58 protein-coding genes (1 of these 58 running past the window's edge) are annotated in these 57,671 nt (G+C 44.6%); 41 read left to right on the top strand and 17 right to left on the bottom strand.

The features are described from left to right. Window positions 1-223: the 5' portion of a cell division protein ZapA gene (zapA, locus tag AB4503_RS06695; RefSeq protein ID WP_004735366.1), read on the bottom strand. The gene continues 86 nt to the left of window position 1, outside the view; 223 of the gene's 309 nt are visible here — the first part of the coding sequence; it begins with the start codon at window positions 221-223; its stop codon lies off the left edge, out of view. 308 nt (window positions 224-531) lie between these two features. Here zapA and AB4503_RS06690 point away from each other — a divergent pair, with 308 nt between their 5' ends. Genes AB4503_RS06690 through AB4503_RS06680 form a run of 3 tightly spaced genes read left to right on the top strand, consistent with a single transcriptional unit; the run spans window position 532 to window position 3,545 of the window. Continuing rightward, window positions 532-1,107 carry a YecA family protein gene (locus tag AB4503_RS06690; RefSeq protein ID WP_017070457.1) on the top strand — a complete coding sequence of 192 codons (576 nt, stop codon included), beginning with the start codon at window positions 532-534 and terminating at the stop codon, window positions 1,105-1,107. Window positions 1,108-1,131: 24 nt separating this feature from the next. After that, a complete protein-coding gene (gene ubiH, locus AB4503_RS06685; RefSeq protein ID WP_372114058.1) occupies window positions 1,132-2,310 on the top strand; it encodes a 2-octaprenyl-6-methoxyphenyl hydroxylase in 1,179 nt (392 codons plus the stop codon). Window positions 2,311-2,321: 11 nt separating this feature from the next. Then, entirely contained in the window at window positions 2,322-3,545 is a 1,224-nt protein-coding gene (locus AB4503_RS06680; protein WP_102321427.1) for an FAD-dependent 2-octaprenylphenol hydroxylase, read from the top strand. A 111-nt stretch (window positions 3,546-3,656) separates the two neighbouring features. On the opposite strand, the gene AB4503_RS06675 is transcribed toward AB4503_RS06680, so the two are convergent. The 3 genes from AB4503_RS06675 to ygfZ all read right to left on the bottom strand — a co-directional run bounded on the left by AB4503_RS06675 (window position 3,657) and on the right by ygfZ (window position 5,858). Continuing rightward, the gene (locus tag AB4503_RS06675) at window positions 3,657-3,863 is read right to left on the bottom strand and encodes a DUF1107 domain-containing protein (RefSeq protein ID WP_009847660.1); all 207 of its coding nucleotides are present in this window, start codon (window positions 3,861-3,863) and stop codon (window positions 3,657-3,659) included. 557 nt (window positions 3,864-4,420) lie between these two features. After that, entirely contained in the window at window positions 4,421-4,882 is a 462-nt protein-coding gene (locus AB4503_RS06670; protein WP_029235114.1) for an aminoacyl-tRNA deacylase, read from the bottom strand. Between the two features lie 4 nt (window positions 4,883-4,886). Then, complete coding sequence (ygfZ, locus tag AB4503_RS06665; protein WP_017059051.1) at window positions 4,887-5,858, bottom strand: tRNA-modifying protein YgfZ; 972 nt, start codon at window positions 5,856-5,858, stop codon at window positions 4,887-4,889. Between the two features lie 167 nt (window positions 5,859-6,025). Between ygfZ and AB4503_RS06660 the strand changes: the two genes are divergently transcribed. Further along, the gene (locus AB4503_RS06660) at window positions 6,026-6,286 is read left to right on the top strand and encodes a succinate dehydrogenase assembly factor 2 (protein WP_004735374.1); all 261 of its coding nucleotides are present in this window, start codon (window positions 6,026-6,028) and stop codon (window positions 6,284-6,286) included. Then, window positions 6,234-6,653 carry a protein YgfX gene (locus AB4503_RS06655; protein WP_324295273.1) on the top strand — a complete coding sequence of 140 codons (420 nt, stop codon included), beginning with the start codon at window positions 6,234-6,236 and terminating at the stop codon, window positions 6,651-6,653. The genes AB4503_RS06660 and AB4503_RS06655 overlap by 53 nt, the downstream gene beginning before the upstream one ends. 135 nt (window positions 6,654-6,788) lie before the next feature. On the opposite strand, the gene nadB is transcribed toward AB4503_RS06655, so the two are convergent. Continuing rightward, entirely contained in the window at window positions 6,789-8,405 is a 1,617-nt protein-coding gene (gene nadB, locus AB4503_RS06650; RefSeq protein WP_017059049.1) for an L-aspartate oxidase, read from the bottom strand. Window positions 8,406-8,794: 389 nt separating this feature from the next. Here nadB and rpoE point away from each other — a divergent pair, with 389 nt between their 5' ends. The 11 genes from rpoE (at window position 8,795) to acpS (ending at window position 18,057) form a co-directional block, all read left to right on the top strand. Beyond that, window positions 8,795-9,373 carry an RNA polymerase sigma factor RpoE gene (rpoE, locus tag AB4503_RS06645; protein ID WP_008223963.1) on the top strand — a complete coding sequence of 193 codons (579 nt, stop codon included), beginning with the start codon at window positions 8,795-8,797 and terminating at the stop codon, window positions 9,371-9,373. 26 nt (window positions 9,374-9,399) lie between these two features. Next, on the top strand, window positions 9,400-10,023 hold the full coding sequence (locus tag AB4503_RS06640) for an RseA family anti-sigma factor (protein ID WP_372114046.1): 624 nt from the start codon (window positions 9,400-9,402) through the stop codon (window positions 10,021-10,023). Continuing rightward, window positions 10,020-10,982, top strand: a complete 963-nt coding sequence (gene rseB, locus AB4503_RS06635) for a sigma-E factor regulatory protein RseB (protein WP_372114044.1) — start codon at window positions 10,020-10,022, stop codon at window positions 10,980-10,982. Before AB4503_RS06640 ends, rseB begins: the two co-directional genes overlap by 4 nt. Continuing rightward, entirely contained in the window at window positions 10,979-11,449 is a 471-nt protein-coding gene (locus AB4503_RS06630) for a SoxR reducing system RseC family protein (protein ID WP_017059046.1), read from the top strand. Before rseB ends, AB4503_RS06630 begins: the two co-directional genes overlap by 4 nt. Window positions 11,450-11,586: 137 nt before the next feature. Next, window positions 11,587-13,380, top strand: a complete 1,794-nt coding sequence (lepA, locus tag AB4503_RS06625; RefSeq protein ID WP_017059045.1) for a translation elongation factor 4 — start codon at window positions 11,587-11,589, stop codon at window positions 13,378-13,380. A 97-nt stretch (window positions 13,381-13,477) separates the two neighbouring features. Then, window positions 13,478-14,374 carry a signal peptidase I gene (gene lepB / locus AB4503_RS06620; RefSeq protein WP_372056183.1) on the top strand — a complete coding sequence of 299 codons (897 nt, stop codon included), beginning with the start codon at window positions 13,478-13,480 and terminating at the stop codon, window positions 14,372-14,374. Window positions 14,375-14,400: 26 nt separating this feature from the next. Further along, on the top strand, window positions 14,401-15,078 hold the full coding sequence (gene rnc / locus AB4503_RS06615) for a ribonuclease III (protein ID WP_017066012.1): 678 nt from the start codon (window positions 14,401-14,403) through the stop codon (window positions 15,076-15,078). Continuing rightward, complete coding sequence (era, locus tag AB4503_RS06610) at window positions 15,071-16,042, top strand: GTPase Era (RefSeq protein WP_017059042.1); 972 nt, start codon at window positions 15,071-15,073, stop codon at window positions 16,040-16,042. Before rnc ends, era begins: the two co-directional genes overlap by 8 nt. A 102-nt stretch (window positions 16,043-16,144) precedes the next feature. Next, on the top strand, window positions 16,145-16,873 hold the full coding sequence (gene recO, locus AB4503_RS06605) for a DNA repair protein RecO (protein ID WP_019826299.1): 729 nt from the start codon (window positions 16,145-16,147) through the stop codon (window positions 16,871-16,873). Next, entirely contained in the window at window positions 16,870-17,607 is a 738-nt protein-coding gene (gene pdxJ, locus AB4503_RS06600; RefSeq protein ID WP_017059040.1) for a pyridoxine 5'-phosphate synthase, read from the top strand. The genes recO and pdxJ overlap by 4 nt, the downstream gene beginning before the upstream one ends. A gap of 69 nt (window positions 17,608-17,676) precedes the next feature. Beyond that, window positions 17,677-18,057, top strand: coding sequence for a holo-ACP synthase (gene acpS, locus AB4503_RS06595; RefSeq protein WP_017059039.1), 381 nt, complete (start codon window positions 17,677-17,679; stop codon window positions 18,055-18,057). 125 nt (window positions 18,058-18,182) lie between these two features. Here the strand turns inward: acpS and barA are convergent, their stop codons facing one another. Next, the gene (gene barA, locus AB4503_RS06590; RefSeq protein ID WP_229648158.1) at window positions 18,183-20,996 is read right to left on the bottom strand and encodes a two-component sensor histidine kinase BarA; all 2,814 of its coding nucleotides are present in this window, start codon (window positions 20,994-20,996) and stop codon (window positions 18,183-18,185) included. Window positions 20,997-21,161: 165 nt separating this feature from the next. On the opposite strand from barA, the gene rlmD reads away from it, so the two are divergent. The 13 genes from rlmD (at window position 21,162) to rpoS (ending at window position 35,433) form a co-directional block, all read left to right on the top strand. Further along, window positions 21,162-22,481 carry a 23S rRNA (uracil(1939)-C(5))-methyltransferase RlmD gene (rlmD, locus tag AB4503_RS06585; protein ID WP_017059037.1) on the top strand — a complete coding sequence of 440 codons (1,320 nt, stop codon included), beginning with the start codon at window positions 21,162-21,164 and terminating at the stop codon, window positions 22,479-22,481. A 135-nt stretch (window positions 22,482-22,616) separates the two neighbouring features. Then, a complete protein-coding gene (relA, locus tag AB4503_RS06580; protein ID WP_372114041.1) occupies window positions 22,617-24,839 on the top strand; it encodes a GTP diphosphokinase in 2,223 nt (740 codons plus the stop codon). Between the two features lie 210 nt (window positions 24,840-25,049). Further along, the gene (gene mazG / locus AB4503_RS06575; protein WP_372114039.1) at window positions 25,050-25,847 is read left to right on the top strand and encodes a nucleoside triphosphate pyrophosphohydrolase; all 798 of its coding nucleotides are present in this window, start codon (window positions 25,050-25,052) and stop codon (window positions 25,845-25,847) included. Window positions 25,848-25,997: 150 nt separating this feature from the next. After that, entirely contained in the window at window positions 25,998-27,638 is a 1,641-nt protein-coding gene (locus tag AB4503_RS06570; RefSeq protein WP_017063214.1) for a CTP synthase, read from the top strand. 81 nt (window positions 27,639-27,719) lie between these two features. Next, entirely contained in the window at window positions 27,720-29,018 is a 1,299-nt protein-coding gene (gene eno, locus AB4503_RS06565) for a phosphopyruvate hydratase (RefSeq protein WP_017063215.1), read from the top strand. 401 nt (window positions 29,019-29,419) lie between these two features. Beyond that, window positions 29,420-29,701 (top strand): cell division protein FtsB, encoded by a 282-nt coding sequence (gene ftsB / locus AB4503_RS06560; RefSeq protein ID WP_010435786.1) that lies wholly within the window; start codon window positions 29,420-29,422, stop codon window positions 29,699-29,701. After that, entirely contained in the window at window positions 29,701-30,402 is a 702-nt protein-coding gene (gene ispD / locus AB4503_RS06555) for a 2-C-methyl-D-erythritol 4-phosphate cytidylyltransferase (protein WP_017067355.1), read from the top strand. Before ftsB ends, ispD begins: the two co-directional genes overlap by 1 nt. 2 nt (window positions 30,403-30,404) lie before the next feature. After that, complete coding sequence (gene ispF, locus AB4503_RS06550) at window positions 30,405-30,884, top strand: 2-C-methyl-D-erythritol 2,4-cyclodiphosphate synthase (RefSeq protein WP_017067356.1); 480 nt, start codon at window positions 30,405-30,407, stop codon at window positions 30,882-30,884. Between the two features lie 22 nt (window positions 30,885-30,906). Next, window positions 30,907-31,953: a tRNA pseudouridine(13) synthase TruD gene (gene truD / locus AB4503_RS06545; RefSeq protein WP_372114037.1), complete on the top strand. Its 1,047-nt coding sequence runs from the start codon at window positions 30,907-30,909 to the stop codon at window positions 31,951-31,953. Between the two features lie 81 nt (window positions 31,954-32,034). Continuing rightward, complete coding sequence (gene surE / locus AB4503_RS06540) at window positions 32,035-32,778, top strand: 5'/3'-nucleotidase SurE (protein WP_017059030.1); 744 nt, start codon at window positions 32,035-32,037, stop codon at window positions 32,776-32,778. Next, window positions 32,779-33,405, top strand: a complete 627-nt coding sequence (locus tag AB4503_RS06535; RefSeq protein WP_017059029.1) for a protein-L-isoaspartate(D-aspartate) O-methyltransferase — start codon at window positions 32,779-32,781, stop codon at window positions 33,403-33,405. A 34-nt stretch (window positions 33,406-33,439) separates the two neighbouring features. Beyond that, entirely contained in the window at window positions 33,440-34,354 is a 915-nt protein-coding gene (gene nlpD / locus AB4503_RS06530; RefSeq protein WP_372114035.1) for a murein hydrolase activator NlpD, read from the top strand. 98 nt (window positions 34,355-34,452) lie between these two features. Continuing rightward, window positions 34,453-35,433 (top strand): RNA polymerase sigma factor RpoS, encoded by a 981-nt coding sequence (rpoS, locus tag AB4503_RS06525; RefSeq protein ID WP_017059027.1) that lies wholly within the window; start codon window positions 34,453-34,455, stop codon window positions 35,431-35,433. 140 nt (window positions 35,434-35,573) lie between these two features. Here the strand turns inward: rpoS and mutS are convergent, their stop codons facing one another. Beyond that, window positions 35,574-38,159 carry a DNA mismatch repair protein MutS gene (gene mutS / locus AB4503_RS06520; RefSeq protein WP_372114033.1) on the bottom strand — a complete coding sequence of 862 codons (2,586 nt, stop codon included), beginning with the start codon at window positions 38,157-38,159 and terminating at the stop codon, window positions 35,574-35,576. 174 nt (window positions 38,160-38,333) lie between these two features. On the opposite strand from mutS, the gene AB4503_RS06515 reads away from it, so the two are divergent. Beyond that, window positions 38,334-39,668, top strand: coding sequence for a site-specific integrase (locus tag AB4503_RS06515; RefSeq protein ID WP_076655932.1), 1,335 nt, complete (start codon window positions 38,334-38,336; stop codon window positions 39,666-39,668). Window positions 39,669-39,775: 107 nt separating this feature from the next. On the opposite strand, the gene AB4503_RS06510 is transcribed toward AB4503_RS06515, so the two are convergent. Next, the gene (locus AB4503_RS06510) at window positions 39,776-40,954 is read right to left on the bottom strand and encodes a hypothetical protein (RefSeq protein WP_372040756.1); all 1,179 of its coding nucleotides are present in this window, start codon (window positions 40,952-40,954) and stop codon (window positions 39,776-39,778) included. A gap of 760 nt (window positions 40,955-41,714) precedes the next feature. Here AB4503_RS06510 and AB4503_RS06505 point away from each other — a divergent pair. The 11 genes from AB4503_RS06505 to AB4503_RS06455 all read left to right on the top strand — a co-directional run bounded on the left by AB4503_RS06505 (window position 41,715) and on the right by AB4503_RS06455 (window position 50,977). After that, window positions 41,715-42,392, top strand: coding sequence for an inovirus Gp2 family protein (locus tag AB4503_RS06505; protein ID WP_372114031.1), 678 nt, complete (start codon window positions 41,715-41,717; stop codon window positions 42,390-42,392). A gap of 59 nt (window positions 42,393-42,451) precedes the next feature. Beyond that, the gene (locus AB4503_RS06500; RefSeq protein ID WP_372114029.1) at window positions 42,452-43,114 is read left to right on the top strand and encodes an inovirus Gp2 family protein; all 663 of its coding nucleotides are present in this window, start codon (window positions 42,452-42,454) and stop codon (window positions 43,112-43,114) included. A 60-nt stretch (window positions 43,115-43,174) separates the two neighbouring features. Beyond that, window positions 43,175-43,774 (top strand): inovirus Gp2 family protein, encoded by a 600-nt coding sequence (locus tag AB4503_RS06495; protein WP_372114027.1) that lies wholly within the window; start codon window positions 43,175-43,177, stop codon window positions 43,772-43,774. Between the two features lie 69 nt (window positions 43,775-43,843). Beyond that, entirely contained in the window at window positions 43,844-44,029 is a 186-nt protein-coding gene (locus AB4503_RS06490) for an AlpA family transcriptional regulator (protein ID WP_017090816.1), read from the top strand. 82 nt (window positions 44,030-44,111) lie between these two features. Continuing rightward, complete coding sequence (locus tag AB4503_RS06485; protein ID WP_372114025.1) at window positions 44,112-44,552, top strand: ribonuclease HI; 441 nt, start codon at window positions 44,112-44,114, stop codon at window positions 44,550-44,552. Window positions 44,553-45,148: 596 nt separating this feature from the next. Then, a complete protein-coding gene (locus AB4503_RS06480) occupies window positions 45,149-46,804 on the top strand; it encodes an SgrR family transcriptional regulator (protein ID WP_372114023.1) in 1,656 nt (551 codons plus the stop codon). 68 nt (window positions 46,805-46,872) lie between these two features. Further along, on the top strand, window positions 46,873-47,499 hold the full coding sequence (locus AB4503_RS06475) for a LysE family translocator (RefSeq protein WP_072610183.1): 627 nt from the start codon (window positions 46,873-46,875) through the stop codon (window positions 47,497-47,499). A gap of 88 nt (window positions 47,500-47,587) precedes the next feature. Further along, window positions 47,588-48,253 (top strand): glutathione S-transferase N-terminal domain-containing protein, encoded by a 666-nt coding sequence (locus AB4503_RS06470; RefSeq protein ID WP_072610182.1) that lies wholly within the window; start codon window positions 47,588-47,590, stop codon window positions 48,251-48,253. 166 nt (window positions 48,254-48,419) lie between these two features. Beyond that, window positions 48,420-49,031, top strand: a complete 612-nt coding sequence (locus AB4503_RS06465; protein ID WP_072610181.1) for a hypothetical protein — start codon at window positions 48,420-48,422, stop codon at window positions 49,029-49,031. Window positions 49,032-49,547: 516 nt separating this feature from the next. Next, window positions 49,548-50,030, top strand: a complete 483-nt coding sequence (locus AB4503_RS06460; protein WP_072610179.1) for a M48 family metallopeptidase — start codon at window positions 49,548-49,550, stop codon at window positions 50,028-50,030. Between the two features lie 167 nt (window positions 50,031-50,197). Then, a complete protein-coding gene (locus AB4503_RS06455) occupies window positions 50,198-50,977 on the top strand; it encodes a DUF3658 domain-containing protein (protein WP_088721477.1) in 780 nt (259 codons plus the stop codon). A gap of 244 nt (window positions 50,978-51,221) precedes the next feature. Here the strand turns inward: AB4503_RS06455 and AB4503_RS06450 are convergent, their stop codons facing one another. The 9 genes from AB4503_RS06450 to ltrA all read right to left on the bottom strand — a co-directional run bounded on the left by AB4503_RS06450 (window position 51,222) and on the right by ltrA (window position 57,286). After that, window positions 51,222-52,055: a tetratricopeptide repeat protein gene (locus AB4503_RS06450; RefSeq protein WP_088720851.1), complete on the bottom strand. Its 834-nt coding sequence runs from the start codon at window positions 52,053-52,055 to the stop codon at window positions 51,222-51,224. 230 nt (window positions 52,056-52,285) lie between these two features. Continuing rightward, window positions 52,286-52,522, bottom strand: coding sequence for a hypothetical protein (locus AB4503_RS06445; protein WP_372114019.1), 237 nt, complete (start codon window positions 52,520-52,522; stop codon window positions 52,286-52,288). A 50-nt stretch (window positions 52,523-52,572) separates the two neighbouring features. Next, window positions 52,573-52,953 (bottom strand): hypothetical protein, encoded by a 381-nt coding sequence (locus tag AB4503_RS06440; RefSeq protein ID WP_372114017.1) that lies wholly within the window; start codon window positions 52,951-52,953, stop codon window positions 52,573-52,575. Continuing rightward, complete coding sequence (locus AB4503_RS06435) at window positions 52,950-53,717, bottom strand: transcriptional regulator (protein WP_372114015.1); 768 nt, start codon at window positions 53,715-53,717, stop codon at window positions 52,950-52,952. Before AB4503_RS06435 ends, AB4503_RS06440 begins: the two co-directional genes overlap by 4 nt. A gap of 137 nt (window positions 53,718-53,854) precedes the next feature. Further along, entirely contained in the window at window positions 53,855-54,031 is a 177-nt protein-coding gene (locus AB4503_RS06430; protein ID WP_004735711.1) for a hypothetical protein, read from the bottom strand. A gap of 3 nt (window positions 54,032-54,034) precedes the next feature. Further along, window positions 54,035-54,478, bottom strand: coding sequence for a DUF2787 domain-containing protein (locus AB4503_RS06425; protein WP_372114014.1), 444 nt, complete (start codon window positions 54,476-54,478; stop codon window positions 54,035-54,037). Window positions 54,479-54,524: 46 nt separating this feature from the next. Continuing rightward, a complete protein-coding gene (locus AB4503_RS06420) occupies window positions 54,525-54,962 on the bottom strand; it encodes a DUF2787 domain-containing protein (RefSeq protein ID WP_372114012.1) in 438 nt (145 codons plus the stop codon). Next, window positions 54,959-55,435 carry a DNA repair protein RadC gene (radC, locus tag AB4503_RS06415; RefSeq protein WP_372114010.1) on the bottom strand — a complete coding sequence of 159 codons (477 nt, stop codon included), beginning with the start codon at window positions 55,433-55,435 and terminating at the stop codon, window positions 54,959-54,961. The genes AB4503_RS06420 and radC overlap by 4 nt, the downstream gene beginning before the upstream one ends. Before the next feature lie 378 nt (window positions 55,436-55,813). Continuing rightward, window positions 55,814-57,286 (bottom strand): group II intron reverse transcriptase/maturase, encoded by a 1,473-nt coding sequence (ltrA, locus tag AB4503_RS06410; RefSeq protein ID WP_372114056.1) that lies wholly within the window; start codon window positions 57,284-57,286, stop codon window positions 55,814-55,816. Window positions 57,287-57,671 lie beyond the last annotated feature (385 nt).

The following is a 57,671-nucleotide window of genomic DNA, read 5'->3' as shown; positions in this document are numbered from 1 at the left end:
CATCATTTGCTTCAAACTTCTTGGTTTGTAATTCGTAGCAAATATTCAGAGCTGCGATAGTCAGCAGCTTCACTTCATTGGTTACCTTAGTACGTTCAGCCATCTCTTTCAATCGATTATCAAGATCGGCCGCCGCTGCAATCAATGACTCTTCTTGCCCTGGTGGACAATTCACTCGAGTCAGTTTTCCTAATATTTCAACGTCTACCGCTTGATTACTCATGATGGATGAACTCTTTAACGCGCTATTTTAAGGCTGTTGCCCTTCGCCATTTTTTGAGAAAGAAAAAGTGCAAGTACCGATGAGGAAGCAATCTCCTCTGAGGGAGAAACTATAGGTAAACCGCTATTAAGATTCAAGCTTTTCAGAGTGACTGTTTGTAAATGAGAGCTTGAGCACACAGTAATTCAGCAAATTGAACAATTGGTAGTCAGTCATCCTTCAATTGCTGGGGATCGATGCTTACCAGAATTGGGGTGAAGTGGTACGATTATACTATCGATATAAAGAATAACTGAGCGAGCTATCTGATGAGCGAAACTACTTTACCTGACTACCTAACGGTTGCGACTGAACTTCAATCGGCAAGTCTAGCCGTAACCCCTGCTGAGATGCACGGTTTATTAACGGGTATGTTAAGCGGAGGCTTAAGCCTTGCAGATAAAAGCTGGCAACCACTGATCTTCGATTACACCAATGAAGGCATGGGTTGGCCAGATCGCGCATTAACGCTAGCGGAAGCGACACTGAAAGTAACGACCAGTGAAATCACAGGTTCGGGTATGGAATTGTCTATGTTGCTGCCTGACGAAGACGCAAGCGCAAGCCTATTTGACTTGGCTGATGGTGTGTCTGATTGGATTAACCATTTCATTTCTGGTCTAGGCTTGGTTGGCGCTCAATTGAACAAAGCGTCTGACAGTACAAAAGAAGCATTAGCTGATCTAGAAGAGATGGCCAAGCTAGGCATTGACGAAGAAGATGATCTGGAAGAGCAAGCGCAGCTTCTAGAGCACGTTATTGAGCACGTAAAAGCGTGTGCACTAACGATTCATGCTGAATTTGGTGCTCGCCCATCTGAAGATGCGGCGCCTACCATTCATTAATTCGTTGGCCGGTTTGAGGTTATGATGGCTCAGTATGATGTTGTAATTGCTGGTGGCGCAATGGCAGGGGCAACCTTAGCCCTTGCTTTGAATCACCTAAGCCAAGGTTCACTGTCGATTGCGGTAGTGGAGCCTTATCAGGTTGATCATCAAGCTCACCCTGGGTTTGATTCTCGTTCGATTGCTTTGTCCTATGGCACGGTGCAGATCCTGGATTCTTTGCGCTTATGGCAATCTATCGCTCCGGTCGCGACCCCGATTAAAGATATCCATGTTTCGGATCGCGGGCATGCCGGAATGACAGACATCTACAGTGAAGAGCTTGCTGTAGATGCGCTTGGCTACGTGGTCGAGTTAGCAGATGTGGGTCGAATCTATCAGCAGAAACTTGAATCAGAAGCGGCAATTACCATGCTTTGTCCTGAGTCTGTTAGTAAAGTTGAACGTGAAGAAGCGTTGACGACGATTGAACTGACAAGTGGGCAAACAGTAACCACTAAGTTACTGGTTGCTGCTGACGGTGCAATCTCAACCTGTTGCCAACAGCTCAATATCTCATTGAGTGAGCACGACTTTGAGCAAGTCGCTGTGATTGCCAATATTGTGGCGAGTGAACCTCACCAAGGTCGCGCATTTGAGCGTTTTACCCATCATGGGCCAGTTGCTCTATTACCGATGAGTGACAACCGTTTATCGCTGGTTTGGTGTTTAACACCAGAGCAAGCACAAAGAGTGATGACGCTAAACGACAATGAATTTCTTGAGCAATTGCAGAATGACTTTGGCTGGCGACTTGGCCGATTAGAGAAGGTCGGCAAGCGCGCGAGTTACCCTCTGATTCTTCGTCACCGACAGCAAAATATCTCTCATCGATTTGCCATTGTTGGTAATGCTGCTCAAACGCTTCACCCAATTGCGGGGCAAGGCTTTAACCTAGGCATCCGAGATGTGGCTTCCTTGGCAGAAGAGTTGTGTACCCAGTTAGATGATGTAGGTCGTTACCGTGGTCTTGTTAACTTTAGAAAGCGTAGAGAACAAGACCGAGACGCAACGATCACGTTGACTTCAAGCCTAGTTCACCTGTTCTCAAACGATTATATGACCGCTCGCATTGGGCGTAATCTTGGGTTAGCCGTAATAGATAACCTTCCACCACTTAAAGGTCCACTTTTGCGTCATACGCTTGGCCTAGTAGAAAGATAAGGTAATAAATAATGATGCAAAGTGTTGATATCGCGATTGTTGGTGGTGGCATGGTTGGCCTAGCGCTTGCTGCTGCCCTAAAAGACAGTGACCTAAGAATCGCTGTCATTGAAGGCAGAGCGCCTAGTGAAGGGCTGAGTGAGCTGCCTGATGTGCGTGTATCCGCGTTGAGTCGTTCTAGTGAAGTGATTCTTCGTAACCTAGGTGCATGGCAAGGTATCGAACAAAGACGCGCTGCACCGTATCAAGCGATGGAAGTGTGGGAACAAGACAGTTTCGCTCGTATTGAGTTTGACTCGACACGCTTGGCTCAGCCTAATCTTGGTCATATCGTTGAAAACCGTGTGATTCAATTAGCGCTGCTTGATCAGGTTAAGAAACAAGACAACGTCAGCCTGTATATGCCCGCAACGTGTAAAACGATGGCGATTGGTGAAAGTGAAGCTTGGTTAACATTGGACAATGGTCAAGCACTGACAGCTAAGTTAGTTGTTGGAGCAGACGGCGCAAACTCTTGGGTTCGTAAGCAGCAAGATATCCCATTAACACATTGGGATTACGGACACAGTGCGATTGTCGCGAACATCAAAACCACAGAGCCGCACCACAGCGTTGCTCGTCAAATCTTCACGCCTCAAGGCCCATTGGCATTCCTACCAATGCAACCAAGCAACATGAGCTCGATTGTTTGGTCTACGGAACCAAATCGTGCCGAGAAGCTGGTATCCATGTCGGATGTTGATTTTAATAAGCAGCTAACGGCAGAGTTCGACTCGAAGCTTGGATTGTGCGAAGTGGTTGGTGACCGTTTTGCCTTCCCACTGCGCATGCGTTATGCGCGTGACTTTGCGGTAGAGCGTGTGGCTTTGGTTGGTGATGCTGCTCATACCATTCACCCATTAGCAGGGCAGGGTGTGAACCTTGGCTTATTAGACGCAGCAAGCTTAGCGCAAGAGCTGTTAAAGCTATGGTCTGCGGGTGAGGATATTGGCACCAAGCGTAATCTTCGCGGCTACGAGCGCTGGAGAAAAGCAGAGGCGGCGAAAATGATTGCTTCAATGCAGGGCTTCAAAGATCTGTTTGAAGGCGATAACCCAGCTAAGAAGCTGATTCGTGGTATTGGTATGAAGCTAGCGGGCCAATTACCGGGTGCGAAAGATGAGATCATGAAGCGCGCACTGGGTTTGTCTGGCAATCTTCCTGACTTAGCTAAGCGTCCAGTGACTCATCGATAATGACATAGTGTTCTGGTGGTTTATCGAATCATCATTGATACGAAAATTGGTACGAAAAAAGGGTTGGCATAATGCCAACCCTTTTTGTTTTTAATTCTGTAGATAATCAGGTCATGCGTACGCGCAGCGCAGTTTCATGATTTCACTATTTATTTCTTTCACTGTTTGAAAGTGACGTTTTTCTGCTCGGTCTGGTAGCACTAGCTTACCGTTATCAAACTCAAATTTTCCTACGCCGTAAATGTAGATTCGTCCTTTGAAAAGTCGACTTACATGTTTAGCAATCATACTCGGTGTATAGCGCTTAAACAGTCTCATTCTTAATTATCCTTATATTTACCTAGCCTGCATATTATAGAAAAACTCCGAGATAATAATTGTGATAAGCATGGAGTTATATGCAGTAGCGTTGACGTTAATTAGATATTTGTGCTGTTCTAAGCACTTTCTTCAGTAAATATCTATTTTTACGTGAGCTCCTCCCCAAAATAATACTGAGTAGTGAACTGCCGTGAACTTTTCTGTTCAGTATTAAGCAGTGATAATGTTACAAGTATAAGAATAGGCGGGATTTTTTTGTTTGTGTAATCAAATTGTAAATTTCGGACAAAAAAAAGCCCGTCTAAAACGGGCGAATAGTCACAGATGCATTACACAAAAGTGGATACTGATGTTACTCAGTGGATTCACTTGCACTGATTTGCTTAATAGCTAGTCAGTAAATTTACAATAACGCAAATTTAACTTTGTGACTACTTATGCTTTTATTTTGAGTAACTATTTATTAATGGTGTGTTCTTCTTATGACGAGGTTCACACTAAAAATGTACTCAATGAAATATTAAAATGAAGTTTGCGAAGCATGATCTAAACGATCATCGACTGATGTCCGCGACGGTCGGTGCACATAGCGCCATAAGATCATTGAGATCCAGCGCAACGCCAGCCATTCGGTCGCCGGAGCTAATGGTTACGGTCGAGTTGTTTTGAATGGAAGGATCAAAAATGATCGGCATGTGTCTCTTGAGAGCGAGCGGACCAACACAACCCACTTTAAAACCGGTGATCGCTTCAACATCAGCGAGCGACACGCAGGTCATTCGACGGCAATTCAGTACCGAGCGTACTTTCTTGGGGTCGACAGAGCGATCGCCAGCAGTACAGGCTAACGCATACTGGTTGCCCATATCCTTGAGCAGGATGCACTTCACCATTTGAGAGGCGTCGATGCCTCGCTCTTGTGCAGTTTCTTCAATGCTGGTGGTTGGCTTGCTTTGCATCAGCAGGCGATAATTCACCTGCTGTTGATCCAGCCATTGTGTAATCTGCGTTTCCACGTGGTTACTCGTCGTCAAGGCTGTACGGCAGTGGCAGGATATTCCATGTTTGATCAGGCTGCGCGGTCAGTCGCAGCTGAACATCGTCATCAAGGTTGTTTGGCAGTACCATCAAACCAATCGCTCGGTTATCAGCAAATTGATAGACGTTTAATAGTCGGCCTGCGCCACGCCAGTTCTCACCCACACTACGTTCCAGTTCAATAGGGTTTTCTAACGACAGCACGTCCGCAGTTGTGCCCGACACAATGCGCATCTCACGCTTGTTCATGCCACGGTACTTAGCACGAGCAACCGTTTCTTGACCTGTGTAACAGCCTTTTGAAAAGCTGATACCGCCAATCGCTTGCAGGTTAAGCGCTTGAGGGATGTGCTCGTTTTGCTCTGCTTTCGATAGGTTAGGCTGAGCATCAAGAATTTCATGATATTGCCAAAGTGTTTCTGATACTTTCTCCGCAGCGCTGTTTGATACCAAGGCTTCAGCGGCTTCTTCTGTCACAAGTAGAGCCCAGCGATTGTCTGAGACTTTAACCGCTGTGCCACCAGAGATAGCACGCACGTTACCTTGGCCTTCTGAAATTGAATCAATATATTGATCCGCAGACGCGCCCATCACACCGATAACAACATCTGTCGTTTGCTCGATATCAACCTTAGAGAACACGGCGTATTTTTTGATTTCGACCAGCTCTACTTCAATCGCAGATTTAGGCTGCATGAGTGCGTAACCGCCATTGTGATGGAACAGGCGGAAGATGCTCCATACCTTTCCTTTTGCATCACAGTGCGCGCCTAACGTGGATTCATCATTAGGAAGAGTGACGACATCGCACGTTACTTGACCCTGTAGGTACGACTTTTTGTCATCGCCTATCATGGTGATTGCGCTCCAGTCTGACACGTGTGTCATCATCAGTTCTGGAAGCGATTCATTTTGCGTATGAGCGAGTGGCTGAAATGTGTTTTTCCAATCCATTTTATCTTTCCTAAGAATTTTATTTGGCTCTATGTTAATCCGGTTCTGTTTCTTTGTCAGCCTAGGTTTTTTTGTGAGCTTAGATAGGGACTGTGACTCACATAGTAGTTACAGGGCGTATGACTTGTTACACTCCGAGAAAGAAAAATTATAGGTGAGGATAGCCAATGTACACTGCAGAGCAGAAAGCACGAATTAAATGGGGTTGCCGTCGCGGCATGTTAGAACTTGATGTAGTCATCATGCCATTTTTCGAAGAGTGTTTTGATTCATTGCAAGAGCAGGAACAGCGCGAGTTTGTTTCTCTATTAGAGTGTGATGACCCAGATTTGTTTACTTGGGTGATGGGACACGGACGCAGTGAAAACCTAGGCCATGCATCAATGGTTGATAAAATTGTCGCACACAACCTCAGCAAGGTTCGTTAAGCTTCAGCTTAACCCTTCGTATTCCGCATTATTTGCAAAAGGCACTATTTTTGGGTGCCTTTTGTTTTTCATCGTCCTGTCTTCTATTCCACTTGCCGCCAGCCTTTATTGCTTAGCTTTAATGATCCGCTTGTTCAGAAACAATCATGTGATTCTAAATAGTGTCTATGGGCGTTTTGATTACAGAGAGGATGGTGATATTCGACTCAATGACCGAACTTACCGACTCAAGTCCGTTGATAAGATCTGGGCGCAGTTCTTCGTTAAATTGCAGTTTGAATGTGGGCACTCGGTACTGCTTTGGCGGGACAGCTGTTGCGAGCGAGAATATCGCCATTTTCTGGCGAACTTACAACGAGCGCGCTAGAGAAGCCAAACTATTCGATGAAAGAAAGTATTAGATAAAAGAAAGCGTTAGACAAAAGAAAAGGGAGCACTCGGCTCCCTTTCGTTTAATCATTTTCCGTTGACGGCTAATTCGCTAAGCACGTTTAACCAATTATTATGATTGGCGTTTCTCTGGCGTCAGAATCGTTGGGCCACTGTCTTCTGCAAGTTCAGGGTAATCCAACGTGTAGTGGAGGCCGCGGCTCTCTTTACGTTGCATTGCACAACGAACCATTAGCTCTGCCACTTGTAGCAAGTTACGCAGTTCTAATAGGTTATTCGAAACCTTGAAGTAGCTGTAGTACTCATGAGTTTCTTGTTGCAGCATCTGAATGCGACGCAATGCTCGCTCTAGTCGTTTATCCGTTCGAACAATGCCCATGTAATCCCACATGAATAGGCGCAGTTCGTGCCAGTTGTGTTGAATGATAACTTCTTCATCACTGTTGGTGACCTGGCTTTCATCCCATGCTGGCAGTTCAGCGCACAGTTGAGATTGGTCGATGTTCTCAACGATATCTTTTGCTGCTGCCCATGCGTAAACCACACACTCAAGCAGTGAGTTAGAAGCCATTCGGTTTGCACCGTGTAAGCCGGTGTAGCTCACTTCGCCAATCGCATACAAGTTCGTTAGGTCGGTTTGACCCTGCTTATTCACCATGACACCACCACACGTGTAGTGAGCGGCTGGTACGATAGGGATCGGCTCTTTGGTCATGTCGATGCCCAAGTCCATCAAGCGAGTATGGATCATCGGGAAGTGCGCTGTGATGAATTCTTCAGGCTTGTGGCTGATATCAACATACATACAGTCGGCACCTAAGCGCTTCATTTCGAAGTCAATTGCACGAGCAACCACATCACGTGGCGCCAGTTCACCGCGCTCATCGAAGTCCTTCATAAAGCGAGAACCATCTGGACGACGCAAGTAAGCACCTTCACCACGCAGTGCTTCCGTTAGTAGGAAGTTACGCGCTTCTGGGTGGAATAAACAAGTTGGGTGGAACTGGTTGAACTCAAGGTTTGCCACACGACAACCCGCACGCCAAGCGATAGCAATACCATCACCTGAAGAAACATCTGGGTTAGAGGTGTATTGGTAAACCTTTGAAGCGCCGCCTGTTGCTAATACAACAAACTTAGCGCGCACGGTTTCAACATGTTCTTGGTTACGGTTCCAAATGTAGGCACCGATCACCTTGTCTTTTGAACCACCAATCTTATCTTCCGTGATCAAATCCAGCGCATTGTGGCGCTCGAAGATCTCGATATTTGGGTGGTTGTTGACGTTATCTTGTAGTGAGGTTTGCATCGCCATGCCAGTTGCATCGGCAGCGTGCAGAATTCTGCGGTGACTGTGGCCACCCTCACGAGTGAGGTGATATTTTGGTTGGCCTTCTGTGCTGTTCTCATCTTTATCAAATGGAACACCACCATCAATCAGCCATTGCACACACTCTTTCGCATTTTCAGCAATGAATTGAACTGTATCTTCTTCGCATAACCCAGCCCCAGCGATTTGAGTATCCTCTACATGAGACTCAATACTGTCCGACTCATCGAACACCGCGGCGATACCACCTTGTGCGTAATACGTCGATCCTTCGCTGCGTGGTCCTTTGCTTAATACAATTACTTTTGCATGTTCTGCTACGCGTAAGGCTAATGACAAGCCTGCCGCACCACTTCCTACCACTAATACATCACACTGATGTTCACGGTTTGCGTTCATAAAACTTATTAAATCCCGGGCTATAGTCGAGTTGTCCACTCTCAATTGACTTTGTCTTGTTTTAGGAGTTTGGCTAAGACTGTTATAATCTCTCCAGAGTCATCCTTAAACGCTATGCAAAATCAATATATAGACAGCTATCTAGAAATATTTAATTGCTCAATACCATTGCTTTTGCTCAAGTTTCCCCAAATTGATAGGGATAGCTATTTTTATTACATCACATTGTGAAACAATAATGGCAAATAATTTTAAGAAAGTTGGAACTTTCGGTATTTGGCTTAGTCACAATAGTGCTCTTGTAGACGGTGGTGTCAATACTACATTTCGCATAATTAGTACCCATATCTGTGAAGGTGAGGGTTATAACAATAGGAGTACCCGCTCGAATGAACGAGCAGCTAACCGATCAAGTGTTGATTGAGCGAGTTCAGAGTGGAGATAAGCAGGCATTTAACTTACTAGTGGTTAAGTATCAAAACAAAGTTTGTAATCTTATCTCTCGATACGTGAATAATTCCGGTGATGTACCTGATGTAGCACAAGAAGCTTTTATTAAAGCTTACCGCGCGATACCTAACTTTCGTGGCGAGAGTGCCTTCTATACATGGTTATACCGAATTGCCGTGAACACCGCTAAAAATCATATCGTTGCCCAAAGCCGTAGGCCGCCAGCAACCGATGTAGATGCAGAAGATGCAGAATATTACGAAACAGGCAGCGCGTTAAAAGAAATATCGAACCCTGAGAACTTAACGCTGTCTAAAGAATTGAAACAAGTTGTTTTTGGAGCGATTGAAGCGCTACCAGAAGACTTAAAAACTGCAATGACGTTGCGAGAGCTCGAAGGTTTGAGCTACGAAGAGATTGCAGAAGTAATGGATTGCCCTGTAGGAACCGTACGTTCGCGTATTTTCCGAGCTCGTGAAGCGGTGGAAAAGAAAATCAAACCTCTTTTGCAACGCTAGAACTTGTAATAATTATGGTGAAAATAATGGCTGATAAAGAAAAGCTTTCGGCACTCATGGATGGTGAAACGATCGATAAAGCTCTCATTGTAGATCTAGAATCTGATCAAGAAAGCATGGATACTTGGCAGAGTTACCATTTAATTGGTGATGTTATGCGTGGGGATTCGCCAGAAACTCCAGAGTGGAACATTGCTAATAGTGTAGCGGCAGCGCTTGAGAACGAGCCTGCACATGGTTCAATGTCGAACCTGCACCAAGTGAATGTTGAACCTACTGTTGCTCCAATTGAAGAGCAACCTAAACCTCAGCAAGCGAAGCGTCAGCTTCCGGCGTGGTTACAACAGTTTGGACAAGTTGCCGTGGCAGCGTGTGTTTCATTAGCCGTTGTATTAGGTGTTCAACAATATGGTGGTAGCGACCCTGCAGCACCAGAGCAGTTGCCTGTACTCCAGACGATTCCATTTGCCGGTTCTGCGGAACCAGTAAGTTTAACGCGTGACTCTGTTGAAAAGCCTGCATCTGAAGCTAACTTGCAAGAGCAGCGTAAACGCGTTCATGCAATGCTAGAAGATTATGAGCTACAACTAAGATTAAACAGTGATGCATCGCCAATGCAAGATGCACATCTAGAATCGGACATTGAATGAAGAAAATCCTGGTCAGTGCACTGACACTGTTCAGCTTGATGTCTCCAACAGCCTTTGCAGAGGAAACTACTGCAAAGGCATTGTTACATCAAATGAACGAGGCCAGTCAGCATCTAAATTACGAACTCTCCTACATATTGATAAAGAAGAGCAGTATCGAACCTCTGGTTTATCGACATGCAGTTAAAGACGACCAACAACTTGCACACCTTGTTTATCTGAGTGGCCCTGTTCGTGAAGTCATTCGACGTGGCAATGAAGTTAGCTATATCGAACCGGGAACAGAGCCTTTTACTATTCAGTCTGGCAGTATGGTTGCACCTGTTATTCCAATGATTAATCGAGATATCGAATCTCTTAATCAGTTCTACGACTTTGTAAAAGTTGGACGTTCTCGTGAGGCGGGCAGCACCACTCAAGTCCTACGTGTCGTGCCGAAAGATGGCCTTCGCTACTCTTACGTGGTTTGGGTAGACGAAAAAACGAATCTTCCTTTGCGTGCCGACCTTTTGGATCGTGATGGCGAAGTGCTTGAACAGTACCGCACTATCTCTTACGTGGTGAACGATAAGATTGCTGAGGCTATGGGTGGCTTGAGCCAAGCTCAATTGCCGAAAGTTTTATCATTACCGGAAGGCTTAGTGAGTGAAACTAACTGGCAAGCGTCGTGGATTCCTGAAGGGTTTAAATCAAAAGAGCTTAGCCGCTATCAAATGGCTGCGACCGATAAAATGGTTGAAAGTCAGCTTTTCAGTGATGGACTGTTTAACTTTTCGGTTTATATCGCGGAAAAAGATGAGCATTCATTGAAAGGGCAGCTGGTGCGTCAAGGGCGTAGAACCTTGCACAGCTTAGTGATTGGCGATAAAGAGATCTCTGTGGTTGGTGACATTCCGCCGGCAACTGCAAAACGTATTGCTCAGTCAGTTACATTTAATAAATCGGTACAAGCGCAATGATGACCGCGCTGGCGACCGTTAGCTCGGTTGAACAAAAAGGTAAGCAATACTTTGTTCAATTGAGCTGCGAACAACAAACCAGTTGTAGCAGCTGTTCTTCTCAAAAAAACTGCGGTACGGGTATTGTGACCAAGGCTGTTGGCAATAAATCTTTGTTTTGGCAGCTTAAAACCAAAAGCTTAGTCAAAGCTGGACAAATCGTAGAAATTGGCTTTCCAGAAAAAAGCCTACTTCAGTCGGCGGCGATTGTTTATCTCATCCCACTTTTCATGTTGATGATTGGTGCTGGTTTTGGGCAACTCTTGTTACAACCCTTACTCCAGGGGGGCGAGGGCATTGTTATCTTAAGTGCAGCACTGTTTACTGCTGGTGGGATTGCCTTAGCGAAGCGGTTAGCCAAACCCATGGAAGACAAATCCAAGCAAGAAGTCGTCTTGATTCGAATCCTAGGTGAGTCTCTCGTCTAATTTATGATGCTTCTTGCCCTTAAATTGGGTAGAATCTGCCAACTTGATTGAAATGCCGCCACCAATGCTGACTGTAGATTGGACGCGTCGCGGCTTTCTTATTATCCCTATTCAAAGAGTTTAGTCACACCAAGCCTATGAAGCACATTCGTAATTTTTCGATTATCGCCCACATCGACCACGGTAAGTCGACCCTTTCTGACCGCTTAATCCAAGTTTGTGGAGGATTAAGTGAACGTGAGATGGCAGCTCAAGTCCTCGATTCTATGGATATAGAACGCGAGCGTGGTATTACAATTAAAGCGCAGAGTGTGACTTTAGATTACAAAGCTAAAGATGGTGAAACTTACCAACTTAACTTTATCGACACTCCTGGACACGTAGACTTCTCTTACGAAGTATCTCGTTCTCTAGCGGCTTGTGAAGGCGCACTACTTGTAGTGGATGCTGGCCAAGGTGTTGAAGCACAAACTCTAGCAAACTGTTACACAGCAATCGAAATGGAACTGGAAGTAGTGCCAATCTTGAACAAGATTGACCTACCAGCTGCTGAACCAGAACGTGTTGCTGAAGAAATCGAAGAGATCGTTGGCATCGATGCGATGGAAGCGACTCGCTGTTCTGCGAAAACAGGTTTGGGTGTTGATGATGTTCTAGAAAACATCGTGACGGCAATCCCGCCACCGGAAGGTGATCCTGAAGCGCCTCTACAAGCGTTGATCATTGACTCTTGGTTCGATAACTACCTTGGCGTAGTTTCTTTGGTTCGTATCAAAAACGGTAAGCTGAAGAAGAACGATAAGATCAAAGTAATGTCGACAGACCAAGTATGGGGTGTTGACCGTCTAGGTATCTTCACGCCTAAGCAAATCGATACTACAGAGCTAAATACTGGCGAAGTAGGTTGGGTTGTTTGTGGTATTAAAGACATCCTAGGTGCACCGGTTGGTGATACGTTGACGCTTGCAAAAGGCGGCAGCACTGAACGTCTACCTGGTTTCCAAAAAGTGAAGCCTCAGGTATACGCTGGTCTATTCCCTGTATCATCTGATGACTACGAAAACTTCCGTGACGCGTTAGGCAAATTAAGCCTGAACGATGCATCACTGTTCTTTGAACCAGAAAGTTCAGCAGCACTTGGTTTTGGTTTCCGTTGTGGCTTCTTAGGAATGCTTCACATGGAGATCATCCAAGAGCGTCTAGAGCGTGAATACGACCTAGACCTAATCACAACTGCTCCAACAGTAGTGTATGAAGTTGTAAAAACAGATAAAACGGTTCTTTACGTTGATAGCCCGGCTAAACTGCCAGCGGTTAATGACCTAGAAGAAATTCGTGAGCCAATTGCACGCTGTAATATTCTGGTACCTTCGGATTACCTAGGTAACGTAATCACACTGTGTGTTGAGAAGCGTGGCGTACAAGTAGACATGGTCTACCACGGTAACCAAGTTGCTGTGACGTACGATCTTCCTATGGCAGAAGTAGTTCTAGACTTCTTCGACCGTCTGAAGTCAACGTCTCGCGGCTATGCATCATTGGATTACAACTTCCAACGTTACGAGCCATCAAACATGGTACGTGTAGACGTACTGCTGAATGGCGAAACCGTTGATGCATTAGCGATCATTACGCATAAAGATATTGCCCAGTCTCGTGGTCGTCTACTGGTAGAGAAGATGAAAGAATTCATCCCTCGTCAGATGTTCGATATCGCGATTCAAGCAGCGATTGGTAACCACATCATTGCTCGTTCTACAGTGAAACAACTGCGTAAGAACGTAATCGCAAAATGTTATGGTGGTGATATCAGTCGTAAGAAGAAACTTCTTAAGAAACAAAAAGAAGGTAAGAAGCGTATGAAGCAGATCGGTAACGTTGAACTGCCTCAAGAAGCTTTCCTTGCAATCCTTCATGTTGGAAAAGACTAACTTTATCCAGCATTAAACGAATAATTTAAAGTGAAAGAGTAGCTCGCTACTCTTTCACTTTCGTTATTTTTAAAGAAATGAAATTTAAGGGATATCAATGGCTAATACATTTTCGCTTATCTTAGTGATCGTAACTCTAGTGACCGGCATTGTATGGGCGTTGGAAAAGTTTGTGTGGGCGAAGAAGCGCCAGCAAAAGCTTGCTGACGTTGAAGCACAATCGAATGGCCTAGACGCTGAAACTAGCGCAAAAGTTACGGCTCAACCTTGGTGGGTTGAGAACAGTGTGTCCATTTTCCCGGTAATTGCATTTGTTTTGGTTCTGCGTTCATTTATTTATGAACCGTTTCAAATCCCTTCTGGCTCGATGATGCCAACGCTTTTGGTTGGTGACTTCATCTTGGTAGAGAAGTACGCGTACGGTCTAAAAGACCCAGTATGGCGCACTCAACTGGTAGAAACGGGCAAGCCAGAGCGTGGTGATTCAATCGTATTTAAGTACCCACCTCAGCCTAACATCGACTACATCAAGCGTGTTGTTGGTATGCCAGGTGACACCATTCGCTACAGCAGTCGTAAAGAGATCTGCATTCAGGCGAAGGGTGCAAGTAGCTGTGAACCAGTGAAACTAAGTAATGTTGAAGAGAGCCAATTTATTCAAGATGGTGTGCCTCTGATTCAGCTGAACGAACAGCTTGGAGACGTAGAACACCAGATTTTAGTTAACCCATTGCGCCGCGATCGTGTGCAAGCATATCAGCCTCGCAATGGTGTTAACGAATGGGTCGTTCCAGAAGGCCAGTACTTTGTGATGGGTGATAACCGTGACAACAGTGCCGATAGCCGTTACTGGGGCTTTGTCCCTGAAGCAAACCTTGTTGGTAAGGCCGTTGCTATTTGGATCAGCTTCGAATTCGAACGCGGTTCAGACAGTGTACTTCCAACATGGATTCCTACTGGTGTGCGTTTTAATCGCATCGGTGGGATTCATTAATCGATCACATAACACATCGAGAGAGCATGAATTCTCCAATTGATAAACTAGAGAGAAAGATTGGCTATCAGTTTAATGATGCCGATCTTATCCACTTGGCGCTGACTCACCGCAGCGCCGCAGGTAAACATAACGAACGTCTTGAGTTTCTGGGCGATTCAATTTTAAGTTTTGTTATCGCTGATGATCTTTACCACCGTTTTCCTAAGGTAAACGAAGGTGATATGAGCCGCATGCGCGCAACATTAGTACGTGGTCATACATTGGCAGAACTAGGTCGTGAATTCGAACTAGGAGATTACTTAAAATTAGGTCCAGGTGAGTTGAAGAGTGGCGGTTTCCGTCGTGATTCTATTCTAGCGGATGCGGTTGAAGCGGTCATCGGCGCTGTCTATTTAGATAGTGATACCGAGACGGTTCGCGGCATTATTTTAAGCTGGTACCAATCTCGCCTAGATGCTATTCAGCCTGGAGTATCTCAAAAAGATCCGAAAACTCGCCTACAAGAGTTTTTGCAAGGTCGAAGAAATCCTCTACCTGTCTACACAGTGACTAATATTAAAGGTGAAGCACACAACCAAGAGTTTACGGTTGAGTGTGAAGTGGCAGGTGTGGATAAACCTGTTATCGGTAAAGGCACTAGCCGCCGCAAGGCAGAACAAGCGGCTGCTGAAACAGCATTAGAGCAACTAAGCAATGTCTGATAACAACCAAGATTTCGATATCGATGCATTCTTTTCATCTGATAGCAAAAAAACAGGCCTACCGGAAAACCAACACTGTGGCTTCATCGCTATTGTCGGTCGCCCAAATGTAGGTAAGTCGACGCTTCTGAACCATATTCTGGGTCAGAAGATTTCTATTACATCACGTAAACCACAGACGACACGTCACCGTATTATGGGCGTTGAAACTGAGGGTGATTACCAAGCGATCTTTGTTGATACTCCTGGACTTCATATTGAAGAAAAGCGTGCCATCAACCGCTTGATGAACCGTGCGGCGAACAGCTCATTGAGTGATGTAAACCTAGTATTCTTCCTTGTCGATGGTACTCACTGGACTGACGACGATGAGATGGTTCTGAACAAACTGAAGAAGACTGACTTCCCAGTTGTACTTTGCATCAACAAAGTAGATAACGTTCAAGACCGTACTAACGTGATGCAGCACATGATGGAAGTCTCTAAGAAGATGGACTTCATTGATGTAGTGCCAATCTCAGCGAAGCAAGGTAAAAATATTGATGTACTGCGTAAGCACGTACGTGAACATTTACCTAAAGCGACACACCACTTCCCTGAAGAATACGTGACTGATCGCTCGCAACGTTTTATGGCCTCTGAAATTATCCGTGAAAAGCTGATGCGCTTTACGGGTGACGAGCTACCTTACTCGGTAACGGTTGAAATCGAACGTTTCGATTACAACCCAGATAACGATGGCTTCCACATCAATGCACTGATTCTTGTTGAGCGTACAGGCCAGAAGAAAATGGTGATTGGTAAAGCGGGCGAGAAGATCAAAACGATTGGTCGTGAAGCGCGTATCGATATGGAAGAGCTATTCGGCCGTAAGGTTTACCTAGAGACTTGGGTCAAGGTTAAATCTGGCTGGGCTGATGATGAGCGTGCACTTCGCTCGTTAGGCTACATCGACGATCTATAATATATTGAACGTCACTTTCTGAGATTAAGAAAGTTGAACTGAAGATAAATCCAAGAGAGAGTGCGAACTCTCTCTTTTTGTATCTGTAATAAGGGTAAGTGATTGAGCGAAGGGTTACAGCGATGCTTTGTGTTGCACCGTCGACCATACAGTGAGTCGAGCCTGATCTTGGACGTCTTCAGCGAAGAGTTCGGTCGGGTGACGTTGATGTCTAAAGGCGCTCGCAGCAAGCGTTCCAATTTGAAAGGTGCATTACAACCTTTTACGCCGCTATTGCTTAAGTGGTCTGGTAATGGTTCGATGAAAACCTTACGCCAAGCTGAACCCATCAGCTTGGGGCTCCCTCTCGCCGGTATTAATCTGTATTCAGGCATGTACGTGAACGAGCTTATCGGTCGGGTATTGATGGCGGAAGTACCGATGCCTGCACTTTTTCACGACTATCTTCATGCTTTAACAGAGCTGGCGCATAATGATAATCCTGAGCCAGCACTGCGTCGCTTTGAGCTGGCTCTATTATCTGCTATGGGTTACGGCGTCGACTTTTTACACTGCGCGGGCACTGGCGAAGCGATTGATCCGAGCATGACTTATCGCTATCGAGAGCAGAAAGGTTTCATCGCTTCAGTACGTCGAGATAACCTGACTTTTATGGGCGATGAACTTATTGCAATCAGCGAACGTAGGTTTATCACTAAAGAGCAGTTAAAAGCGGCAAAACGCTTTACACGCATAGCCTTAAAGCCGTATCTTGGCGGCAAACCATTAAAAAGTAGAGAGCTATTTATGCCAACAATAGCCCTCTCCAGAGCACGGAGTATTGGAAAATGAGCTCAATCCTTTTAGGCGTTAATATCGACCATATTGCAACACTACGTAATGCACGTGGTACTAAATACCCAGATCCAGTACACGCAGCTGAAATCGCTGAACGTGCTGGTGCAGATGGCATTACTATTCACCTGCGTGAAGACCGTCGTCACATCGTTGATCGCGATGTGCGTATTCTGGCTGAAACACTTCAAACTCGCATGAACTTGGAGATGGCCGTAACGGACGAGATGGTTCAAATTGCACTCGATACTAATCCTGAGTTTGTTTGTCTGGTTCCTGAAAAACGTGAAGAGCTAACCACTGAAGGTGGCTTGGACGTAGTTGGTCAACTAGAGAAGATCAAAGCGGCGACACAAAAACTGTCTGCAGCAGGTATCAAGGTATCTCTGTTTATCGATGCTGACCGTGAGCAAATCGATGCTGCAAAAGCGTGTGGCGCACCGTTCATTGAACTGCACACGGGTCACTATGCTGATGCTAAGACAGAAGAAGATCAACAAGACGAGCTTAAGAAGATCGCAGCAGGCGCAAGCTATGCAGATGACTTAGGTATCACAGTCAATGCGGGTCATGGTCTGACTTACCACAACGTAGCACCGATTGCGGCACTTCCAGAGATCTACGAGCTGAACATCGGTCACTCGATCATGGGACGTGCAGTGTTTGATGGCTTAAACAAAGCCGTTGCAGACATGAAAGCAATCATGGAAACAGCACGTAACAACGCTTAGTTCGGCAAGTCGTCGGCACTAAGCGATGTACAGTTAATCATTAGACAGAAGTTAAGTAGTAGAGGAAACATGGCAGTTGTTGGATTAGGTACAGATATCGCAGAAATCGAACGTGTCGAGAAGGCGCTGTCGCGAAGTGGCGACGCTTTTGCTCAGCGTATTTTGACGGATTCTGAGTTTGAAGTATTCCAACAATTGAAGCAAAAAGGCCGTTACCTTGCAAAACGTTTTGCTGCTAAAGAAGCTGCATCTAAGGCGTTAGGTACGGGGATTGCGCTGGGTGTTACCTTCCACGACTTTGAGATTTCAAACGATGAGCATGGTAAGCCAGTATTGAGCTTACACAAGAAAGCGCGTGAAATCGCAGAGGCGAATGGCACAACATCGATTCATCTGACTATCTCGGATGAGCGTCACTACGCTGTGGCAACGGTGTTACTCGAATCGTAAACAGATTATCGCGACTTTATATCTAGTGCTCTTGGCTCTAGACAGAAAAAAGCAGAGCTCATGAGCTCTGCTTTTTTATTGGCGGGTAAACCCTCTAAAGAATACTAGTGAGTAACAAGTACCCGCTAGGCCTTCGCCTGTTTCAAGTAGTGAATCGCGGTTGCTTGAACCTTATCTAATTCATCCTGAAGCTCGAAAAGCTCAGGTTCAATGTCTTCAACAGAAGTACCTGAACGCAGCTCTTTCTCTATTGTCGCACATACCGATTTTAGCCTTGGTACGCCGCTGTACGAGCTGCTGCCATGCATCTTGTGAATGATGTGTATCAGCTCTTCAACTGGATAGTCACTGTCTTCTATCGCTTTGTCTGCTGCCTCATACACCTCTGGAATAAAGTCGACGAGCATTTGCAGCATATCGCGTGCGAGGTCTTCTTTATTGGCGGCTTGTTTCATCGCAGCTTGCCAATCAATGATGATGTTTGTGTGTACGCTGGCTTCAGTTTCTGACACTGGACCGTTGTCGACTTCAGCGGAGACCGCTGGGTGGTCTGGATCTATTTTTTCGATGTGCTCAACCTCAGAGGTCGGGCTCCAATGAATCAGAACCTGCTGTAAAACATGCTCTTCAATCGGTTTGGTTAGGTAGTCATCCATGCCCGCTTCAAGCAGTCGATCACGCTCGCCAATCATTGCATGTGCGGTCACGGCAATCACTGGAGTGTTCGCATTGTTCGCCAGTTTTTTGATGTTCTGACAAGCGGTTACACCGTCCATCTGTGGCATTTGAATATCCATGAAGATGATATCAAATGGCGTCTCTGTCGCTTTGTCTATCGCCTGCTGACCACTGGTACAACTGATGACGGTTTCTACACGCTCTTTAAGCAGCGCGGTAATCAACTTAAGGTTGGCTGGGTTGTCGTCTACTGCCATCACAGTAAGCGGTAACTTCTCTTCAGAATGCGTTTCAATCGCTGGTGCAATCAAGGTAGGTGCCTGATTCGATACCAGAGTTTGCAGCAACTTCTTACGAGAAAGAGGCTTGGTGATGCACTGAACATCGACCTCTTTCATTAGTTGCTCACCCAACGCTAGCTCGGTACTTGGTGTACCAATAATCACGTTTTGAGCAATCTTCTTCGCACCGATCGCCCAACCACTCACAGTATCAAATTGATACTCTTGGTTGGCGGCTAGGTTAAGCAGAACGTAGTCATACGAGGTCGTCTCATCTGGCATCACCGAACGATACGTTACCACTAAGCCTTCTTGGGTTAGGATTTGCTGAGTAATCGATGCCGCTTGCATGTTTGGCTCGATAAGCAGCAGTTGTTTGTCTTGTAGACACTGCGTCTCAATCAGCTCTGTCATCGGCATATCAGTCGTTGATAGTCTCAAGGTGAACCAGAAGGTAGAGCCTTGGTGAAGACGACTGGTTAGGCTGATCTCTCCGCCCATTTGGCTGACCAGTTTTTGGGTGATAACCAGACCTAAGCCTGTACCGCCGTAACGACGAGAGATACTTGCATCGGCTTGGCTGAAAGCTTGGAAAAGCTGAGCTTGTTGACGCTCAGAAATACCAATACCCGTATCGCGAACCATGAATTGCAGCTCGATGTTGTCTTCACTTTGTGAGCGAAGCTCAACGCTGATATCAATGTTGCCGCGTTCGGTAAACTTGATTGAGTTACCAACAAGGTTGGTTAGGATCTGCTGAATACGCAGTGGATCGCCCACCACACCTGGCGGTACTTTAGGGTCGATCTTCAGTGTCAGTTCTAGGCCTTTCTCATGAGCGTTGGTTGCTTGAAGGTTTACTACCTCTTCAAGGCTGGCTTGGAATTCAAATGGGATGTTCTCTAGGGCTAATTTACCGGCTTCAAGTTTCGAGAAGTCCAAGATATCGTTGATGATGCTAAGCAGGTTGTTTGCCGAGCGTTCAATGGTTTGTAGGTAATCGGTTTGACTGTTCGATAGGTGAGTCTTGAGCATTTGACGAGTAAAGCCAATCACACCGTTCAGCGGCGTTCTCAATTCGTGAGACATATTCGCTAAGAACTCAGACTTAACACGAGCCGCTTCTTGAGCGCGTTTCTTCGCGATGTCTAACTCAACGTTTTGAATCTCAAGCTGTTCAAGAGTTTCACGCAAATCTGATGTGGCCTGGTCGATACTGTGCTGCATCTCGACGTGATACTCTGATAGCGATACCGCCATCGCATTGATACCGTTTTTCAGCGAGTCTAGCTCACCATGCATCTTACCTTCGATACGCACATCTAGGTGACCTCGACGAATTCGGTCGACCATGTTTTTCATGTGTGTGATCGGTTGAGTGACATCGTGCATTAAGCGGAACGCAAACACACCCGATAAACCAAGCCCGAGAATCAACACTAAGAATGCAGAGAACACTTCTTGATATTGCTGCAATCGAAGTGATGAAAGATCTAATTCAATCGCAATGTAGCCGATCGCTTGATTAGCTTGAGACTGACCGTTGGCTGAATTGATGTACTGGCCTTCGGCGATGATAGGTGTCCGCAGGATCAGCGTATTATCGAGAAGGTTCGATGAGCTTAAATGCGGGATCGGTTTATCTTTGGGGTAGGTCAGGCTTTCAAAATCGGGGTGGAAGTTTGAGGTTACAAACAACTCATGACGCTCATCAAACACCGCGATACTGCGCACTAGCTTAGAATTCTTTCGATGCGCATAGCTAATAAGCTGACGAACAGACTCTCGACTTTCGAGCTTCATGCCTGATTCACTCGCAATCGCAAGTGGCTCAATGATGCTAGTACCAGTGTTAACCACTTGACCTTCAAGGTCTTGATAGCGGTTAAATGAGAAAAATGCACTCAATAGCAACCCAATAATCAGGGTTGGAGCTAGAGTTAAGGTAATTACACGGGCTCTTAAGCCATATCTGGTCATGTTCTTTAATTACATCGAGGTCTGGATATGGGAAAATAACGCACACAATGGCGGTTAAGTGAACGGTAAGCTTAATCAAAGCCGTGACGTTCGACAATGATTCCAAGACATAATAGTGAGTCCTGGATACCAATTACTTATTAAAAGATACATTAGGCACAAGCAATGGCACGTTTTTTCCAACCAAAAAAGAAAACTCAACTCGAGACCAAGCATCAATCGGTTTTGGTTGAACGAATGGATCACAATGGCGCTGGCATCGCTTATCAAAAGAATAAACCGGTTTTCATTGATGGCGCATTGCCCGGTGAGCAGGTGGTTATTCAACTTACTGAGAGCAAAAGTAAGTTTTCGCGAGCTAAACTCATCAAGTTATTGAAGCCGAGCGAGCAGCGTTTAAAGCCGTTTTGTAAGCACTTTAATCAGTGTGGTGGCTGTCACCTTCAACACCTAGGTTACTCTTCTCAGGTTGAGCATAAATCGCAATCTCTGACGCACCTGATGAGCCAATACCAAACGGCGAACACTGAAGTTGCACAACCTATTGTCGGTGATGAAACCGGTTATCGACGTCGCGCACGTATCAGCCTATTTGTTGATAAGAAGACACAACAGCTTCAATTCGGTTTCCGTAAGAAGCAGAGTAAGCAGATTGAAAACATCACCGACTGTGCCGTGCTTGATCCTCGCCTTAATGTGTTGCTGCCAAAACTGAAAAATTTACTGAACACTTTCAACAGCCTTACGTCTTTAGGACACGTTGAATTGGTGTTGGGCGATACTGGCCCTGTTATGGTTCTACGTCACCTTAAGCCTTTGGTTGAAAAAGATGAGCAAGCGCTGATTGCGTTAGCAAAAGAAGAAGGCGCTACGCTGTACTCGATGCCTGAAACCGATAAGTTGGTCCGTCTGGTTGGTGATGCGCCTAGCTACAGCGAAACTGGCGTGACGTTACCGTTTGAGCCAAACCACTTTATCCAAGTAAACCAGAAAGTGAATCAGCAGATGGTGGCTCAAGCGATTGAGTGGCTAGAACCTCAAGCGGATGAGCGAGTGCTCGACCTGTTTTGCGGCTTAGGGAATTTCAGTTTGCCTATCGCGCAACAATCGGCGTTTGTGGTTGGCGTAGAAGGCGTTGATGAAATGGTTCAGCAAGCCACATCTAATGCAGCGTTAAACCAGTTAAGCAATACGGAATTTTACCAAGCTAACCTTGAAGAAGACTTATCTTCACAGCCTTGGGCAAAAGAGAAATTTGATAAAATCTTACTTGACCCAGCTCGTGCTGGAGCGAGTGGTGTTGTTGATCAAATTTCAGCGTTAGGAGCGAAGCGTGTGGTTTATGTTTCGTGTAATCCTGCTACTCTAGCTAGAGATTCAGAGAGCTTAGAAAAGCAAGGCTACCAATTAGCCAAACTTGGTATGTTGGATATGTTCCCACACACTAGCCATTTAGAATCGATGGCTCTCTTTATCAAGGCTTAAAGGCCCGTAAATAAGGCTTAAAAATGAATGACAAAGGCGCAGGGACACCTGCGCTGATATCAATATGGTCGAACTAACTTGGAACCAGTTAGTCATATTGAATTGGGTATAAAACAGAATAACTAGGAAGGCACGATGGTTGCGGTACGAAGCGCACATTTAAACCCAAGCGAACAGTTTGAGCTAGAAAGTTGGATTGCGTCATTAAAGCAAGACGCAAAAACCTCGAATAAACTGAACAAAGTTTATCGTCACTGTGAAGAGCTATTAAAAGATCACGAGCAAGCATCACTCTTGCTATGGCGTGGACGCGAGATGATTGAAATCTTGGTCACGCTGTCGATGGATCGTGCAACATTAGTCACAGCACAACTCTTCCCAGTGGTATCAAGTGGCGTTTTTGAACGCGAAGCCTTCGAAGAAAGCTACGGCAAAGAAATCGTTAAGCTGATTGACGGCGTTGAAGAAATGGCGGCCTTGGGCCAGCTAAACGTGACCCTTGAAGGCAGTGCAGCCTCGGGTCAAGTCGATAACGTTCGTCGCATGCTATTAGCAATGGTTGATGACTTCCGTTGCGTAGTCATCAAGCTAGCGGAGCGAATCTGTAACCTTATTGAGGTGAAAAAGGCACCTGATGCTGTGCGTCGTGCGGCAGCAAAAGAATGTTCTAACATCTATGCACCACTGGCTAACCGTTTAGGTATCGGCCAACTTAAGTGGGAAATCGAAGATTACGCATTCCGCTACCAACAACCAGATACCTACAAGCAGATTGCGAAACAGCTGTCTGAACGTCGTATCGTACGTGAACAATACATCACAGATTTCGTTGATGATTTAACCGCAGAAATGCAGCGTTCAAACATCAATGCTGAAGTGAGTGGCCGACCAAAACACATCTACAGTATCTGGCGCAAAATGCAGAAAAAAGGCTTAGCCTTCGATGAGCTTTTTGACGTACGAGCAGTACGTATTATCGCTGACCAGCTGCAAGACTGTTACGCCGGCCTTGGGGTGGTACACACTAAATACAAGCACCTCCCGAGCGAATTTGATGACTATGTGGCGAACCCTAAGCCAAATGGTTACCAGTCGATTCATACCGTAGTACTTGGCCCTGAAGGCAAGACCATTGAGATTCAGATCCGTACTAAGCAAATGCACGAAGACTCTGAGCTTGGTGTGGCGGCGCACTGGAAGTACAAAGAAGGAGCTTCAAGCGGCCGTAGTGGCTACGATGAGAAAATCACTTGGTTGCGTAAACTTATCGACTGGCAAGAAGAGATGTCGGACTCTGGCGAGATGCTGGATGAGGTACGTAGCCAAGTCTTCGATGACCGTGTATACGCATTTACTCCACGTGGTGACGTGGTCGACTTACCAATGGGCGCAACCCCGTTGGATTTCGCCTACCACATCCACTCGATGGTCGGACACCGCTGTATCGGTGCCAAAGTAGCGGGGCGTATCGTACCGTTCACTCATAAACTATCGATGGGCGATCAAGTTGAGATCATCACGCAGAAAGAGCCGAACCCATCTCGTGACTGGTTAAATCCAACCACAGGTTTTGTTCATTCTGGTCGAGCTCGAGCGAAAATCAACGCTTGGTTCCGCGCACAAAGCCGTGAGAAAAACCTAGAAGCGGGTCGTGATATCCTGGAAGTTGAGCTAGCGAAAGTAGGCGCAACCCTAAAAGATGCTGATCAATACGCACTAAAACGCTTTAACGTGAATACGCCAGACGAACTCTATGCAGGTATTGGTAGTGGCGACTTGCGTATTAACCAAGTGGTTAATCACATCAATGCGCTAGTGAATAAGCCAACGGCGGAAGAAGAAGACAAGAAAGCGCTAGAGAAACTGCTTGAGTCGGAAAACAAGCCGGCACAACAGAGTCGTCCGAAGAAAGATGCGGTAGTGGTTGAGGGCGTTGATAACCTAATGACGCACCTAGCGCGTTGCTGTCAGCCAATCCCAGGTGATGTGATTAAAGGTTACATCACTCAAGGTCGTGGTATCTCAGTGCACCGCGCTGACTGTGAACAGCTAGGCGAGCTAAGCGTGCATGCGCCAGAACGTATCATTGATACCGTTTGGGGTAATGGCTTTGTCGGTTCATACATCCTAACGCTGCGTGTTGAAGCGCTAGAACGTAATGGCTTGTTGAAAGACATCACCTCACTGTTCTCGAATGAAAAGATCAGCGTGACCACAATGAAGAGCCGCATCGACTACAAGCGTCAGCTATCGGTAATGGATTTCGATTTGGAAGTGACCAATATTGAAATTCTGAGTCGCGTTACCAGCCGAGTAGAACAAATCAAAGATGTTATGTCAGTCAAAAGGTTGGGGTAGGCCAAAATACTATCCACGTCATTCCCTACAGTGAGGGACGAACGTGATAGGGAATCTCGTAAAGCGATTTGAGATCCCCAACTCGCTCATTCTTCGCTCTTGGGGATGACGGAAAGAATAGAAAGGTGAGTGGTTTTGGCTGCTCGCCTTTTTTAGTTTTAGAAGACGTTATAAATTTAAAAATCAAAGACAGTGAATAGGAAGAAAACGATGAATCACCCGATTGAACAACTTGAACAGATTATGACTAAGCTGCGCGATCCAGAAGGTGGCTGTCCTTGGGATTTGAAACAAAATTTTGAAACAATTGTGCCGCATACTATCGAAGAAACCTACGAGGTGGTGGACGCGATTCACAACAAAGATTGGCCGAACCTACAAGAAGAGTTGGGTGATTTGTTGTTTCAGGTGATCTTCTATAGCCAGTTAGCGAAAGAACAGGGGTTGTTTGAGTTCTCTGATGTGGTTGATGGCATTAACGAAAAGCTAACACGCCGTCACCCGCATGTGTTCTCTGATACTGAGTTTGCCAGTGATGAAGAAATCAATGCCAATTGGGAAGCGGAAAAAGCCAAAGAAAAAGCACAAGCAGGCAAAACTCAAGAAAGTATTCTAGACTCAATAGCAAACTCTCTACCTGCACTTTCGCGTGCTACAAAAATTCAAAAGCAGGTCGCGAAATATGGCTTTGATTGGGACTCAATTGGCCCAGTCGCCAATAAGGTATTAGAGGAAGTGGACGAGGTGCTAGAAGAAGCACTTCAAGTGACGCCAAACGAAGAATTGGTTGAAGAAGAGCTGGGGGATTTACTGTTCGCGACCGTTAACTTGGTACGACATTTAGGTAAAAACCCAGAATCGGCACTCAATAAAGCCAATCTCAAGTTTTCGCGTCGCTTTAAAGGGGTGGAACAAAAAGTTCGTCAGCAAGGTAAAAATTTGACCGATTTTTCACTACAACAGCTTGATTCCATGTGGGGTGAAGTCAAAGTGGCGGAGAAAAGATAACCAAAGCTTTTATCATGAATTGATTTGAAGCAAAAAATAAAAAATAGCAGTGTGATAGATTTCACGTTGTGGCGATAAGGGGCTTCTGGTATATTTTCATCCCGTCCAGAAGTAGTCCATTTCCCTCATTCAACCAATTTCAGGTTAAACATGACGACAAATTACATTTTTGTTACTGGCGGGGTTGTATCCTCTCTAGGTAAAGGTATTGCTGCAGCATCTCTTGCGGCTATTTTAGAAGCTCGTGGTCTTAAAGTGACTATGATGAAGCTTGACCCTTACATCAACGTTGATCCAGGCACTATGAGCCCGACTCAGCACGGTGAAGTGTTCGTTACGGAAGATGGCGCTGAAACAGACCTTGACCTTGGTCACTATGAGCGATTCATTCGCACCAAGATGACTAAGCGTAACAACTTCACTGCAGGTCGTGTTTACTCAGACGTACTCGCTAAAGAGCGTCGCGGTGATTACCTAGGTGCAACTATTCAGGTTATCCCACACATCACTAACTCTATCAAAGAGCGTGTAATTTCTGGCGCAGCTGGCCACGATATTGCGATCGTTGAAGTTGGTGGTACGGTTGGTGATATCGAATCTCTACCATTCATGGAAGCGATTCGTCAGCTAGCAGTAGAACTAGGCCGTGAACGCGCAATGTTCATGCACCTTACTCTAGTGCCATACCTAGCAGCTGCGGGCGAAGTGAAAACTAAGCCAACGCAACACTCTGTAAAAGAGCTACTGTCTATTGGTATTCAGCCAGACATCCTAGTTTGTCGTTCAGACCGCAACATTCCTTCGAACGAGCGTAAGAAAATTGCTCTGTTCTGTAATGTGCAAGAAAATGCAGTTATTTCTATGCGCGATGTTGACTCTATCTACAAGATCCCTCAGCTTATTAAAGCTCAAGGCACTGATGAACTTGTATGTAAGCGTTTCGGCATCACAGCTCCAGAAGCAGATCTGTCTGAATGGGAACAAGTAATTTACGAAGAAGCTAACCCAACGGGTGAAGTGACGATTGGTATGGTTGGTAAGTACATTGAACTGCCAGACGCATACAAATCAGTAAATGAAGCGCTAAAACACGCAGGCTTGAAAAACCGCCTAAGCGTTAATATTAAATACGTAGATTCACAAGATGTTGAGTCTCGTGGCGTAGAGGTTTTAGAAGGCCTAGATGCAATCCTAGTTCCTGGTGGTTTTGGTGATCGTGGTGTTGAAGGTAAGATTCTTGCTGCTCAATACGCTCGTGAAAACAAAGTACCGTACTTAGGTATCTGTCTAGGTATGCAAGTAGCGCTTATCGAGTACGCTCGTAACGTTGCGAAAATGGAAGGGGCACACTCTTCTGAATTCTGTACTGAAACTAAGTACCCAGTTGTTGGTCTTATCACTGAGTGGACTGATGGCGAAGGTAAAGTTGAAGAGCGTACAGAAACATCTGACCTTGGCGGCACAATGCGTCTTGGTTCACAGCTTTGTCACCTAGCGAAAGGGACGAAAGCTTACGAATTATACGGTAGCGCGACGATCCATGAACGTCACCGTCACCGTTACGAAGTGAACAACAATCTTCGTCCACAAATCGAAAAAGCGGGCCTAAAAGTATCGGGTCTATCTGCGGACAAGAAACTGGTTGAAGTTATTGAGAACCCGAACCACCCATGGTTCGTTGCTGCTCAATTCCACCCAGAGTTCACTTCAACACCTCGCGATGGTCACCCATTGTTTGCAGGTTTCGTTAAAGCGGCTGGTGAGTTCCAGCGCGGCGAGTTAGAGAAGTAAAAAGGAATACAGGTAGCTGCGTAAGTTGTGCTGCTACCTTTAAATTTGACATTTATATATTCAACGAGAAGGAAACATTCAATGTCTAAGATCGTTAAAGTTCTAGGTCGTGAAATCATCGATTCACGTGGTAACCCAACTGTAGAAGCTGAAGTACACCTAGAAGGCGGTTTCGTAGGTATGGCTGCTGCTCCATCTGGCGCATCTACTGGTTCTCGCGAAGCTCTTGAGCTACGTGACGGCGACAAATCACGTTTCCTAGGTAAAGGTGTTCTTAAAGCTATTGAAGCTGTAAACGGCCCAATCGCTGAAGCTCTAGTTGGTACTGACGCTAAAGCACAAGCTGACGTTGACCAAATCATGCTTGACCTAGACGGTACTGATAACAAGTCTAAGTTCGGCGCGAACGCTATCCTAGCTGTATCTCTAGCTAACGCAAAAGCTGCTGCTGCTGCGAAAGGCATGCCTCTATACGAGCACATCGCTGAGCTAAACGGTACTGCTGGTCAGTTCTCTATGCCTCTACCAATGATGAACATCATCAACGGTGGTGAGCACGCAGATAACAACGTTGACATCCAAGAGTTCATGATCCAACCAGTTGGCGCTAAAACTCTTAAAGAAGGTCTACGTATCGGCGCTGAAGTATTCCACAACCTAGCTAAAGTTCTTAAGTCTAAAGGCTACAGCACTGCAGTTGGTGATGAAGGTGGTTTCGCTCCTAACCTTAAGTCTAACGCTGAAGCTCTAGAAGTTATCGCAGAAGCTGTTGCAGCTGCTGGTTACGAACTAGGTAAAGACGTTACTCTTGCTATGGACTGTGCAGCATCTGAGTTCTTCGACAAAGAAGCTGGTATCTACAACATGAAGGGCGAAGGTAAAACTTTCACTTCTGAAGAGTTCAACCACTACCTAGCTGAGCTAGCGAACAACTTCCCAATCGTTTCTATTGAAGACGGTCTTGACGAGTCAGATTGGGATGGCTTCAAGCACCAAACTGAACTTCTAGGCAACAAACTTCAAATCGTTGGTGACGATCTGTTCGTTACAAACACTAAGATTCTTGCTGAAGGTATCGAGAAAGGCGTAGCTAACTCTATCCTTATCAAGTTCAACCAAATCGGTTCTCTAACAGAGACTCTAGCTGCTATCAAGATGGCTAAAGACGCTGGCTACACTGCAGTAATCTCTCACCGTTCTGGCGAAACTGAAGATGCAACTATCGCTGATCTAGCGGTAGGTACAGCTGCAGGTCAAATCAAAACTGGTTCTATGAGTCGTTCTGACCGTGTTGCTAAGTACAACCAACTTATCCGTATCGAAGAAGCTCTAGGTTCTAAAGCTCCTTACAACGGTCTTAAAGAAGTTAAAGGTCAATAATTCGTCCTATTTGGCACTGTAGCTGCGTTAACTGCAGAAGATTCACTAAGTCACATAGGAAACTATGCTCCATAGCTGAATCTTCTTTGTTGCCTTGCTACAGCACCAACTAGTTAGAATTATGCACTAATACTTTTGAATGCCTCGCTTATGCGGGGCATTTTTTTGTCTGTAGAAAACTGAATGAAAGAAGCTCTAGGCTCTAAAGCTCCTCCTTGTCACATATAAAGTTCGTCATTCCCTAGACTGACGAAGGAAGGAGTAGGGAATCTCATTGTTTTCCTGACAATGACTCCCCGACTTATTGATTCCCTGACACCACATATCTCGCACCAATAAGCTCATTATGGTATATATGTGCCTTATTCTAGTTCCTTCTTTTTCAACCGGCGAAAGGTGTTATGCGAATTTTTGCTTTAGTACTGCTCATAGTGTTTGGCTGGCTACAACACACACTGTGGCTCGGTAAAAATGGTATCTCTGATTACTACGGTGTGAACAACGAAATCCAAGTTCAACAGCAAGTAAATGAAAAGCTGCATATTCGAAATGCAGAAATGTTTGCTGAAATTGACGATCTACGCCAAGGCTTAGACGCGATAGAAGAACGCGCACGTCATGAACTTGGAATGGTCAAAGAAGGTGAAACGTTTTATCGCATCATTGGTGAGGAATCCCATTAATGTCGACTCAACTTCAAAGCGTGATTGCCGTTGTACCTGCGGCGGGCGTCGGTAGCCGAATGAAGGCAGACCGCCCTAAGCAATATCTCAAGATTCACGGCAAAACAATTTTAGAGCACACCATTGAGAAATTACTGTCTCACCCACAAGTCGCTCAAATTGTCGTTGCGATCAGCGATGATGACCCATACTACCCTGATCTAGCACTCAACCTGAACCCGCAAGTGATCAGAGTGTCAGGCGGAAGCGAGCGAGCGGACTCTGTACTCTCTGCGCTAAACTATATCGCTGAGCAGCAGCTTAGTGATTGGGTAATGGTTCACGATGCGGCAAGGCCGTGTGTTCAGCTAAGTGATATCGACAAGCTAATTTCCGGCGCGATGAGCCATGATGTGGGCGCTATTTTAGCGGCTCCAGTTCGTGACACGATGAAGCGCGGTGCCCAAGGGCAGATCGAGCATACCGTTGAGCGTGCCGATTTATGGCATGCACTTACGCCGCAAATGTTCAGAGCAAAGCCTCTGTGGAAGGCATTAAGTGAGGCGTTGCAACAAGGCGCTTCAATTACTGATGAAGCCTCAGCCTTTGAATGGAAAGGTTTATCGCCCGCTTTAGTGGCTGGGCGTTCAGATAATTTTAAGATTACTCAGCCAGAAGATTTAGCGCTCGCTGAGTTCTATTTAAGTCAGAATAAGGAATAATGATGATTCGTATTGGCCATGGCTTTGATGTACATAAGTTTGGTGGTGAAGGCCCGGTAATTATTGGTGGCGTGAGCGTCCCTTATGAACAAGGTCTTATTGCACACTCAGACGGTGATGTTGCCCTACATGCGTTATGTGACGCTCTATTGGGTGCGATTGCTGCGGGTGATATTGGTCGTCATTTCCCTGATACCGATGACGAATGGAAAGGTGCGGATAGCCGTGAGCTACTGAAAGATGTTTATCGTCGAGTAAAAGAGCAAGGCTACGTGATTGGTAATGCCGATATTACTATCATGGCGCAAGCACCAAAAATGGCGCCTCATATAGACTCTATGTGCCAAGCTATTGCACAAGACTTAGAAACCAGCATCAGTAATGTGAATGTAAAAGCGACGACCACAGAGCGTTTAGGTTTTACAGGTCGCAAAGAGGGCATCGCATGTGAAGCGGTGGTCCTAATTACCAAAAGTGCGTAAGCACCAACACGAAAAGAACAGCATGTCAGATATTTTATCTTCATTGGCTTATCTAAACGGTAAACCAACTGCGAAAGCAAAACTAAAAGCAAAAGCCGAACACTTTGTCGTTAATGAAGACTTGGGTTTTGAATTTACCGGCGAAGGCGAGCATCTCATGGTTCGCATCCGTAAAACGGGTGAGAACACGAGCTTCGTGGCCAATGAGCTGGCTAAAGCTTGCGGTGTTAAGTCGAAAGACGTGAGCTGGGCGGGTTTGAAAGACCGCCACGCTGTGACAGAGCAGTGGTTGAGTGTACACCTACCAAAAGGTGAGCCTGACTTTTCAGGGTTCTTAGCACAGTACCCAAGCATTGAGATCTTGGCGACAGCAAGACACAACAAAAAGTTACGTCCGGGTGATTTAGTTGGCAACCAATTCGAGCTGACTTTGTCTGAAGTAACAGACTGTGATGATGTCGTAAAACGTTTGGAAAAAGTCGCTCAAGTCGGTGTGCCAAATTACTTCGGTGCTCAGCGTTTTGGTAATGAAGGTAACAACTTATCTGAAGCTCGTCGTTGGGGCCGTGATAACGTTCGTACTCGTAACCAGAATAAGCGCAGCTTGTACCTTTCTGCGGCTCGCTCGTGGATTTACAACCTGATCCTGTCGGACCGTATTGAGCAAGATGCGTTTGCATCGGCATTGGTTGGCGATATTGTCATGAAAGACGGTGCTCAACTGGCAGTAACAGCAGACAACATTGAAGCTGTAAACCAAGACATTGCGAACGGTTCTGCTTTGATAACTGTTGCTTTGGCTGGCGATAATGCCTTACCAACGATTGATGAGTCTCAAGCTCTAGAACAGAAACACCTTGATGCTGAACCGGATCTAATGGCTCTGATTCGTGGTAACCGTATGCGTCATGATCGCCGTGAAGCGTCACTGAAACCAACAGACTTAACTTGGGAAGTGAACGAAGATAATGTCACGCTTAAGTTCTCTCTTGATGCGGGTTGTTTCGCAACCGCTATCGTTCGAGAGTTGGTTGAAGAAGTACACGTAGAGAGAACCTACGAGCAATAACGATTCTGCTTGGAGCTGAGTCACTTGATTTTGGAATTTAAGTGACTTGGCTTAGCATGGGAACAAAAGAAAGGATACAAGATGAAGATTTTACTCAGCAATGATGATGGTGTGCACGCTCAAGGTATTCATGAGCTGGCAAATGAGCTACGTGATCTTGCTGACGTTATCATTGTTGCCCCTGACCGTAATCGCTCGGGTGCGTCAAATTCATTAACTTTAGAACAGCCTCTGCGTGTTCAAGAGATTACTGAAAATACCTATTCGGTACAAGGAACACCGACCGACTGTGTGCATTTTGCGTTAAACGAACTGCTAAAGAATGACATGCCTGATCTGGTATTAACGGGCATTAATCACGGTGCTAACCTGGGTGATGACGTGCTTTATTCCGGCACGGTGGCTGCAGCAATGGAAGGGCATTTTCTAGGCGTTCAATCGGTAGCGTTTTCTCTGGTGGGAAAAAAACATTTTAAGACAGCGGCAGCGATTGCTCGTCGTATTGTCGAACAACATTTAGCAAACCCAATCCCGACCAACCGCTTGTTGAACGTAAACGTTCCTGATTTAGCCTTAGAACAATTGTCTGGTACTCAGGTGACGCGCTTAGGTGCTCGTCATCACGCTGAAGATATGATCAAGCAAAAAGACCCGCGTGGTCACGATATCTATTGGCTTGGCCCTCCGGGTAAAGAGCAAGATGCCGGTGAAGGTACCGATTTTTACGCGATTGAGCATGGCTTTGTGTCGGTAACACCGTTGCAGGTTGATCTGACGGCGCATGAGTCGTTGGGTGCGATGGCAACATGGTTAGGGGAGAAGTAAGTGAGTAATCCGCAAGCTGAGCGTTTAATTACTTTCCTGATTGAAAATGGTATTCAGGATCAAAAGGTTCTTGATGCGATTTACCAACTGCCGAGAGAGAGCTTTTTATCACAGGCGATGTATCACCAAGCCTATGATAATAATGCGCTGCCTATCGGTCAGGGTCAGACAATCTCACAGCCATACATTGTTGCTAAAATGACAGAGCTACTTGAATTACAACAAGATAGCCGTGTCTTGGAGATCGGAACGGGTTCTGGTTACCAAACTGCGGTATTGGCTCAACTTGTTGATCATGTCTATTCGGTTGAAAGAATAAAGTCGCTACAATGGGATGCCAAGCGTAGGTTGAAGCAACTCGATTTCTACAATATCTCAACTAAGCACGGTGATGGTTGGCAAGGTTGGTCTTCAAAAGCCCCTTTTGATGCGATTATTGTCACCGCCGCTGCAGAGTCGATTCCTCAAGCGCTTCTGCAACAGCTGAAAGATGGCGGTCGTTTACTGATTCCAGTCGGTGATGACGAACAGCAACTATTGAAGATCGTTCGACACGGCGATGAGTTTTTATCGAGTGTTATCGAGATGGTGAGATTTGTACCTCTTGTTCCTGGTGAGCTAGCTTAATAAAAGACTAATGGTGTAGGTGGATAGAGAGTCGATGCGTTCGAAGTTGTTAAAAGGAAGTACTTTACTGCTTAGCTGTGCCCTTGTTGGGTGTGCAGCGAATTCGCCTGCGCCCGTTTCAAACCTAAACAAGAATTACTCATCGATTGATCGTGGTAGTTATCGTGGCAGTTACTATGAAGTTAAAAAAGGCGACACCCTTTACTTCATTGCTTATGTCACCAATAAAGACGTTAAAGACCTCATCGGTTATAACAAGTTGTCTGCTCCTTACACTATCCACCCAGGGCAGAAGCTTAAGTTATGGCGTCCTAGCTACAACGCGCCAGCGTATGGTAAGTCAACGGTAGCGGCAGCAGCAGTTGCTGCGCCTGTCGCCGCATCCACAACGTCATCTGCGGCAAGTAAACCGAAAACCACACCAAAAAAGAGCAAAAACTCTAAACCGGCTCCAGCTCAAACTACCACCAAAGTGGTGAAAAAAGATCCACCAAAGAAGGTTGAACAATCCAAATCAAAGGAGTATGTTGGTTCTAAAGGTAAACAGAATGTTACACCGCCCACCAAACCAACAAGTGATAAAGTATCCAAATGGTTATGGCCAACTAAAGGGAGAGTAATCAAGAGTTTCTCTGTAGGCGAACAAGGAAATAAAGGCATAGACATAGCAGGACAGCGAGGTCAGCCAATAGTATCTACTGCAGGGGGAACGGTTGTTTATTCGGGTAATGCACTACGAGGCTACGGCAATCTAGTGATTGTGAAGCACAATGATAATTACTTAAGTGCATACGCGCACAACGACCGACTATTAGTATCTGAAGGGCAAAGTGTGAAACCAGGGCAGAAGATTGCAACAATGGGAAGCTCTGGAGCCAGCAGTGTTAGGCTGCACTTTGAGATTCGTTACCAAGGTAAGTCCGTTAATCCAAAACGATATTTACCTTAAATACAATATGCAAAAATTACGTATTGTATGGAGTGACATAGTCATTTAGCGACATATGAAGTTGTAATGTCATGCTAATTTCGCCAGGGGGAGGCGTTATGAGTATAAGCAATGCAGTAACCAAAGAAGAGTTCGATCTTGACCAAGCAACCACGGAACCGGAAGCTCTTGGAAAAGCAAAACGAACAGTCACTAAGAAAACCGAAGCGAAAGAAGAAGTTGAAGTTACGTCTAAAAGTTTAGATGCCACTCAACTCTACTTAGGCGAAATTGGTTTCTCACCACTACTAACCGCTGAAGAAGAAGTGCTATATGCACGTCGAGCTCTACGCGGTGATGAAGCAGCACGTAAACGCATGATCGAAAGTAACCTGCGTTTAGTGGTAAAAATTTCACGTCGTTATAGCAACCGCGGCCTTGCACTTCTCGATCTAATCGAAGAAGGCAACCTAGGTTTGATTCGCGCCGTAGAGAAGTTTGATCCAGAGCGTGGCTTCCGCTTCTCAACTTACGCGACATGGTGGATTCGTCAAACCATTGAACGTGCGTTAATGAATCAGACTCGCACTATCCGTTTGCCAATCCATGTTGTGAAAGAGCTGAACATCTACCTACGTACTGCAAGAGAGCTATCACAAAAGCTTGACCATGAACCAACGGCAGAAGAAATTGCTTCTAAGCTAGATAAGCCGGTTGGTGATGTGAGCAAGATGCTTCGTCTAAACGAAAGAGTGAGCTCTGTTGATACGCCAATTGGTGGTGACGGTGAGAAAGCGCTGTTGGATATTATTCCAGACATCAATAATTCAGATCCTGAGGTTTCAACTCAAGATAGCGATATCAAGAACTCGTTGATTTTCTGGCTTGATGAGCTGAATCCTAAGCAGAAAGAGGTGCTTGCGCGTCGCTTTGGACTACTGGGTTATGAACCGTCAACATTAGAAGAAGTGGGCCGCGAAATCAGCCTGACTCGTGAACGTGTTCGTCAAATCCAAGTTGAAGGTCTTCGCCGTCTACGTGAGATTCTTATCAAGCAAGGTCTGAATATGGAAAACCTGTTCAACGTAGAAAACGACTAATTGAACGGATGATGCTTCTCTAAATAGAAGACAAATAAAAACGCTGACTTTAAGTCAGCGTTTTTTTGTTTGTGGCTTTGGTATTTCATGCCGTCTAATCAAAATAGCAGTACGGCCATAACAAGCTACTTGGTAAGAAACTAAAGCAGCTTCTTCAAGCGGTAAAGTTCTTCTAATGCTTGGCGAGGAGTTAGATCATCAGGATCAACATTCGCTAGCGCTTGCTCTACTTCACTCGGTTCTGGGATCAGGCTCAGTTGGTTTGCGATATCGACACCGCTTGGCTTCGATGTTGGCGACTCCATACTTAACGCTTCTAACTGAGTCAGCTTCGCACGAGCATTCTTGATCACTGCTTTCGGTACGCCAGCTAAACCTGCAACCGCTAGACCATAAGATTTACTTGCAGCACCTTCTTGAACTGCGTGCATAAAGGCAATGCTATCACCATGCTCAACCGCATCTAAGTGTACGTTTGCTAAAGTTGGAAGTTGGTTAGGTAGTTCAGTTAGCTCAAAGTAGTGCGTTGCAAACAGTGTCATCGCATTGATTTGATTGGCTAGCCACTCTGCACTTGCCCAAGCCAGAGACAGGCCATCGTAAGTACTGGTACCACGACCGATTTCATCCATTAGCACAAGGCTGTTTGGTGTTGCATTGTGCAGGATATTTGCGGTTTCTGTCATCTCAACCATGAAGGTTGAACGGCCAGAAGCCAAATCATCGGATGCGCCAATACGCGTAAAGATACGGTCGATAGAGCCGATGGTTGCGCTTTCTGCAGGAACATAACAACCGATATGAGCCATCAATGCGATGAGTGCCGTTTGGCGCATGTAGGTCGATTTACCACCCATGTTGGGACCCGTGATGATCAGCATCTTACGTTGATCATTCAGGTCGATAGGGTTAGCAATGAAAGGTTCGTCCATCACTTGTTCAACAACAGGGTGACGACCGGCCTGAATTTGTACGCCAGCAGACTCTGTCATGGTTGGACGACAGTAATCAAGGGTATCTGCACGCTCAGCCAAGTTCTGTAGAACATCAAGCTGAGATACTGAAGAGGCGATATTTTGTAGGCGCTCTAGATACGGCAGTAGTAAGTCAAACAACTCTTCCCACAGCTGTTTCTCGATAGCGAGTGCTTTCGACTTAGAGTTAAGTACTTTGTCTTCGTGCTCTTTTAGCTCAGGAATGATGTAACGCTCAGCATTTTTCAGCGTTTGACGACGAACATAGTGTGGCGGCACAAGATGGCTTTGCCCACGGCTTACTTGAATGAAGAAACCATGTACGTTGTTGTAGCCAACTTTTAGCGTGTCGATGCCATGACGTTCACGCTCTTCTTGCTCAAGCTTATCAAGAAATTCAGTTGCGCCTGCTGCAAGGTCGCGCCATTCGTCTAACTCGGCATTGTAGCCTTCTGCAATCACACCACCGTCACGGATAACCACCGGTGGGTTCTCTTTGATTGCACGTTCAAGCAGCTCAGAAACCTCATCCACAGGAGAAGCATATTGAGCAAGTTGAGTTAGGTATGGGTGCTTCAGTTGCGTCAGTGTTTCAGCAAGCTCTGGCAAATATTCCATTGCTTGGCGAAGACGCGCCATATCGCGAGGGCGAGCAGAGCGAAGTGCTAATCGAGCGAGAATACGTTCGATATCACCAATCTGTTTTAAGGTTGGCTGTAGTTCTGTGAATAGAGCCAAATCTTTCATTTCACCAATTGCATCTAAGCGCTGATCGAGTGCAGATATATTGCGCATTGGTTGATGTAACCAACGCTTAAGCATACGGCTACCCATTGCTGTCGCAGTGTGATCAAGTACTTCGGCAAGGGTGTTATCAGTACCACCCCCAAGATTTTGCGTGATCTCCAAATTACGACGAGTTGCAGCATCAAGGATCACCGAGTGATCTTGTTTATCCATAGTGAGTGAACGGATATGAGGGAGGGCAGTACGTTGGGTATCTTTCACGTATTGGATCAAACAACCAGCCGCACATAGACCCAGTTTCGCGCTTTCTACGCCAAAGCCAACCAGATCGCGAGTACCAAACTGCTTATTCAATTGCTGCTTAGCGGTGTCTAATTCAAATTCCCATACAGGGCGGCGGCGGTTGCCATTACGGCTTGCCATTAAATCGACGGGTTCGAAATCTTCAGGGAACAGCAGCTCACGCGGAGAGGTTCTTTGTAGCTCAGCGGCCATCGCTTCTTCTGTTTCTGGCTCGCAAAGTTGGAATCGGCCAGAGGTAATATCAAGTGTCGCATAACCGAATTTACCGTTGTGGTGATAAATGGCTGCAATTAGGTTATCAACGCGTTCAGAAAGCAAGGCTTCGTCGGTTACGGTACCCGGTGTCACGATACGCACTACTGCACGCTCAACAGGGCCTTTTGAAAGTGCTGGATTACCAATCTGTTCACAAATTGCTACGGACTCACCAAGTTGCACTAACTTTGCAAGGTATCCTTCAACCGCATGGTATGGAACACCTGCCATCGGAATCGGTTCACCATTTGATGAGCCACGCTTAGTCAGTGAAATATCGAGGAGTTGAGAGGCTTTTTTAGCGTCATCGTAGAAAAGCTCGTAGAAATCGCCCATGCGGTAGAACAGCAGAATTTCTGGGTTTTCTGCTTTCAGTTTTAGATACTGCTGCATCATAGGTGTATGCACTGCTTTTATGTCTTTGTTTTTAGTGGTTTCTTTTTGCATTAAGTTACTTTAAATCAATAAGTTATGAATTTCTGGGATCTTCAACAAGTCCCACTAAGTATCAAAGGATTTCACTACAGCGCGATCATTAGTGTAGGTAAAAGTGTAGTTTTTTTATTTCCTATACTAGATAATACAATCGCCGCACAATATTGCGATAAGGGACCCCGATAAATGGCTGATAAGAAGAATATCAAATCTATAACGAATAAGACAATTGAGGCGCTAACGGCTAAGAAAGGTGTCTTGTCTGATACTGGAGAAAACCGAGGGCTAAGAATAGCCTGTGGAAAGACGGGCAGGAAAACTTTTACCTATCGCTATAGAAGCCCAGAGTCAGGTGGTAAACTTGTACAGATTAAGCTAGGTACCTTTCCTGATATGTCACTTGAGCAAGCTCGCATTAAGCTTCGCGAAATGAAAGCCATAAGAGAGCGGGGAATATGTCCAAAGGCTGACTTAGAAAGGCAAGAACAAGAGCGGCGTAAGTTATTAAAGACTGAGCGTGTTAATAGCATTACTCTCAAAGATGTGATCGATCATTATTTAGAAAATTATATTCAAGACAGATTTACTTCTTCTGGTGGAGTGATCTCAGGAGCTCGTAAGGCAAAAGGACAAAAAGAAGTTAGACGAACCTTGTATGTTGATATTGTCGCTCTTCTTGGAGATAGATCTGTTATGGAAGTCGGCAAAAGTGACATCACGTATTTAATTCAAGGGATCATTGATAGAGGTGCGCCAGTACAAGCAGGCTCTGTGTTACGAGAGCTATCCAGTGCCTATGAGTATGCTATTGGTATGGATTATCTCCCTGAAAACTTTGTCAATCCAGCGCTGTTGGCTATTAATAAGTTTAAGAAGAGTAAGGTTAAGCTGACTAATAATAAAGGTAAGAGAGTGTTAGACCATTCTGAGTTATCTAGATTTATCAAATGGTTGCCGAATTCGAGTTTTTCTAAAAACATAAGAGGTATTCTCCGAATGACGCTGTGGACAGGCTGTCGTACTGGAGAGGTTTGCGACTTAGAGTGGCAGCAGATTGATTTTGATAAGAACACCATTTATTTAACTGAAACAAAAAATGGTAACTCTCGTTATGTTCAGCTGCCTTCTCAAGCTGTTCAGTGGTTACGTAAGTGGAAAGAGGTTAAATCATACCCTCAATCTATCTATGTTTTTTCTACTTCTAAAGGAGGTTCTCACGTAGTTCAAAAACAACTAACTCAGTATACGTGGCGAATGCGTAGAGATGGATTAATGATTGATATGCCGCTTTGGACTCCTCACGATTTACGACGAACAGTACGAACGGAATTAGCACGTATGGGGTGCCCTACGGGAGTTGCTGAAGCAGTATTGGGGCATAGTGTTAAAGGCATTGAGGGAACATATAATTTGCACCGCTATGAGGCTGAGTGTCGAGAGTGGCTACAGCGCTGGGCTGATGAGTTAGACTCGATAGTAAACGTTAAGACTAATATTGTTCAGTTTCCCGAAGTGGTATAATGTCGTAGGGTAAAGAGGGAGATGCCCATATTTCTCCCTTTACCGCTATAAGTTTTAACCTTGAGGGCTGCTCTGCTCGTTGCCATTTTCATCTGACATTTAAATGGTTAATCTTCTCTTGTCTTTTTCAGACTCTTATATTCTTGCCTGATTATTCTATTGAGAGCTTGTTTGATTTTTGATGGATACTTTGATTCAGTGATACCGATAAGCATGTCCCATTGCTTTTGAGAAAAGGTTAGAGTGAAGTCTTTGCACTCACTCTTGTCTAAGGAATACTTATCTCCTATCAGTTTGAACCGATCTTCAAACTCTTCTTTCGTCGTCGTCGTATAGAGGATGTCAAGAAATGAGATTATGCAGTATTGCCTAATGGTAGGGTCTTCAACTGGCGGATAAAATCGAAGGATACTGTATTGTTTAATCAGTCTTTCGTAGGTTTTGTTAATCAGCTCACTACTATCATTTTTCATAATGCCTCGGGATGCAGGCACTTTGCTATAACATTGCTGATAGAGTCGCTTAGCTTGCGTGATGAAACGTATGTTTTCATAACGATATGCTTCTTTTGTAAAAGCAACAGTATGGAAGTGATCAATCATTTTTTCTATAGCATGAGGGTCATTTACCGGGTCATAGTGTTCTATTGGCCTTAAGGCTTCTATGTATGGTTCATACTCCTTTTGGATCTTAGTTATTTCTTCTTTATCTTCTAATATAACTTTGTCGACTAGCTGATCAACCAGCTCAGGATCGCAGTTTTTTCCTTCACGCTTCCTATCTCTAACAATTCTTTTTCGTTTAATATCGCGCAGCTTACTTTCCCGTGTTTGGTGTCCAATAGAGTTAAATTTAGGCCAAAAAACCTGACCTATATAAATCTTTGAATAACGATTGTTTGTTATCAATATGTTGCTTTTTATAGATAGTTTAATTAGTGAGTAAAGAAAAAAATCCGCCCTTGTACTGTTGAGCCAAGATATATAGAAATTTGGAATTATGCATTTTTTTGCTATGTAGAGTAGGTCATTCAAGAGTGTTTGTAGCTGCTCCTTCACATCAAGACTGAAACTTCCGTTCTCTAACACTTCTGTTTCAATGTGTAGTTTTTCAGCAACAATTTCAGTGAAGTGATGCTTGAGACCGCGCTGTTGCATAACAGATAAGTCATAGCCATTTAATAGATGATTGTTTTGTTTGAAGTATATGTAGCTTATGTAAAAGCGAAGCTGAGTGTTATCAGCCGTATCTCGCACAAGGGTAAATCGATAGCTAGGACCTTTCATAAGTCATGCACTCTCGTAGGCATTTTCGAAAGAAATACATTATATTTTTCAGTTGAAAATTACAAATTATAGACAAGAAAAATCGAAATATTTCGGCAAGAATTTTCATTATTTTAGCTATAGTGGGCCTTATAGATGATCGCCATACTATGAAAACTGTTTTAAGAAGTTTTACATTGTGATGTTTTTGTATTGCAATAATCTATTGTTATTTCTTCTATGAAAAAATTTGTTTGAACGTGCAACTGAGAAGTGCTGTCTTGCAAAAATTAGTGCTGCTTTCTTTTGGTATAAACTCAAACGTTAGGGGAGCACGTCATCCAACTTCTCAAATAAAAACATGAAATAGAGATGATAAGAGTGAATCAGTTTGATTAGTTGATGAAGGAGCGTTATTTGAGATAACCCGGAGTGTTAAATGAGCCTATCACCTTTGTTTGTATTCAGTTGCCATCATGTAACTTGAAAGCGAAGGGGTATTTCATTCCTATAAAAATGCACCATCAGTTGTTGATTATTTGTATGCTTGTTGTTGGTTTGAATAGTGTGAAAGCCTAATTGAAACGCTTTAAACCTTGAGCGGGGGAAGAAGGATATGTCTGTCTGGTTAGTATTATTACGTTAATAACTAAACATCTACCTATACCTATACCTATACCTATCATCACATATCCCTGAGTCACACCAAGTGACTCACTGTACACAATTAAAAATAACGACACAGACCTATCTATGAACTTAAACACAGGAGTAGATAGGAATGAATGTACGTTCTCGCAAAAACAAAAACCTCAGACTCACCACCAAGCCAACCTTTTTGGGTAGACCTATCCAGACCGAGCACGGTCCACTCTACATCGACTACTTAGAAAAAATGTACGATACGGTTGATCTTGCATTAGACGAGTATCCTAGGCTAATGGCTGTTCGTGTGGATTTGAGGTTTCCTAAGCTAAGGAAAAACGAAAAGAGCGGTAATGTGATGACTGACTTTCTACGCTCATTACAGTCGCAGATTGATCACTCAGGCAAACGAAAGAAAAGAGAAGGGAGTAGGGTGCATCCCTGCAAGGTTAGAATTGCTTGGGTGAGAGAACGTTCTAGCTCGATAAACGACCACTATCACCTAGTGCTCATGTTCAACAAAGATAGATTTAACTGGTTAGGGAAAACTCAAGCGCAACAGGAGAACTTAGGCTCTTTTATCGTAGAGGCATGGGCTAGGGTCGCTGGTGTCGATTACGAAGAAGCCAATGGACTGGTTCATTTCTCAAAGAGAAAGAATAGCGACAGCGTGGTCATTCACCGCTTGAATAGTAACTCAGAAGACTTTGACGATGCGTTTGACGAGTTCTTCAAACACATTAGCTATTTAGCAAAAGAGCGCACTAAGCACTTTGGTAGCGGTAGGCGCAATTTCGGCCATAGCCACAAGTAGCTAAAAAATTACGGTAGTGACAGTTCCTGTGGGAATCACAATAAACCACAGGAACTAGAATGCCAAATCACATCAGCGTTGCTCACAACCGCTTAGTCACTATCACTCATGACCGAACGTTTAATGGGAAACCACTCTACTACCATGAGGCTGGTCTTGTCTTTGAATACCTAGAGGGCATCGAGCGAGTGCTGACTGAGGCGTTATGCCAATACCCTAAGCTTTGTGTCGCTCACTTTACTGTACGCCTACCGAGTGATTTCGATGGAGACCATTCTGAGGTCTTCAGTCGTTTCTTTCGCACTTTGGAGTTGGAAACCAATGAGTTGTGTCTAATGAAGTACAGGCGTAGACCTCACCAATATCATCAAACGGTCATACGCTATGTTTGGTCCAAGGCGTGTGAGTCCACCAACCAATACCACCTTGCCTTGTTCTTTGATAAACGGCTGTATCTTTGTTTAGGCAAAAGTAGATGCGGGAGGAGTCGTTACTTGTCCAGAATCAGAAAAGCATGGGATAGAGCGGTCGAAACCGACTATGGTAGAAAATGCTCAGGACTGGCGTATTCTCCATCTGATGACGTGTACGAACTTCTGAAAGGGGATGAAGCGTTTCCATTGCAGTTAGATGAGGTTTTCTATCGGATAAGCCGTCTCGCTAAGCCCACCACCAAACACGACGATAACCGTAGTACGAGTTTTGGTTGCAGTCGTCGATAACCTAAAAAATTACACCACAAGCAGTACTTATGTCATTCAACTAGCCATAGGTACTGTCTCATGCCCCACACTCCCCATACACCAGCAATAACCCATTCCACCACCTTTAACGATTATCCCGTGATCTACAGTGAGCACGGGCTGTATGAATCCGCCCTTACGAGTATGACCAACCTCTTTGAACAGGCACTAGAGCAGTTTGAGTTCACGTTAGTCATGCATTTGGGGCTATACCTTCCTAAAGACCACCCAGACACCGATTTAACCATCATCAATGACTACATCCACCAGCTTAAAAAGAAACTAAATACAGACTCACTCTATTACTCGTGGCGTAAGCGAGCCGATAAATCCCCCTCACACAATTACCAAGCCATACTCTTGCTTGATTACAACCAGTACTTTGGCTCCGCTATCTGTTGGGATAAACGTAATCAATTAGCCAACCACCTTAAAGAGGCATGGCAAGAGGCTGTACAGAGCCACTACGAAGGCAAAGAGCGTTCATTGGTGTTATTTAACGATAGAGGTAACTACGGCTTAGGGACGCGCTGCAAGAGCAAAAGTAGCGTAGTAAAGAACAGTGTATTTCACCGCATGAGCCGTCTAGCTGAGGCATGGGAAGAAGAGCATTACTGTTTTGGCTCTAGCGAGGATTAACCCCACCGCACTTTTTTACAGCGGTGGCTTATCTCATGGGTATATACAAAATACAGGAGACCATTCCCAATGAGATTTCTAAAGTTAAAAGAAGTGATGGAGAAAACGGCTTTAAGTCGTTCAGCGATTTACCGAAAAATGAATAACGGTAACTTTCCATTATCAGTCAATCTTGGAGATAGAGCCGTTGCTTGGGTTGATGGTGAGATTGATGATTGGATGGAATCATGCTTGGGATTACGAGAGATCCAATAATAATCCAAGTAGCAGAAAATATACTGACCACATCAACAGGGAGCCATTGAGGGCTCCCTTTTCAATTAGAGAGAGAAATAAAATGAGTTTTTCAATTTACGTAGATGGTGCAGCACCAAACAATCAACACGGATGCACACAGGGTGGAATTGGTATCGCAGCTTTTAATGAGCACGGTGAACTAGAGTATCAAGATAGCATCACTATCAGACGTAGTACCACCAATGCCGAATTAGAGCTAATGGCCTTAATCGAAGGTCTAGAGTACGCACAGGATGGCGATGTCATCTACTCAGACAGTGACTTTTGTGTGAAGGGTTATAACGGTTGGTTAGATAGCTGGAAAGAGAAAGGTTGGCGTAAGTCAGGCAAGAAGCCAGTAAAGAACCGTCATCTATGGCAACAAATCGACGAATTACGTTCTAAGAAATACGTAGAGGTGAGAAAGGTCAAAGCCCATTCAGGAGATAAAGGTAACGACATGGCAGACTTGTTAGCCGTTGAAGCGGCAGAGGCTGATTAAGACTATGTGCACAGTTTGTTAGCAGACCGCTAGCAGGCTGTGCGGTCGTATTCTTGCTTTATCCCTATAATGGTAATTCGTCCTTAGGGTAGCGTTAAGCGTTTTTATAGATAATATATACCTGAAGATTAATCGGTGTAGCGTTGGTTGCTAATATTGAATGTGACTGGGATTGATCTGCCTCTACGTGTTTGTTGAATTAGTTGGTTTGGTGGCAGATGAAAAATAGAGCCTTCCTTTATTAATTAAAAGGTGAACTATTCACATTAAAGAGAACGTTATTACTTCGGGTTTGTTACCTGATAATAGCGACATGATCCCAACTGTGTGAGTGAACCATGAATCCATTAGACTACACCTTCTATACTTTAAACGCGAAACAGTACTTACCGGAACCACCTCAAACGATGACAGTGATACAAGCTCAAAGCCGTCCTCGTTTGTCTGGTATAGTTTTCTTGGTGGGATTCATAGTCGGCCAGATAGTCCATATCTATTAATCTCGGCCTGCGAGATCATAAACACACTATTTTATGTTATGTCGCCAAGTCACAGAGTGAGCCGTCGTTTCTAATGAAGATAATTTTGAGGTTGACATGGTAGGTTCTCAGTTGTTGTCCACGAGTCATCTACAACGCTTAAAGCAACTCGAGAAACATTTTTCTTGCAATGAAACTTATGATGTCGATATCGTCACCCTTGCTGAAATTCTGGTCTGTTCAGAAAGGTACGTGAGTAAGCTAATGGCTGCTTTCGAGAGTTTTGGGCTTATCCATTGGGCTTCGGGTCAGGGACGTGGCCACCGCTCTAAACTGACACTACTCAAGAGTTTTGAGGCCTCACTGCTGACTCAGCTAGAGCAGATGGCTCGGTCTGGCAGAATGAATCAGGCATTTCGGCTAGCCACTCAATTTGGCGAAGTCCGCCTATTTCAAGATCACATACCTCTCTGGTTAGGGGACGCACAACAGGAACTGAAAAAGCAGAACACTTTAATGTATTTAGTGCCATATATGCTGCCTGAATGGCGTCCACATTTGGCACAGTCCGCTCGTTCTATTTTATTGATCGAAAGTGTGTTCGACACCTTAGTCCGCTATGACCACGTTCAAAATGATATTGTGCCTCACATCGCACACCAATTTCATTTCAGCGACAAGCAAATCCGTCTTCGCATCCGCAATGACATCATGATGCACAATGGAGAAGCGCTGACACCGGAGCTGGTCAAAAAAAATATCGAGATGCGTCTCAACACGCCGCACCCATATCAAATTCTATTTCGCCATGTCGAGCGAATTGACATAGATAAGCAGTGGGTCATTTTCTCTATGCGTCAATCTGACCCCGTTTTGCTTCATTTATTAGCCGATTCGCACAGTGCGATTTTTGATTATCAGGCATCAAAACCTATCGGGTGTGGAGCATATCGGGTCGAAAGTCTGGAAAAGCAGTATTGGAGTTTGGTTCGTAATAACCACTATTTTGGCTTTGGTGGCCATATTGAACGAGTAGAGTTTTGGTGTAGCGATGCCCAACCTCAAACGCCTATGCACGTGGCAGAACTGCTCTATTGCGAATCTCAACCCACTCAGCCACAAAAAGTCGATCGCAGTGGGTGTACTGTTTTGCAGTTTCATCATCATGCAAACGCCTTGTCCGCTCAAGAAAGAGCTTGGCTTGTTCATCATAGTCGGCGCTTTACACTCGATAGCCAAAAAAGAGCAGCGAATAGCGTGATGGATTGCAATCAAGATAAGGGGTTTCACTTGTTCAATCACGACATGAAACTGCCCTCTCGTCCGGTGGTCATTGAAGTGATAGACAGTCATATGAGGGAGTTGCAACCTTTGCTTGATGCGTTGTCTCAAAAAGGGGTTATTTGGCAGGTGTGTCTTCAAGGACAATCTCAAGATGTGGCTGTTGATGTCTCCTACGACTGTTACGTATTTGGCGACGACCTGACGTTCCAGTATTACGAGTGGTTACTTTGTGGCAATGTGCTTAGTCTATGTTTGCCTGAACGAGGAAAACAAAGCCTATTAACCTTTATTGATATGCTCATGCAGGAAAGTAACGATAGTGAGGAGTTTCTGCACAAGCTGTATCGAGCAGAGGATTGGCTTATCCAGAACTATTATTACTGTCCTCTGTGGCGCAATCATTTCACCGTCACTCGCGCGGACAATTTGTATGGCACCGAAACCAACAATATGGGTGTCATGTCTTTGGTCAATATGTGGTTGGAGTAATCGCGGGTATGGTAGTGTATCTGTAGCGATATGATTTGCAGTGTTAAACGAAAAATTAAGGATAAAAAATGGACTTTAACCTTTGGCTCGGCTTTGTCGTGGCATCGCTCATTCTTACCGCGACACCAGGGCCTAGTATATTTTTAGGTATTGCACATGCTCTGAGATATGGGCACAAACGCGTGCTATATACCGCCCTTGGCGACATCTCAGCTAACTTTATCCAAATGGTGTTAGTCGCCTTGGGTTTAGGTGTCATCCTTGCCAATTCGGTAGTGGCATTTACTGTCATCAAAGTCTTTGGTGTGATCACCTTGGTTTACATGGGGCTAAAAATGCTCCTCGCTAAACCGGCGCAAGTTGAGCACTTAAACCTCAACGACTCAGATTTACAGGCCTCAAACAAAAAGTTGTTTTACTCTGGCTTTTTAGTCGCGGCTGGCAATCCCAAAGCCATCCTATTCTTCTCGGCGTTTTTTCCGCAATTCATCAACCCCGACTTACCCGTATTCCCTCAACTATTAGTGATGTGCCCAACCATGGCATTGCTTGATTTCAGCTTAGTGATGTTTTATGCGTTTTCGGCCAGGCGGATTGTTGATGCGAGCCGACTATCTCTTACCGCTGTGACCAGAGGAAGTGGTGCTTTACTGCTGGGAGCCGCAGGTATTCTAGCAGTTAAAGAACCCACTTAATCTCGACTAAGAACCGCGATCAAGATCGAACATACTGTGCAAAGCACAACCCTTACACCTATTTAGCAACTCTTGGAGTAAAACACCTATGATCACTTTTTACGAACTGTGTGGGGACGATGGCTTAAAATTCAGTCCTTATTGTTGGCGAACGAAAATGTGCTTGATACACAAAAATATCGCGTTTGACACCTCAGACCTCTCTTTTGTCGACATTCAGGCTCAGTTTAAGGCGCAGTTTTCTACGCTCCCCGCCATCAAAGATGGTGAAACAGTGCTCTCTGATTCGTTTAACATCGCTGATTATCTCGAGGCCCACTACCCTGAATCACCTTCATTATTTGGCGGTGAAAAAGGGCGTTTAATGGCACTTTTTTTCCATGAGTGGGCAGCATCATTACATTCGGACATCGCCAAAATCGCCATCTTCGACATTTACTGCAAGCTAAAAGAGCGCGATAAAGATTACTTTCGTTCCTCTAGAGAGAAACACTTTCAGGACAGCTTAGAAAATGTACAAAGCAACAACCAAGAGTTAGCAAAGGCCGACTTACTCAAAAAAATGAGAGTACTGGAATCTTATTTAGCTAAGACGCGATATTTATCGGGCGATACGCCCATGTATTCAGACTATATCGTCTATGGAACCTTGAAGTGGCTGCTGTCTACGAGTAACGCTTTTACGGAGGAAATGCTGACTAGCCATGTTTTGAATTGGTATGACAGCCTAGATAGGATTGGCACTGGAAACTAAACATGCTTTAAGACAACGATGGAAATGTGAATGCATCGCATAGTTTGCGTTTAAATTTATCGGGTGTTACATATTAATTTGTTACGATTTGTTTCCGCACATTGCCTCCAATATGCAACGTATGGGGTAAGTGTTTATTTCAAAAAGTACTAGAGGGTATCGTATTATGATAACTAAAGTTGTTCCTCTGATGTTGTTAGTTTCGTGTTCAAGCTTTGCATCAAGTGAGATTGTCGATAATTTTTCTCATATAGGATTTGGTTATAAAGGAGCTAGTTTTAAGTCAGGAGCGTTAAAACCTTACCTTAACGATAAGTATGACAATACAGAGAATAAGACGATGGGAGGGTTATACTTAGATGTCAGCGCTCAAGTTTTCGACTATGTATTCATCGAAGGAAAAGCAGATTTTCTCACTCGATTTAGTTCGGAGGTAGATAGTTGGCAAGCCGGCGGAGGACTCATTGGGCGTTTGGGAGGGGCAATGGCAAGCTCTTTATCCTGTGGAGCAGTAAACTATCGTGCAGATAGTGATTACAGTTCACCATATTCCGAGCGTGGAACATACTGTCAAGCGATGGTTAGAAAACAAATAGCTAATCATTGGCTGATGGGTGTCTCCTATCAGCATGACTTCTTGGATTTAGCAAGAGATGAGTTTAAATGGAATAATGTCTTTCAATTCGGCTCAGTGTTTGGTTTAGTTGCAAATTTAGAATATGCAGAGCGTGAGAAAGCAGAAGTGAGCTATGAGCTTGGGTTGCAGTTTTCATTTTAACGTATGCGCTTCGCAATAATTGACGCGTTATGGATGTGAATATTGGGGCTATAGTAAGCTAGACTTAGCCACTACTTGAAAATCATCTCTATATAAAATCGTACCTATATCCGAATCTTGTAATACTGAGACCTTGGTATCATACTCCTCTAATATGTACTTTAACTCGTACATGAACGATATGTATTGGGTACTAGAGTCTAAAAACCAAGAAATTGCATTTCGTGGCCATGATTTTTCTTCAAATGGTGGACAGGGTAAAGAGGAATTAAGTTGAGAAAATATTTCTTCGATATGTTCTCTATGATACTCATGAAGTATTAACTCTTCCTCGAGCATTATTCTCGCCTGTGTAATGATGCCATGAGTATGCTGCAAATGCTTTTCCTCATTTCTACTAGCAATAAATCTAATGTACATAACCTTGCTACTTGTTTGGTTAGTTGATGCCTAAATTGAGATGAGGCGGATAGCGTTCTAGAAATTGTAACATAATTTATGGGAGGCAATACACGCATGAGAACAAGAATAGATGAAGCCATCTTGCTAAGAAAGAATGGGGATTATAAAGAGTCTCGACGGTTATTACGCACGGTGTTAGCTAGTTCTTCCTATGCTGCTTCCGCGCATTTGAATATTGCTTGGTCCTACGATAACGAAGGCAAGGAACAACAAGCTATAGAACATTACCGGTTAGCATTAAAGGGCCCGCTTTCACCGAACGAGCGATTTGATGCATTGTTTGGTTTAGCGAGTACTTACAGAAGCCTCGGTTGTTATGAAGATGCGCTGGATTACTTTCAACAAACGATTACCGAGTTCCCAAATAATTTAGAAGCTCAGCCTTTTTATGCGATGTGTTTATATAACTTAGGCAGACATAAGGAGGCAACCGCTTTGCTTCTTAATTTGTTGGTATCGACAACTGACAATCAGTCAATAAGAGAATACCAAAGGGCAATACTGCTGTATGCAGAAGATCTTGATAAAAAGTGGTAAATATTGCGTTCCTACGTATATTTATTCGTCTAACAGTGGAGTAGACACAATAGCGTGGTTCTAGTGATGAATTCTAAGGTTTTGGAGCTCGATAACTGATTAAGCTGACAAGGAGCGATGAATGAGAATACAGAGACGATGTGCTGATATTCAAAGTGAGTTTAATAATGACCACTCGTAAGATTACTCATTTTGTTGTGGGAGGCGCATCTGCTGGCATTTTGAATTATCTTCTTGCACCAGATGAAAAGAAGCGGGTGGTAGAGCTGTGTGACCCGTTGGCTTATGGCCCTCTAATGAATTATGGTACTGTGCAGGGAGGTGCTCTACGTAGCAATTGGTTTAGGAGGGTATGTAGTCTTATTAATGAGCCAGATTTATGGCCATGGTTATCCGACCATATAGGACTGCCCATATTGCAGAGCTATCAGGATCTCGAACGCGATGGCGATTATGTTGTTTGGGTTGGTCAGTCAGTGGATGAGCAATTAATGTTGCGATTACTGTGCTCAGTATTGCCGGAACACAGTTTATTTTTAGCCGATGTAACGACAGGTCAGTTGGATAAAGGCACCATACCAATCGTTGGAGCCTGTTCAACTAAAGAGCTTACCTCCGTCATTCCGGTGCCTATTGATATCTTTCAGCAAGCTAAATTAGCAAAAGAATGGGATAGTATTCTTGTGTGCAGGAATATGGTTCGAACTTGGAACGGTTCCGCAATTGTATCCCATGATGAGACGTTTTTTGATGAGGCACTTCTTTCCGCGATTGGGTCACGAGTTTGTGTTGCAGCAGAAGCCATTGGCCGTGTACTTGGCGATTATGTAGGGCAAGTCGGTGATACTTTTCTTTGTTATAGATTGCGTGTTTTGATATTGAAAGGAATAGTGTGTGCGGTTGGTGAAGGGCCTTTATTTAGAAGTCAGTTGAGTCTGGCGTTATGACATGAGAGGTTTGAACTCTTCGAGAAAACATAATAGGGTGAGAAAAGGAAATGGAAACATAATTGCTAGGAGGCACACTTTGCCTATAGAGTGCCCGTTTAGTGTATGGCTAAAGAAAATATAATTTCGCATACTCACCATCCGTAGTGTCGGACATCAATGATGCGAACGTTTGGCGTTTGGATAGTCGAGCTATGGGAGGTATGAGCCATTACACGCTATAGCATAGTTTTGATTATGAAAATTACCAATGGCAGTGTTTATATAGGGACTCAACACATTTCATTGACCTGAGTTGGGCCTCATCAATATCAGCCTGGCTTAAGTCATCAAAGATTATTCCTTTCATATTTTTAATATCTTTTCCGTTGTATTGACTGATGTTTAACCACATATAGCTTGTGATATCATTTTTAGGTACCATTTTCCCCTGATAGTAAATAACAGCAAGCTTATATTGTGCGTCTTGCTGTCCATTCCTTGAGGCTAAGTTAAACCAATGTAGAGAATACTTGTCATTTTGTAGGACACCTTCACCTAGTTCATACATTTGACCAATGTAGAACTGTGCATCTTTATTGCCTTTCTTTGCTGATTGTAAGAACCAATGTGCTGATTTTTTTAGATCTTTGCTAATGCCATCGCCACGGTAGTACATTAAACCCAAATAAAACTGCGCTTTATTTTCGTCATTTTCTGCTGCTAACTTAAAATACGTAAATGCATCCTCGTATTGTTGAAGAGAATAAAGGTAGATTCTCCCAGCACTATATTGAGCGTCTACAAAACCTTGGTTTGCTGACTTAACGTACCAATCTAAAGCTTTCGCGACACTTTTTTCAACACCCAGTCCTTTACTATACATCCAGCCTATCGAGTACTGTGCTTGAGCATCTCCGTTCTCAGCTAAGGGTAGCCATTCTGCATAAGCAGCCTTATATTTCTTCTGGCTAAGCGCGATGTATCCTTTTTCATAGGCTTCATCAGAGTTTAGAGTTTGTTCATTTGTGATATTGGTAGTACCACTCGTACAGGCGCTTAAAATAAGAAGAGGAATGAAAATTAAATAGCGAAGCATGATTTATTGACTGCATGATGAAAATTTAAACGTAAGTATATCAGTGGTGGTTACTAAAAACATGATGTTAATCAGATGATTAATAAGTACTATTTGAATTAAGTGAAATTGCCAGCTAATGGGAATAGTATTGTTGAGAGGTATTTAGATAAGAAGCTATGTCTAGAAGCAAAAAAAGAATGGGGAGCGTAATTGCTCCCCATTGTCGTTTTTTACCGTTGCTGGTGGTATTACTTTTCTGTGATCGCTTCACAACCTTTAGGAACCGTAACTGACGATACCTGTTTACCTGCGATTAGGGCTGCTTTCACATCTAGCTTGTATTGAGTGCATTTACCTACACTGACGTTAACCGATCCCGTTCCTACCGATGGATTACCTCCAAGCGATCCACCTCCTTGAGCTAAAACAAAAGGTGATGCTAGGGTAGTCAGTAGAACAAGTGTGTTTGTTGTGATGTTTTTCATTGTCGATCCTTATTGGTAGTTATAAATAGATGAGTTGTTTTGCTTTCGGTTTAGAAGGTGTAAACAAAGGTGCCAGCCGTTGAGGTGACTTCAATTTCTTTCACGTTATCGACGGTGCAGTTGTTGCTGTATCCCGTGTAGGTTTCACCGAACTTCAATGAAACGTTTCTAGATAGCTCTGAGGCCGTACCAGCAGGAATACGACAATTACCTCGGTTAATTACAACGTCGGTGATGACGGTGTTATCGGTAATCGCTTGTAGGTCAAAGGCTAAACTTCCCCAATGAGAGTTGGTGGAGATCGATACTTCTATATCCGCAACGGCTTCAGGAGATTCTTCCTGCTCAGTGCATCCTGTTGCTCCAATAAACAGGGCCATCGTGACTGCGTATCGAACCGATTGGTTTAGTCGATGTTTTAGTTTGGTCATGGGTTTACTCTCCTCATTGGTGAGTGAAATTCTGGGTAGCCTGCTCCTTCGTGAGTCAGCATGAACTGCTCAACCTTGAAGTCAGAGGGGTAGGTAAATGAAAATGTTGATACGCTGGCCTCATCAATGAGTGGTAAGGCAACGGTGTGTATTGGATGTTGGCCGGATAGCCGAAAGAGCAGCAAGAGCGCGTCGCACTGAACCGAGAGCCCCAGTGGTTCAATGAGCGTATGCTCCTGCTGCAAAGCTTGGCTAGAGACCTTTAGCATTCGATTGTTAAGTAATGCTTCATGGACTGACCCTAAGACTTGTTGCTGCTTGTTACTCCAGCTTCTCGTATTAGGTAGATTGAGGTGTACTTTGCTTAGCCAAAGTTGTTCTTTTGAAATGGCTGAAGCCTTATCCTGTAAGGGGTTGTCTCTCTCCGAGGCCCGACCCTGTCCATAATTCAGTGCATCAGGAATAAGCGGTTGTAAGTACTTGTTGGTTAGTTGCCAATAGAGCATGTCTTGCTTATTTAGCTTCAGTAATTGCTCGGATGTTTTTCGGTAAACATGGGGCATGCTCATCGAATCGCACTCCACGTTAAACACCTCCACAATGACTTCATCGAGGTAGCGTTTGATACTGCGCGTGGTGCGGTGGATATCGATTAGGGCTAACTGCTGCTGCAACTCCCTAACGGTGATCCATCGATGTTGAGGAATAAGCATCAGCGTGTGCAGCAAAGCAGATAAGCCTTCAATGCTGGTTTTATTGCTCATGACTACTCTCTCAATACATAGCGCTCCACACTGGAGTCGGACATTTAATGTCGGGAGAATAGAGGTGGGTTCGACACATAATGTCCAACGGTTAAAGCGCCATCAATCGGCTTAGTGAAAGCGTGAGTCGATTAACATTATCGATGGTTGTTTTTATCTCTCAGCTCTGAGATGGCTACCAGCAACCCAATCAGCAGTACCACCAGAAAGCCTAAGGTCGTTAGGGTTCCAATGGCACCAAAGAAAGGGGAAAGAGAAAGTAACGTGATGAGGGCAGAGATAAGTTTGATGGTTTGTAGAAGAAGGGAAGTCATGAGTTATTGCGGGGTAAGGGTAATGTCGTCGAATACCTCCATCTCAACGTATGCGAGAAAATTACTCTCCCACAATTTATACAGCTCGATAGCCTCACGGTTATCTTTCATTGAAAACCAGCCGTGGTAGCTGGCAAAACATTGACGAGCGCGAAAGTCAAAATCTAAATTCCGCTCAAGCTCAGGGTAGTAGTTCCCCATATAAGCAAAGTCTGTGATGTACTCAACACACCATTCTCCTGTTGAAGACTGGCAAATAGACATTTCGACAGGGTGAAAGCCACCAGCATCAGCACTGTAACTTTTATCACGAAAGTTAAAGACCACATGACGGCTGGTGGAGAGCGTTTCATTGTTAAGCAAATGAGCTGAGTAACGCTCATTAAGCAAGGTATACAGCTTCTTAGAAACTGGTAGGGGTAATGACGTAAAGGCTAATTGGGACATCGACAGTCCTCCTTGTTTAGGGATAAATCAGAAAGTAGGTAGGGGATTAGTTAAACGAGCTGACTAGCGAGAGTTGCACGCTATCAAAGACGTTACGGGTTAGGTGGCGAGTTAATGCGTTCATCCAAGCGGTGAGCACTTCTTGCACTTCTGGATAAGATAAATCCGTGGTTCCTGTATCGGGTTGATAGAACCAACGATTAGCAAGATGAAAGTACAGCTCTGGCTCTACTGAAGTACTGTTGTCATTAGGGTAAGAAAAGCTCGCAAAGAACACGATAAGCCAAGGCTCTGAGATTGACTCTCGTTTGAGCTGTATCTCTATAGGGTGCAGTCCTTGACGATGGCGGTAGTAACTCATTTGACGGCAGTTCAGTACCAGTCGCTCAGCATGCTCAGGTAGTGTGTGACCTGCTAGAAGGCTCTCTAATGACGAGAGCAGTGCATCATTGATGCTGATGTCACCATAGTATTGTTCAATCATAACCAGCCTCGCTCAGCAAATGAGGTGCAGGTTTCGCCCGTCACGATATGATCCAATACGCGCACATCCACCAGCGCTAAGGCGTCTTTGAGTCTTTCTGTTATACGTCTATCCGCTTGTGAGGGGGTAGAGTCACCTGAAGGGTGGTTGTGAGCCATGATCACTGCTGCTGCATTCACTTCCAACACAGCTTTTACTACTTCTCTTGGGTAGACACTGGCGGCATCGACGGTGCCATGAAAGAGCTCTTTAAACTCAATCAGTCGGTTTTGGTTATCCAGTAGCAGTAAAGCAAATACTTCACGTTCATAGCTGCCGAGTTTGCAGCGTACATACTCTTTGGTCGTATCTGGGCTAATTAAGGCATCACCACGCACGTAGCGTGTGGCGAGTATCTCAGCGGCATGCTCTAGGATTTCATTCTCCTGATAGCGCTGTTGTTTTTTGTAATCAGAATTTTGGGTAGTTGCCATTACGGGCTCCTGTCGGATTCAATGATGGGTATTCACATTGATGACATATGCCTGAAAATTTTTGGGTTTAGGGTGGAAGAGCATAAGGAAAGATGGTTATTGAAGGGGGCGTATGGTTTGTTAGCTTTAGAGGTAGGTTAGAGAGGAAAGCTGCTTGCGTTAGAATGAGAGAGCGCTGGAGAGAGTCGCTGGTGATCATAGTTAATTGAGTTGTCACAGTTAATTGAGTTGTTACAGTTAATTGAGTTGTTACTCTAAGTGATTTTTGTCGGGTGGACGACACTTGTTACCAAGTGCCGTCTCCCTAAGAACCCAGCGTGCAACTTTCACTGCACTAGGCTCAAGCCTCCACAAAGGCATCAGATGATACCCAGCAACTTATAAAGCAGTCGGAGCAGGTTCGTTCCAAGAGTTACGAGCTAACCTTTTTGACTTCCTTTTAGCCAAGTATTCTTGGTAAAGAGGGTCAAAGGGTGTCGCTGCACTTCTGATTTTCACATGTCTTTCTATTGGCACTTTGGCTATTTGGAATAGATTGAACTGGCAATCCATATCCATGATCTTCTGCCAACCGTGAAACTGCCATTGGCCTTTTCGGTTGATGAAGTATTTTAGGGCAATCCAAGTTTTAGACTTTGTTGGATGACGCCTTTTAGACCAGTGCCATAACGAATGGAATAGCTTGTGACCTATATATCCGAATACCTGTTTAGCCACGCAGTGTCGATAATAGTTCGACCATCCCCTGAGCTTCGGATTTATCAGTTTGATAAGATCATTCACTGGAAGGGTTACGTGCTTTTTGATGAGTTCACGCAGATTGCTTAAGAACATCAACGTATTGGATTTACTCGGCTTAATGAGCAGTTTCCCTTTGTACTTCCTATGGTTGAACCCAAGAAAGTCAAAGCCATCGTTGATATGAGTAATGTGCGTTTTCTCTTCGGATAATGTTAAGCCTCTTTCCGCAAAGAAATCAGCAATCAACGGTTTGATATCGTTCTCCAGCACTTCCTTTGAAGCGCAAGTGACGACGAAGTCGTCGGCGTACCCAATGAAGTTAGCTCTTGCACCCTTTTTGAGTGCAGTAGACTTAATGTGCTGTTCGAGACCAGAGAGTGTCATTAACATCAAGGTTGGGGATATAATCCCGCCTTGAGGCGTGCCTTCATCGGTGTCGTAAAATAGCCCTTTGTCTACAAAACCAGACTTTAGCCATTGCTCCAACATACGTTTATCAACAGCAACATTGTCCATGAGCCATTGATGACCGATTTTGTCGAAACACGCTTTGATGTCCCCTTCAAGAACCCATTGCGCTGACCGTTTCTGACTCAAGCAGATAAAACACTGGCCGATTGCGTCAGCAGTGCTTCGCCTTGGTCTAAAACCGTAGCTGTTAGGGTCGGCAAGACTTTCTGACACAGGCTCTAATGCTAATAGGTGAAGTGCTTGTTGCGCTCTGTCTATCATGCATGGAATGCCCAGTGGCCTAAGTTTGCCATTCTTTTTAGGGATGTAGATACGCTTGAGCGGTTGGGCTTTGTATGCCTTTCGACTCAATTGATTCACTGCTTTCATACGGCGTGTATCTGTATTCCAGATAACACCATCTATTCCAGACGTTTTACTGCCTTTATTTTGAGACACTCGCTTAACAGCAAGGAGTTTTGCTGAGCGAGAGTGAGTTAGTATCCATTGCAAGGCTTTCAACTTGCCGTGTTTACCTTCTCTAGTTGCCTTTGCGATACGCATCTGGAGCTTTAATACATGTGTTTCAATGGATTTCCAGTCGATTGACTGCCATTGAGCGCTGTCAGGAGAGGCACTAATCTCTTTTGAAATCACCATTTGCGTTTCTCCTTGAATAAAGTTCTTCAAACTCTCTCGCAACGAGAGACCAGTTGGAAGTGGGCTCACTTTCGTGATCAGACATGAGTCTGTATCTGCATCGTTACAATGCAGCCTTAGCTTTTTCCAACCTCCTATACCTGCATCACTATCGGCCACATAGGCTTTCCCTAAGGGAGTGATATAGGCTTACCGTGTTCCGTATGTCGCGCAATATCAGGGTAGATGCCCGCTATGGTGCGAAGAGTTCAATGATCACGAAAGAGCATGGGGCAATCTCTTTCCGACTCTCGTGCCTTTTGGCTACAGCGTATTAACCACTTCCGCTGTTTCATCATATAACGCACCTTACGCGGATTCACTTGTGTTCATCATACTGACTTAT

This window comes from Vibrio sp. 10N.222.55.B11 (assembly GCF_041473705.1).
Lineage (GTDB): Bacteria > Pseudomonadota > Gammaproteobacteria > Enterobacterales > Vibrionaceae > Vibrio > Vibrio crassostreae_C.
Note: the sequence above shows the minus strand (reverse complement) of the source record. Positions and strands in the feature narration are given on the sequence as shown.

Coding starts and splice junctions, on each gene's coding strand:
- AB4503_RS06660 (WP_004735374.1), top strand. CDS start 6,026: ATGTACACTGCAGAGCAGAAAGCACGAATTAAATGGGGTTGCCGTCGC.
- AB4503_RS06640 (WP_372114046.1), top strand. CDS start 9,400: ATGGCTGATAAAGAAAAGCTTTCGGCACTCATGGATGGTGAAACGATC.
- AB4503_RS06655 (WP_324295273.1), top strand. CDS start 6,234: ATGCATCAATGGTTGATAAAATTGTCGCACACAACCTCAGCAAGGTTC.
- AB4503_RS06490 (WP_017090816.1), top strand. CDS start 43,844: ATGAGATTTCTAAAGTTAAAAGAAGTGATGGAGAAAACGGCTTTAAGT.
- pdxJ (WP_017059040.1), top strand. CDS start 16,870: ATGAGCTCAATCCTTTTAGGCGTTAATATCGACCATATTGCAACACTA.
- AB4503_RS06570 (WP_017063214.1), top strand. CDS start 25,998: ATGACGACAAATTACATTTTTGTTACTGGCGGGGTTGTATCCTCTCTA.
- AB4503_RS06445 (WP_372114019.1), bottom strand. CDS start 52,522: ATGAAAAACATCACAACAAACACACTTGTTCTACTGACTACCCTAGCA.
- mutS (WP_372114033.1), bottom strand. CDS start 38,159: ATGCAAAAAGAAACCACTAAAAACAAAGACATAAAAGCAGTGCATACA.
- lepA (WP_017059045.1), top strand. CDS start 11,587: ATGAAGCACATTCGTAATTTTTCGATTATCGCCCACATCGACCACGGT.
- AB4503_RS06480 (WP_372114023.1), top strand. CDS start 45,149: ATGGTAGGTTCTCAGTTGTTGTCCACGAGTCATCTACAACGCTTAAAG.
- acpS (WP_017059039.1), top strand. CDS start 17,677: ATGGCAGTTGTTGGATTAGGTACAGATATCGCAGAAATCGAACGTGTC.
- truD (WP_372114037.1), top strand. CDS start 30,907: ATGTCAGATATTTTATCTTCATTGGCTTATCTAAACGGTAAACCAACT.
- AB4503_RS06455 (WP_088721477.1), top strand. CDS start 50,198: ATGACCACTCGTAAGATTACTCATTTTGTTGTGGGAGGCGCATCTGCT.
- radC (WP_372114010.1), bottom strand. CDS start 55,435: ATGGCAACTACCCAAAATTCTGATTACAAAAAACAACAGCGCTATCAG.
- AB4503_RS06495 (WP_372114027.1), top strand. CDS start 43,175: ATGCCCCACACTCCCCATACACCAGCAATAACCCATTCCACCACCTTT.
- AB4503_RS06675 (WP_009847660.1), bottom strand. CDS start 3,863: ATGAGACTGTTTAAGCGCTATACACCGAGTATGATTGCTAAACATGTA.
- AB4503_RS06680 (WP_102321427.1), top strand. CDS start 2,322: ATGATGCAAAGTGTTGATATCGCGATTGTTGGTGGTGGCATGGTTGGC.
- nlpD (WP_372114035.1), top strand. CDS start 33,440: ATGCGTTCGAAGTTGTTAAAAGGAAGTACTTTACTGCTTAGCTGTGCC.
- lepB (WP_372056183.1), top strand. CDS start 13,478: ATGGCTAATACATTTTCGCTTATCTTAGTGATCGTAACTCTAGTGACC.
- ygfZ (WP_017059051.1), bottom strand. CDS start 5,858: ATGGATTGGAAAAACACATTTCAGCCACTCGCTCATACGCAAAATGAA.
- ubiH (WP_372114058.1), top strand. CDS start 1,132: ATGGCTCAGTATGATGTTGTAATTGCTGGTGGCGCAATGGCAGGGGCA.
- AB4503_RS06430 (WP_004735711.1), bottom strand. CDS start 54,031: ATGACTTCCCTTCTTCTACAAACCATCAAACTTATCTCTGCCCTCATC.
- ltrA (WP_372114056.1), bottom strand. CDS start 57,286: ATGGTGATTTCAAAAGAGATTAGTGCCTCTCCTGACAGCGCTCAATGG.
- AB4503_RS06440 (WP_372114017.1), bottom strand. CDS start 52,953: ATGACCAAACTAAAACATCGACTAAACCAATCGGTTCGATACGCAGTC.
- AB4503_RS06435 (WP_372114015.1), bottom strand. CDS start 53,717: ATGAGCAATAAAACCAGCATTGAAGGCTTATCTGCTTTGCTGCACACG.
- AB4503_RS06470 (WP_072610182.1), top strand. CDS start 47,588: ATGATCACTTTTTACGAACTGTGTGGGGACGATGGCTTAAAATTCAGT.
- AB4503_RS06690 (WP_017070457.1), top strand. CDS start 532: ATGAGCGAAACTACTTTACCTGACTACCTAACGGTTGCGACTGAACTT.
- AB4503_RS06425 (WP_372114014.1), bottom strand. CDS start 54,478: ATGTCCCAATTAGCCTTTACGTCATTACCCCTACCAGTTTCTAAGAAG.
- rpoS (WP_017059027.1), top strand. CDS start 34,453: ATGAGTATAAGCAATGCAGTAACCAAAGAAGAGTTCGATCTTGACCAA.
- AB4503_RS06505 (WP_372114031.1), top strand. CDS start 41,715: ATGAATGTACGTTCTCGCAAAAACAAAAACCTCAGACTCACCACCAAG.
- barA (WP_229648158.1), bottom strand. CDS start 20,996: ATGACCAGATATGGCTTAAGAGCCCGTGTAATTACCTTAACTCTAGCT.
- AB4503_RS06485 (WP_372114025.1), top strand. CDS start 44,112: ATGAGTTTTTCAATTTACGTAGATGGTGCAGCACCAAACAATCAACAC.
- era (WP_017059042.1), top strand. CDS start 15,071: ATGTCTGATAACAACCAAGATTTCGATATCGATGCATTCTTTTCATCT.
- rseB (WP_372114044.1), top strand. CDS start 10,020: ATGAAGAAAATCCTGGTCAGTGCACTGACACTGTTCAGCTTGATGTCT.
- rnc (WP_017066012.1), top strand. CDS start 14,401: ATGAATTCTCCAATTGATAAACTAGAGAGAAAGATTGGCTATCAGTTT.
- AB4503_RS06500 (WP_372114029.1), top strand. CDS start 42,452: ATGCCAAATCACATCAGCGTTGCTCACAACCGCTTAGTCACTATCACT.
- AB4503_RS06510 (WP_372040756.1), bottom strand. CDS start 40,954: ATGAAAGGTCCTAGCTATCGATTTACCCTTGTGCGAGATACGGCTGAT.
- surE (WP_017059030.1), top strand. CDS start 32,035: ATGAAGATTTTACTCAGCAATGATGATGGTGTGCACGCTCAAGGTATT.
- mazG (WP_372114039.1), top strand. CDS start 25,050: ATGAATCACCCGATTGAACAACTTGAACAGATTATGACTAAGCTGCGC.
- nadB (WP_017059049.1), bottom strand. CDS start 8,405: ATGAACGCAAACCGTGAACATCAGTGTGATGTATTAGTGGTAGGAAGT.
- AB4503_RS06420 (WP_372114012.1), bottom strand. CDS start 54,962: ATGATTGAACAATACTATGGTGACATCAGCATCAATGATGCACTGCTC.
- AB4503_RS06515 (WP_076655932.1), top strand. CDS start 38,334: ATGGCTGATAAGAAGAATATCAAATCTATAACGAATAAGACAATTGAG.
- eno (WP_017063215.1), top strand. CDS start 27,720: ATGTCTAAGATCGTTAAAGTTCTAGGTCGTGAAATCATCGATTCACGT.
- AB4503_RS06465 (WP_072610181.1), top strand. CDS start 48,420: ATGATAACTAAAGTTGTTCCTCTGATGTTGTTAGTTTCGTGTTCAAGC.
- relA (WP_372114041.1), top strand. CDS start 22,617: ATGGTTGCGGTACGAAGCGCACATTTAAACCCAAGCGAACAGTTTGAG.
- AB4503_RS06460 (WP_072610179.1), top strand. CDS start 49,548: ATGAGAACAAGAATAGATGAAGCCATCTTGCTAAGAAAGAATGGGGAT.
- ftsB (WP_010435786.1), top strand. CDS start 29,420: ATGCGAATTTTTGCTTTAGTACTGCTCATAGTGTTTGGCTGGCTACAA.
- AB4503_RS06630 (WP_017059046.1), top strand. CDS start 10,979: ATGATGACCGCGCTGGCGACCGTTAGCTCGGTTGAACAAAAAGGTAAG.
- AB4503_RS06450 (WP_088720851.1), bottom strand. CDS start 52,055: ATGCTTCGCTATTTAATTTTCATTCCTCTTCTTATTTTAAGCGCCTGT.
- ispD (WP_017067355.1), top strand. CDS start 29,701: ATGTCGACTCAACTTCAAAGCGTGATTGCCGTTGTACCTGCGGCGGGC.
- ispF (WP_017067356.1), top strand. CDS start 30,405: ATGATTCGTATTGGCCATGGCTTTGATGTACATAAGTTTGGTGGTGAA.
- AB4503_RS06475 (WP_072610183.1), top strand. CDS start 46,873: ATGGACTTTAACCTTTGGCTCGGCTTTGTCGTGGCATCGCTCATTCTT.
- rpoE (WP_008223963.1), top strand. CDS start 8,795: ATGAACGAGCAGCTAACCGATCAAGTGTTGATTGAGCGAGTTCAGAGT.
- rlmD (WP_017059037.1), top strand. CDS start 21,162: ATGGCACGTTTTTTCCAACCAAAAAAGAAAACTCAACTCGAGACCAAG.